This window comes from Helicobacter saguini (assembly GCF_000762875.2).
GTDB classification, from domain to species: Bacteria; Campylobacterota; Campylobacteria; order Campylobacterales; family Helicobacteraceae; genus Helicobacter_A; species Helicobacter_A saguini.
In genome coordinates this window covers 1-57,671 of record NZ_JRMP02000007.1, presented here as the reverse complement: position 1 = coordinate 57,671, position 57,671 = coordinate 1, and the positions used below count along the sequence as shown (strand labels likewise).

The 57,671-nt window shown below is 36.6% G+C and carries 48 protein-coding genes, 3 tRNA genes and 5 pseudogenes (1 of these 56 running past the window's edge); 38 read left to right on the top strand and 18 right to left on the bottom strand.

The genetic code is table 11. From position 1 onward, the window contains the following. The 3 genes from LS64_RS05740 to LS64_RS05735 all read left to right on the top strand — a co-directional run. Positions 1–2,383, top strand: the 3' portion of a protein-coding gene (locus LS64_RS05740) for a hypothetical protein (RefSeq protein WP_064773691.1). The gene continues 152 nt to the left of window position 1, outside the view; the window shows 2,383 of its 2,535 coding nt (coding positions 153–2,535); its start codon lies off the left edge, out of view; it ends in the stop codon at positions 2,381–2,383. Positions 2,384–2,637: 254 nt separating this feature from the next. Further along, positions 2,638–2,802: a hypothetical protein gene (locus tag LS64_RS12405; protein ID WP_160659272.1), complete on the top strand. Its 165-nt coding sequence runs from the start codon at positions 2,638–2,640 to the stop codon at positions 2,800–2,802. Continuing rightward, entirely contained in the window at positions 2,760–5,882 is a 3,123-nt protein-coding gene (locus LS64_RS05735; RefSeq protein ID WP_034570481.1) for an efflux RND transporter permease subunit, read from the top strand. Before LS64_RS12405 ends, LS64_RS05735 begins: the two co-directional genes overlap by 43 nt. Before the next feature lie 50 nt (positions 5,883–5,932). On the opposite strand, the gene LS64_RS05730 is transcribed toward LS64_RS05735, so the two are convergent. From LS64_RS05730 to nrfH, 3 genes and pseudogenes are all read right to left on the bottom strand, one after another. Next, the gene (locus LS64_RS05730) at positions 5,933–6,430 is read right to left on the bottom strand and encodes an NAD(P)H-dependent oxidoreductase (RefSeq protein WP_034570484.1); all 498 of its coding nucleotides are present in this window, start codon (positions 6,428–6,430) and stop codon (positions 5,933–5,935) included. Positions 6,431–6,611: 181 nt separating this feature from the next. Beyond that, positions 6,612–8,453: pseudogene (locus LS64_RS05725) on the bottom strand (ammonia-forming cytochrome c nitrite reductase subunit c552). A gap of 1,109 nt (positions 8,454–9,562) precedes the next feature. After that, positions 9,563–10,087: a cytochrome c nitrite reductase small subunit gene (nrfH, locus tag LS64_RS05720; protein WP_034571474.1), complete on the bottom strand. Its 525-nt coding sequence runs from the start codon at positions 10,085–10,087 to the stop codon at positions 9,563–9,565. Positions 10,088–10,377: 290 nt separating this feature from the next. Here nrfH and LS64_RS05715 point away from each other — a divergent pair, with 290 nt between their 5' ends. Continuing rightward, complete coding sequence (locus LS64_RS05715) at positions 10,378–12,255, top strand: alkaline phosphatase (RefSeq protein WP_034571471.1); 1,878 nt, start codon at positions 10,378–10,380, stop codon at positions 12,253–12,255. Here the strand turns inward: LS64_RS05715 and LS64_RS05710 are convergent. Beyond that, entirely contained in the window at positions 12,252–13,121 is an 870-nt protein-coding gene (locus LS64_RS05710; protein WP_034571468.1) for an alpha/beta fold hydrolase, read from the bottom strand. The two genes, LS64_RS05715 and LS64_RS05710, sit on opposite strands and share 4 nt — an antisense overlap. A 78-nt stretch (positions 13,122–13,199) precedes the next feature. On the opposite strand from LS64_RS05710, the gene greA reads away from it, so the two are divergent. Continuing rightward, a complete protein-coding gene (gene greA, locus LS64_RS05705; protein ID WP_034571466.1) occupies positions 13,200–13,682 on the top strand; it encodes a transcription elongation factor GreA in 483 nt (160 codons plus the stop codon). Between the two features lie 19 nt (positions 13,683–13,701). On the opposite strand, the gene LS64_RS05700 is transcribed toward greA, so the two are convergent. Next, positions 13,702–14,919, bottom strand: coding sequence for an NAD(P)/FAD-dependent oxidoreductase (locus tag LS64_RS05700; protein ID WP_034571464.1), 1,218 nt, complete (start codon positions 14,917–14,919; stop codon positions 13,702–13,704). A 185-nt stretch (positions 14,920–15,104) separates the two neighbouring features. Here LS64_RS05700 and folK point away from each other — a divergent pair, with 185 nt between their 5' ends. Together folK and flhF are read left to right on the top strand one after the other, a co-directional pair. Beyond that, entirely contained in the window at positions 15,105–15,566 is a 462-nt protein-coding gene (gene folK / locus LS64_RS05695) for a 2-amino-4-hydroxy-6-hydroxymethyldihydropteridine diphosphokinase (RefSeq protein ID WP_160659346.1), read from the top strand. Continuing rightward, entirely contained in the window at positions 15,567–17,021 is a 1,455-nt protein-coding gene (gene flhF, locus LS64_RS05690) for a flagellar biosynthesis GTPase FlhF (RefSeq protein WP_034571457.1), read from the top strand. It abuts the gene before it with no gap. Between the two features lie 16 nt (positions 17,022–17,037). Here flhF and LS64_RS05685 read toward each other — a convergent pair whose 3' ends face one another. Then, positions 17,038–18,240: a hypothetical protein gene (locus LS64_RS05685; RefSeq protein WP_034571453.1), complete on the bottom strand. Its 1,203-nt coding sequence runs from the start codon at positions 18,238–18,240 to the stop codon at positions 17,038–17,040. An 88-nt stretch (positions 18,241–18,328) separates the two neighbouring features. Beyond that, complete coding sequence (locus LS64_RS05680) at positions 18,329–19,222, bottom strand: hypothetical protein (protein ID WP_052062446.1); 894 nt, start codon at positions 19,220–19,222, stop codon at positions 18,329–18,331. Between LS64_RS05680 and LS64_RS05675 the strand changes: the two genes are divergently transcribed. Next, positions 19,191–19,442, top strand: coding sequence for a hypothetical protein (locus tag LS64_RS05675; RefSeq protein ID WP_138127262.1), 252 nt, complete (start codon positions 19,191–19,193; stop codon positions 19,440–19,442). The genes LS64_RS05680 and LS64_RS05675 overlap by 32 nt on opposite strands. Here the strand turns inward: LS64_RS05675 and LS64_RS05670 are convergent. The 8 genes from LS64_RS05670 to pheS form a co-directional block, all read right to left on the bottom strand. Then, the gene (locus tag LS64_RS05670; protein ID WP_118988412.1) at positions 19,377–19,697 is read right to left on the bottom strand and encodes a hypothetical protein; all 321 of its coding nucleotides are present in this window, start codon (positions 19,695–19,697) and stop codon (positions 19,377–19,379) included. The genes LS64_RS05675 and LS64_RS05670 overlap by 66 nt on opposite strands. After that, the gene (locus tag LS64_RS05665; protein ID WP_034573396.1) at positions 19,698–20,291 is read right to left on the bottom strand and encodes a hypothetical protein; all 594 of its coding nucleotides are present in this window, start codon (positions 20,289–20,291) and stop codon (positions 19,698–19,700) included. Between the two features lie 21 nt (positions 20,292–20,312). Beyond that, positions 20,313–20,389 (bottom strand) — tRNA-Arg (locus tag LS64_RS05660). A 70-nt stretch (positions 20,390–20,459) separates the two neighbouring features. After that, a tRNA-Leu gene (locus LS64_RS05655) sits at positions 20,460–20,546 on the bottom strand. A 57-nt stretch (positions 20,547–20,603) separates the two neighbouring features. Next, positions 20,604–20,687: transfer RNA gene (locus LS64_RS05650), tRNA-Leu, on the bottom strand. 132 nt (positions 20,688–20,819) lie between these two features. Next, entirely contained in the window at positions 20,820–21,149 is a 330-nt protein-coding gene (locus LS64_RS05645) for a F0F1 ATP synthase subunit C (protein WP_034573399.1), read from the bottom strand. A 191-nt stretch (positions 21,150–21,340) separates the two neighbouring features. Beyond that, entirely contained in the window at positions 21,341–22,237 is an 897-nt protein-coding gene (locus LS64_RS05640) for a DUF2156 domain-containing protein (RefSeq protein ID WP_034573404.1), read from the bottom strand. Positions 22,238–22,334: 97 nt separating this feature from the next. Then, the gene (gene pheS, locus LS64_RS05635) at positions 22,335–23,348 is read right to left on the bottom strand and encodes a phenylalanine--tRNA ligase subunit alpha (RefSeq protein ID WP_081948383.1); all 1,014 of its coding nucleotides are present in this window, start codon (positions 23,346–23,348) and stop codon (positions 22,335–22,337) included. A gap of 149 nt (positions 23,349–23,497) precedes the next feature. Between pheS and LS64_RS05630 the strand changes: the two genes are divergently transcribed. After that, complete coding sequence (locus LS64_RS05630; protein ID WP_034573407.1) at positions 23,498–23,758, top strand: bZIP transcription factor; 261 nt, start codon at positions 23,498–23,500, stop codon at positions 23,756–23,758. An 18-nt stretch (positions 23,759–23,776) separates the two neighbouring features. Here the strand turns inward: LS64_RS05630 and LS64_RS05625 are convergent, their stop codons facing one another. Both LS64_RS05625 and LS64_RS05620 read right to left on the bottom strand, forming a co-directional pair. Next, positions 23,777–24,967, bottom strand: coding sequence for a replication-associated recombination protein A (locus LS64_RS05625; RefSeq protein ID WP_034573410.1), 1,191 nt, complete (start codon positions 24,965–24,967; stop codon positions 23,777–23,779). A gap of 74 nt (positions 24,968–25,041) precedes the next feature. Then, complete coding sequence (locus LS64_RS05620; protein WP_034573413.1) at positions 25,042–25,659, bottom strand: hypothetical protein; 618 nt, start codon at positions 25,657–25,659, stop codon at positions 25,042–25,044. A 92-nt stretch (positions 25,660–25,751) separates the two neighbouring features. On the opposite strand from LS64_RS05620, the gene LS64_RS05615 reads away from it, so the two are divergent. The 16 genes and pseudogenes from LS64_RS05615 to LS64_RS05550 all read left to right on the top strand — a co-directional run bounded on the left by LS64_RS05615 (position 25,752) and on the right by LS64_RS05550 (position 41,960). Continuing rightward, the gene (locus LS64_RS05615) at positions 25,752–26,384 is read left to right on the top strand and encodes an RBBP9/YdeN family alpha/beta hydrolase (protein WP_034573415.1); all 633 of its coding nucleotides are present in this window, start codon (positions 25,752–25,754) and stop codon (positions 26,382–26,384) included. Between the two features lie 118 nt (positions 26,385–26,502). Next, positions 26,503–26,820, top strand: coding sequence for a thioredoxin (gene trxA, locus LS64_RS05610; protein ID WP_034573418.1), 318 nt, complete (start codon positions 26,503–26,505; stop codon positions 26,818–26,820). 322 nt (positions 26,821–27,142) lie between these two features. After that, positions 27,143–28,102, top strand: a complete 960-nt coding sequence (trxB, locus tag LS64_RS05605) for a thioredoxin-disulfide reductase (RefSeq protein WP_034573421.1) — start codon at positions 27,143–27,145, stop codon at positions 28,100–28,102. A gap of 208 nt (positions 28,103–28,310) precedes the next feature. Next, the gene (gene pstA, locus LS64_RS05600; RefSeq protein WP_034573424.1) at positions 28,311–29,153 is read left to right on the top strand and encodes a phosphate ABC transporter permease PstA; all 843 of its coding nucleotides are present in this window, start codon (positions 28,311–28,313) and stop codon (positions 29,151–29,153) included. A gap of 13 nt (positions 29,154–29,166) precedes the next feature. Next, positions 29,167–29,928, top strand: coding sequence for a phosphate ABC transporter ATP-binding protein PstB (gene pstB, locus LS64_RS05595; RefSeq protein WP_034573427.1), 762 nt, complete (start codon positions 29,167–29,169; stop codon positions 29,926–29,928). Positions 29,929–30,044: 116 nt separating this feature from the next. Then, positions 30,045–30,302, top strand: a pseudogene (locus tag LS64_RS13190) (NAD-dependent DNA ligase LigA); the annotation flags it as partial. Positions 30,303–30,320: 18 nt separating this feature from the next. Beyond that, positions 30,321–31,019, top strand: a pseudogene (locus tag LS64_RS14085) (hypothetical protein); the annotation flags it as partial. A 203-nt stretch (positions 31,020–31,222) separates the two neighbouring features. Continuing rightward, the gene (gene pyrE, locus LS64_RS05585; protein WP_034573431.1) at positions 31,223–31,948 is read left to right on the top strand and encodes an orotate phosphoribosyltransferase; all 726 of its coding nucleotides are present in this window, start codon (positions 31,223–31,225) and stop codon (positions 31,946–31,948) included. Positions 31,949–32,044: 96 nt separating this feature from the next. Further along, on the top strand, positions 32,045–33,415 hold the full coding sequence (locus LS64_RS05580) for an MFS transporter (protein ID WP_064773736.1): 1,371 nt from the start codon (positions 32,045–32,047) through the stop codon (positions 33,413–33,415). A gap of 18 nt (positions 33,416–33,433) precedes the next feature. Next, the gene (locus tag LS64_RS05575; RefSeq protein ID WP_081948384.1) at positions 33,434–34,558 is read left to right on the top strand and encodes a cation diffusion facilitator family transporter; all 1,125 of its coding nucleotides are present in this window, start codon (positions 33,434–33,436) and stop codon (positions 34,556–34,558) included. Positions 34,559–34,566: 8 nt separating this feature from the next. Further along, complete coding sequence (tilS, locus tag LS64_RS05570; protein ID WP_034573434.1) at positions 34,567–35,709, top strand: tRNA lysidine(34) synthetase TilS; 1,143 nt, start codon at positions 34,567–34,569, stop codon at positions 35,707–35,709. 143 nt (positions 35,710–35,852) lie between these two features. After that, positions 35,853–37,712, top strand: a complete 1,860-nt coding sequence (gene htpG / locus LS64_RS05565; protein ID WP_419879990.1) for a molecular chaperone HtpG — start codon at positions 35,853–35,855, stop codon at positions 37,710–37,712. 69 nt (positions 37,713–37,781) lie between these two features. Then, the gene (locus LS64_RS05560; protein ID WP_034573439.1) at positions 37,782–38,447 is read left to right on the top strand and encodes a tetratricopeptide repeat protein; all 666 of its coding nucleotides are present in this window, start codon (positions 37,782–37,784) and stop codon (positions 38,445–38,447) included. A 62-nt stretch (positions 38,448–38,509) separates the two neighbouring features. After that, positions 38,510–38,701 (top strand): annotated as a pseudogene (locus LS64_RS13940) (OB-fold nucleic acid binding domain-containing protein); the annotation flags it as partial. Positions 38,702–38,767: 66 nt separating this feature from the next. Further along, positions 38,768–40,435, top strand: a pseudogene (gene aspS, locus LS64_RS05555) (aspartate--tRNA ligase); the annotation flags it as partial. 31 nt (positions 40,436–40,466) lie between these two features. Next, positions 40,467–41,960 (top strand): Ppx/GppA phosphatase family protein, encoded by a 1,494-nt coding sequence (locus LS64_RS05550; RefSeq protein ID WP_118962127.1) that lies wholly within the window; start codon positions 40,467–40,469, stop codon positions 41,958–41,960. 8 nt (positions 41,961–41,968) lie between these two features. Here LS64_RS05550 and LS64_RS05545 read toward each other — a convergent pair whose 3' ends face one another. Then, entirely contained in the window at positions 41,969–47,272 is a 5,304-nt protein-coding gene (locus tag LS64_RS05545; protein WP_160659273.1) for a YhdP family protein, read from the bottom strand. On the opposite strand from LS64_RS05545, the gene LS64_RS05540 reads away from it, so the two are divergent. The 13 genes from LS64_RS05540 to LS64_RS05480 all read left to right on the top strand — a co-directional run bounded on the left by LS64_RS05540 (position 47,238) and on the right by LS64_RS05480 (position 57,650). Continuing rightward, on the top strand, positions 47,238–48,407 hold the full coding sequence (locus tag LS64_RS05540) for an endolytic transglycosylase MltG (protein WP_064773737.1): 1,170 nt from the start codon (positions 47,238–47,240) through the stop codon (positions 48,405–48,407). The genes LS64_RS05545 and LS64_RS05540 overlap by 35 nt on opposite strands. Positions 48,408–48,538: 131 nt before the next feature. Beyond that, entirely contained in the window at positions 48,539–49,651 is a 1,113-nt protein-coding gene (locus tag LS64_RS05535) for a Cj0069 family protein (protein ID WP_034573633.1), read from the top strand. 501 nt (positions 49,652–50,152) lie between these two features. Next, entirely contained in the window at positions 50,153–51,076 is a 924-nt protein-coding gene (locus LS64_RS05530) for a branched-chain amino acid transaminase (RefSeq protein ID WP_034573630.1), read from the top strand. Positions 51,077–51,137: 61 nt separating this feature from the next. After that, complete coding sequence (locus tag LS64_RS05525; RefSeq protein ID WP_034575074.1) at positions 51,138–52,226, top strand: SPFH domain-containing protein; 1,089 nt, start codon at positions 51,138–51,140, stop codon at positions 52,224–52,226. Between the two features lie 369 nt (positions 52,227–52,595). Continuing rightward, entirely contained in the window at positions 52,596–52,829 is a 234-nt protein-coding gene (locus tag LS64_RS05520) for a hypothetical protein (protein ID WP_034569299.1), read from the top strand. A 72-nt stretch (positions 52,830–52,901) separates the two neighbouring features. Beyond that, positions 52,902–54,266, top strand: a complete 1,365-nt coding sequence (locus tag LS64_RS05515) for a tyrosine-type recombinase/integrase (protein WP_034569296.1) — start codon at positions 52,902–52,904, stop codon at positions 54,264–54,266. A gap of 12 nt (positions 54,267–54,278) precedes the next feature. Next, positions 54,279–54,752, top strand: a complete 474-nt coding sequence (locus LS64_RS05510) for a hypothetical protein (RefSeq protein ID WP_034569293.1) — start codon at positions 54,279–54,281, stop codon at positions 54,750–54,752. Further along, complete coding sequence (locus LS64_RS05505) at positions 54,742–55,059, top strand: hypothetical protein (protein WP_034573693.1); 318 nt, start codon at positions 54,742–54,744, stop codon at positions 55,057–55,059. The genes LS64_RS05510 and LS64_RS05505 overlap by 11 nt, the downstream gene beginning before the upstream one ends. Positions 55,060–55,062: 3 nt before the next feature. Further along, a complete protein-coding gene (locus LS64_RS05500) occupies positions 55,063–55,518 on the top strand; it encodes a hypothetical protein (RefSeq protein WP_118949075.1) in 456 nt (151 codons plus the stop codon). An 821-nt stretch (positions 55,519–56,339) separates the two neighbouring features. Beyond that, positions 56,340–56,543 carry a hypothetical protein gene (locus LS64_RS05495; RefSeq protein WP_118949076.1) on the top strand — a complete coding sequence of 68 codons (204 nt, stop codon included), beginning with the start codon at positions 56,340–56,342 and terminating at the stop codon, positions 56,541–56,543. A gap of 14 nt (positions 56,544–56,557) precedes the next feature. Further along, entirely contained in the window at positions 56,558–57,061 is a 504-nt protein-coding gene (locus tag LS64_RS05490; RefSeq protein WP_118949077.1) for a hypothetical protein, read from the top strand. Continuing rightward, positions 57,058–57,195, top strand: coding sequence for a hypothetical protein (locus LS64_RS12400; protein WP_160659274.1), 138 nt, complete (start codon positions 57,058–57,060; stop codon positions 57,193–57,195). Before LS64_RS05490 ends, LS64_RS12400 begins: the two co-directional genes overlap by 4 nt. 65 nt (positions 57,196–57,260) lie before the next feature. Beyond that, positions 57,261–57,650, top strand: coding sequence for a hypothetical protein (locus LS64_RS05480; RefSeq protein WP_034569075.1), 390 nt, complete (start codon positions 57,261–57,263; stop codon positions 57,648–57,650). The last annotated feature ends 21 nt before the right edge of the window (positions 57,651–57,671 follow it).

The following is a 57,671-nucleotide window of genomic DNA, read 5'->3' as shown; positions in this document are numbered from 1 at the left end:
TGATATTAACGCACACAGAAAGGCATTAGCCCAAATCGTTCTAACAAATAAAAAGCAAGATAGAATCCTAGATAAACTCGCACTAATTTATTTAGATTCTAACAATAATGATATTTTAGAGCTGATACACTGCGATGATAGCGTTATGTTTAATAATGATATTAACTGGAATGCTGAGATTCCTAGCACTCCTAGTAAAGATGCGATTGATAGGATAAATGATAGATTAGCTCCTAAGATTCTAACAAGCATAGTAAATGATAAAACGATATATAAAGAAATCCCACGCATTACAATCTTTAAAAATAATGAAATTAAAGAAATATATAAAAGCCTTATGCAAGGGCAAAGTGAGATTTATATCACCTTAGAAAATTCAAATCTAGTATATAATGAATGGAAAAAAGAAATAGAATTTGAAAATATCCAAGATGAGCAAGAGCTAATCAATCTTTTTTTGGTTGATATACTAAATGGCACGAAATATAAACAAGACTTTGTTGCAACAGAAAATAATTTATTTACTAAAAAAGGCGACACACTAAATGATTACGAAGACTTGATAAACGAAGGGACAAATCTAAATCTTTTCAAATATTCATTTAATGAAAAGCTAGAAGTAGAAGATATAAAATATATCTCAAAAACCAAAATGATAACAAAGAAAAAATATGAAACTGAAATATACACGATTAAAAGTAAGAAAAATTATAGAAATTTTTGGGCGAAATATAAAAGACCGCCGGATAAAAAAGAGTTTTTAAAAATCTTAGAGTATTCGGCTAGATTTTATAGTGAAAAATATAGAAAGACTACAGGGGGAGAATATACGCCTAGTTGCTTTGTAAGTTTGCAAAATAAGATTCTAAAGAATAGCGGCTATGATATGAAAGACTTTTTAGTATTTGACCCATGCGCTGGTGTTGGCAATCTTGAAAATGACTTTGGCAGGGACTATAAAGATTCTTGTTATCTAAGCACATTAGAGCAAATGGATGTGGATACTTGCAAGATTAAGGGTTTTAGCAATGTTATTCAATTTGATTATTTAGCAAATAATAAAGAGCCTTTGTTTTTACACAATAATATTTTAAAAACAATCACACAAATTTGTGCGGCTAGCAATAAAAAGCTAATGGTAATAATGAATCCACCCTATCAAAATAAAAAAGGCTCAAATACCGCTATGCAGTTTTTTAATAAAGTAGTAAAGTTGCAACCGCAAGTAATAATATTTTATTATATGACAGAATCTTTTTTATGTGATGAAATTAATGAGTATATAAAAAGTGGATATAAAATAGTAAGCCATAGTTTTAGTAATGCAAAGACTACATTTAAACTAAGCGAGTGGTCCATATCCCAAATAATTTTTGATAAAGATAAGGGCGAAACTATAAACAAAAACTCATTTTCTGCTAGTAGATATGAAGTAGATTCTAATGATTTAGAAATAGCAAATTTGCATTTTGTAAAAACATATACTTATGATTTAAAACGACCAAATTTACTAAACGAAATAGAAAAAACTATATTAGAAAATCAAAAAGGAATGATTTTAGGGGATATATGCTATCTAAAAGGTGTAATCAATCTAACAAATAAGCCATCTAAAAATAAAAATCCACTTACAACACAGAATCTAAAATATGCCCTTTTGCAAAAAGGTATAAATTTTAATACACATAATAAATATTTTGAAAGAAACGCTTATATTTTTAAAGGAAAAATAGATGATATTAGCGATGAGCTTTTTAGCGATGCTATTTGCTTTTCACTTTTTTATTTAAATATGGCTTTTACAAATAAAGAAGTCCTTGAAAATGGTAAAAAAATTAAGCTTAGAAACTACATTATGCCTTTTACTCACACACAACTAGGCTTTGGCTGCTCTAAAGGAATGCTAAATGTGCTAGAACCACAAATGCTAGATTCTAAAAACGATGGATTATGTAATACGCAAGAAAATATAAAAGAAAAGCCCTTTGATTTTAGAATCTTTTTAAGTGAATTTGAGTTTAGCAAAGAGGCAAAAGATTTATTTAACGTAGCATTGCAAATATTTAGATTCTATCATTCAAATGATGAATATCAACATAAAGACTTTAATGATAGCTTTTATGATATTACAAATGCGATAATGCAAAAAAATCCACTTGATTTTCAAGTCCTAGATTCTACAAAAGATAGCAGAATCACAAGGGTAAAAACGACAAAAGGCTCAAAAGGCTTTGGTAGAAATACAATAAAAGGTTTTGTGGATAAAGAAAATTTAGAAATATTTTATCACTTTTTTGACACACGCGATAATTTAGCCCGAAAGATAAATAAACAACTTTTAGAATCTAACCTACTTTTATGGGAGAGAGAAAATTTATATTAGAATCTAGATTCTATAAAATATTTTTTCAACCTTAAAGGGCGGTGGGTGGGCGATAGGTTAAAAATACTTTAAAGGGTGGCAAGGTTTAGAATAGATAGAAAAATATTTAGAATCTAGATTCTATCCATTTATCAAAAAAGGGCATTTAGGATTCTAAAATTAGATTCTAAAAAGATTCCATAACTTAGAACTTTAAATATAAAAAGTTTTAATTTATAGAATCTAGATTCTATCCATCCTTAAAGGGTGGTTGGGTGGGAATAGATATAAAGAAAAATATTGTTAATTTAGATTCTATAATTTATCCTAATCGCCCACCCACCACCCTTTTTAAAAAAAATATAGAATCTAGATTCCATAAAAAAGGAGAAAAAGCATGTCAAAGTTTTTTATTAATCGTCCTGTTTTTGCTATGGTAATATCTGTGGTGATTGTGCTTGTTGGGATAATTAGCATATTTACACTGCCTGTTGAAGAGTATCCGCAAGTCGTGCCTAATGAAATCACGGTTCAGGCAACTTATAGCGGGGCAAGTGCTGAAGTCGTGGCAAACACGGTTGCAAGCGTGCTAGAAGAAGCAATAAATGGCGTTGAAGGTATGCTATATATGAAAAGCAGCAGTAGTAGTAGCGGCACGGTAAGCATAAGCGTGTATTTTGCAAATGATGCAAACGCAGATATGGCAATGGTAAATGTCAATAACCGCGTCCAAAGTGTGCAATCTCAGCTCCCACAAGAAGTGCAACGACTAGGTGTAAATGTTAGAAAACGAAGCAGCACAATGCTTGCCATTTTCGCCCTTTATAGCGATAATCCAGCCCATGATTCTATATTTGTAGCAAATTATGCGAGTATCAATATCGTAAATGAATTAAAACGTGTAAATGGCGTAGGCGATGTTACCGTGTTTGGTCAAAATGACTATTCAATGCGAATTTGGCTTGATTTAGATAAAATCTCCCAAAATAATCTAACGCCAAGCGAAGTAGCAAAGGTTATAAGTGAGCAAAATTCACAATTTGCACTAGGTAGCTTTGGGGCAGAGCCTGTTAGAAAAGAGATTGCTTTTACATATAGCGTTACAACGCAAGGGCGATTTATTAGCCCTGAAGAGTTTGGGAATATTATCATTCGTAGCAATAGCGATGGTTCATCTTTAAGAGTTCGCGATGTAGCTAGAATTGAGCTAGGCTCAAAAGATTATAGCGTTACGCCTTTATTAAATGGTAAGTCTGCGGCTGCTTTTGGTATCAATTTACAGCCCGGAGCAAATGCGATAAATGTAATGGATGCGGTAACTAAAAAAATGCAAGAGCTAAAGGAAAATTTCCCAACAGGGCTAGATTATCGCGTCCCGCTTGATAATACAAAGTTTGTCCGCGTTAGTGTGAAAGAAGTGGTAAAGACTTTCTTTGAAGCCATTGCTTTGGTTATTATAATAATGTATTTTTTCTTACAAAATATCCGCGCTACGATTATCCCTGTGATTGCCATTCCTGTAAGTATCATAGGCACATTTGCTGGAATGTATGCGTTAGGTTATTCTATAAATCTTTTAACACTTTTTGGGCTTGTTTTAGCGATAGGAATTGTGGTAGATGACGCAATTATTGTCATTGAAAATGTGGAAAGGATACTACATAGCGAAGTAGATTCTAATGGTAATAAATATAGCGTAAAAGATGCGACTTTAAAAGCTATGAGTGAGATACAAGGACCTGTTGTTGCTATCGTTTTAGTTTTGTGTTCTGTATTTATCCCTGTGGCATTTATCGGCGGCTTTGCTGGGGCGATTTATCAGCAGTTTGCTATTACTATTGTTATATCAGTTGTTATTAGTGGCTTTGTGGCTTTAACATTAACGCCGGCATTATGCGTAAGCATTTTAAAAAATACAGAATCTAAGCCCTTTTATATCGTAAAAAGATTCAATGATTTTTTTGATTTTCTAACGCGAAAGTTTAGCGAGCAAATCTCTCGCACGATGAAACATGGAATCTTAATGGCTCTTTGTTTCATAGCAATTATAGGCTGCACTTACACACTTTTAGTAAGGCTTCCTACAGGCTTAGTCCCAGCTGAAGATAAGGGCAGTATGATGAGCTTTATACAGCTACCACCAGCTAGTGCTTTGTCACGCACAATTGATACAGGCAAACAAGCCTTAAGCATTTTAGAATCTAATCCAAATATACAATCAAACTTTTTTATAGCAGGATTTGATTTCTTAGCAGGAGCGCAAAGGACAAGTGGCGCGGTAATCTTTTCGACTTTGAAAGATTGGAAAGAAAGGAAAGATAACTCCTTTAAAATCGTAGGGCAGACAAGTGCTGCTTACGGACAGAATCTAAATGCAATCGCTTTTGCTACTAACCCACCGGCAATTATGGGCTTAAGCATTGCTGGGGGATTTGAAATATATTTGCAAAGTCGTGGAAATGGCAGTATTAAAGACTTAGAACATTACGCAAACGCTCTTGTGGCGGAAGCAAATAAACAGCCAGAGCTAACAGGTGTGCGAAGTATGTTTAGTGCGAACATTCCGCAGTATTATTTGAATCTAGATAGGGAAAAAGCAAAGGCAATGGGCGTAAATGTCGATGATGTATTTACGGCAATGCAAAGCACTTTTGGGAAATATTATGTAAATGATTTTAACCTTTATGGTAGGACGTATCAAGTAAATGTGCAAGCTGAATCTAGATTCCGTGAAATACCAGAAGATTTAAGCCGCGTATTTGTGCGAAGTAGTAGTGGCTCTTTAGTGCCGATTAGCTCTTTAGTTAATTTTGAACGTGTCGTTGGTGCTGATATAATTGATAGATTTAACCTTTTTACAGGCGCTAAAATTATGGGAAATCCTAAAGATGGCTATAGCAGTGGAGACGCACTGAAAGCCATTGAGCGAGTAGCCGCGCAAGTGCTGCCGCAAGATTATACACTAGGCTATTCAGGTAGTAGCTATCAAGAGAAATATAGCTCAAGCACAGGGCGTTTAGCTTTTGTTTTTGGGCTAATTTTTGTGTATTTAATATTGTGTGCGCAATATGAAAGGTGGCTTATGCCTTTAAGCGTTCTTACCGCTGTGCCTTTTGCGGTATTTGGCGCATGCGTAGCGACTACTTTGCGTGGGCTAAATGATGATATTTATTTCCAAATAGGGCTTGTAATGCTAATTGCCTTAGCGGCGAAAAATGCGATATTAATCGTGGAATTTGCCCAGCATTTACACGAAATTGAGAAAAAAAGCATACTAGATTCTGCAATAGGCGCTGCAAAATTGCGTTTCCGCCCGATTATTATGACTTCACTAGCTTTTTCTATCGGCGTGTTACCTTTAGCACTAAACACAGGTGCGGGTAGTGGTAGTCAAAATGCTATCGGCACAGGCGTAATCGGCGGAATGCTAGCCGCCACATTCATCGCCATATTTTTCATCCCCCTATTTTGGAGCTTCATCGCCTCCCTTAGCTCGTGGCTAAAGCCCAAAACCCTTTAGAATCTATTTTAATTATCTATCTAGGTAGCCAAAATTATAGAATCTAGATTCTACTTCAAATTCGCTAGATATTCATCAATTGGCATTACCGCACCTGGCGCATTCGCCTTAAAAATTGCATAAGGCTCATCAATCTTGCAGCCGATATACTGAAACGCGCAATTTAGCGGTAGCATCAGCGTCTCAATCGTGTAGCCATGATGCCCCTCATAAGTCTCTTTTGTGCCGCCCGCCGTGGTTATGACCTTAAAAGTCTTGCCAGAGAGCAGCTTTGGATTGTCGCCATATAAAATCTTGCCAAGCACGACATCCTCCCACTCCTTCATAATGCTAGGCGTGCTAAACCAAAATAGCGGGAATTGAAACACGATTTTTTTCGTCTCTTTTAGCAGCGAAATCTCCTTATCCACATCAATCGCCGCGGTTGGATAAGTCGTAGTAAGGTTGTGAATTTTCACATTTTCTAGCTTGCTAGCCGCCTCGAGCAACGCCTTATTTGCCTTAGAATCTTTCCAGTATGTATGCGCAAAAATCACCAAAGTATCCATTTTTACTCCTTTTTAGTAACAAAATATAACAATTCTACAAAAAACTTATAGATTTTTGGTTGATAGATTCTAAAAGTTAGTATTTTTTTAATAAAAATGCTTAGATTCTACACAATAGAATCTTTACAAAGTAGATTCTAAGATTTTATCAAATCTAAATATAAAATAAATTCTAAACAATCTACTTACTAGCCTGTTTATCCATTTCCTTGTAGTTGTATGGGCGGGTGTTTTTATCTAGCTCTAGGTATTTTGCTGGGGGCGCTCCATTTATGTTTTTATCATCATAATATCGTGTGCCGGCTTTGTGTCCATTTACATCGACTTTGTAGTGGATTTCACCCGGGTTGTATTTTTGGATTTCTTCAAAGCCTAGATTTGAGATTTTAAAGCCTTTGATATTATGCTTACTAGCAACTTCTACTAGCTTTGCTTGACCCTCGCGTGCCATTTCTACAGCTTGAAGTAGCATTCGACTTGCCTCTCTAGGATTATGGAATCCTGTTGAGTTTTCCGCGCCGACAAAATCGCCTCTCATTTGTGCCTTTCTATGCAGCTCTAGCACTTCTTTTAGCTCTTTGCTAATTTTTGCCTTATCAGCCTTGCCATCAGTTTGAAACTCTGGCATTTTCCCTAATTCATTTCGTATAAATTCCACATCTTTAATCAAACTAACACTCGCATACTCCGCACTTCGCAAATCATAAGCAATTGAGCTTTGAATATCATGGATTTGCCTTTTTAGATACTCCTCACTTTGCGTGTGGCAGGTTTTACAAGCCGAATTTATATCTTGCAAGGGCGAAGTAACATTGTGCTGCGTTACCTTTTTAGCACCCTTTCTAACATAAGGCATGTGGCAATCCGCGCACGCCACGCCATTTGCCGCATGCACGCCGCCGCTAAATAGCTCACTTTCAGGATGCTAAATCTTTATCATAGGAGCATCCGTTATCTTATGCGCCCAGTCTTGCGGGAAAATATCACGCACTTTATCATAATAATCATCAAACATCTCGATTCTAAATGGCTGCCCTTTTTTCCACTCACTCCAAGGGAAAACTAGCTCTAGCCCTGCTACTTCAATCTCTGTAGGCGAATTACCATTTCTCCATAATTCATACTCATCATAAGTCTTTTGCGTGCCATCTAGCCATTTTGCATTAGAATCTTGTGCGATAGATTCACCCATTACTTTGACCTTTGTGCCTGTTGGGCGGAAGTAATATTCTACGTGACATTGTGAGCAAACTAGCGTTCTCATTTCTTCGCGACTAGCTTCCACGCCTTGCTTTTCATGTGGTTTATATCCACGCGCTACTAGGGCATTTATCGCGGCAGGTCTTGTAAGTCTTAGCGACATATCATCCGGGGCGTGACAATCTGCACATGTAACGCCCATTCGCTTACCACCATGCGGTCCTTTGTGCTTATCACTGCCCTCTTCGATACCATTTAGGGCGGGGATATTTTTTACCATAGTCCAGTATTTTGTGGAGTTAAAGGCAACCCATTTATCATTGAATGTCTCGCCCTTTGTATTGCGTATTAGCCATGGAGTCCAGCCGCTGTGGCAGTTCATACACGCAGTTGGTTGTCCGCCAAACTTTGCAAAGCCATGCGTGTTTAGAAAGTCTTTGTTGTTTCGCGCGGTCTCCATTTGGTCTACTTGTATCCAAAAATGCCCACGTTCCTCATTTGCATCAATGCTAAAAGGGTAACCTGCCCAAAGTAGCGTTAGTTGCGGATAGCGAATGAGCTTTGAATAGGCTAGATTCCCACCAAATTCTGTCGCAATCGGCTCTGCCTTTTCCACGACCAAATACATATCAAGGTAATCAGGGAAATTCTGCCCCCACACATCAAATAGCGGGACATCATCGCTCATATCCACAAAATCCTTGCTATCTACGCCGCCTAGACTTGCTTCTTGCTTTTTTGTGATGTCGTTATTTAGCCAAAATACCGCGCCGATGATGATTACTAAGCCGACAATGGCGGTGATAAAGCCTTTTTTGCTCATTGCTCTTCCTTTTGTTTAAAAGATTCGTCTTCCGTTTGGATGGACTACACGCAAAATACTAGAATCTAGATTCTATAACCTTACGTTTTTATAGAATCTTTGGGTTTAGATTCTAACCACGTCTTAAAAAAAGGGTGGTGGGTGGGCATTTTGGCTTTAAAACAAAACGCCTTTTTAGAATCTAGATTCTATAAATTAAAACTTTATCTTTTAAAAATTCTAATTTATAGAATCTCATTTTAAATTTAACAATTTTTTAGAATCTAGTTTGCTTTGCAAATGCCTAAAGCCCACCCACCACCCTACTAAGAGAGTGGATAGAATCTAGATTCTATAAATTAAAACTTTTTTAAGATAAAATTCTAAGTTATAGAATCTTTATAGAATCTTTTTAGAATCCTAAACGCCCTACTAAGAGAGTGGATAGAATCTAGATTCTATAAATTATAAAATATGTAAGTTTTATGATTAAAAGTTAGAAGTAGTAAAACAAGGAAAATACTTTGTAATCTTAAAGGTTACGAAAATCGCAACCCCCACACAATGTGTGAAATGTAAAAATTTACAAAATTAATACATTCTTACGGCAAAGATTAATGAAATCAATGCTATAATTACAAGGTATTTCATGTAAAACATGCTCGTTTCTCCTTTCGGCGAAGCGATTCCTTGTGTGAAGCTGGTACTCTTCACACGAAGGTTACGATGCTTCACAAACAAATTATACCTTAACTTTTATCAATTACTAATTTACATCCTTTAAAAATTATAAATTTTAGAATTTTTAGAATCTAGATTCTAACCACGTCTTAAAAAAGGGTGGTGGGTGGGCATTTTGGCTTTAAAACAAAACGCCTTTTTAGAATCTAGATTCTATAAATTAAAACTTTATCTTTCAAAAATTCTAATTTATAGAATCTCATTTTAAATTTAACAATTTTTTAGAATCTAGTTTGCTTCGCAAATGCCTAAAGCCCACCCACCACCCTATTATGAGAGTGGATAGAATCTAGATTCTATAAATTAAAACTTTTTTAAGATAAAGTTCTAAGTTATAGAATCTTTTAGAATCTAATGTCCCGCCGCCCTACTAAGAGAGTGGATAGAATCTAAAAACCTTGTTTATGTCCTACTCCTACATGGCAAGATGTGCAAGTTAGTGCGTCTTTTATACCACGCGAAGTAGTCGCATTTATCGCGTGTGTAGCGTAGTCTGCGTGACAATTCATACAATTTTGCTGCACGATTTTTTTAGTCTTTTCAGTCGCACTAAGATTTGTTGGCAAATCATTAAGCTTAAAAGTAAAGGCATACGCGTGTCCTACGCCACTTTCAGCCTTTGCTATCCATTTATCGATGAAATTGTGCGGCAAGTGACAATCACCACAACTCGCACGCGGCTCGCCCTTGATTTTCTTAGAGTGCGGGGCTTTCAAATAATCAGCATACACATCATTCATAATGTGGCAATTATTACACGCGGCGCTATCATTGCTAAGGTAGCTCATCCCCTTTGCATTATGAAAAGTGTAAGCCCCACTTATAAAAAGCACCGCTAAAAGTGCGAAAACAATAGCAAAATACGCACTAAATTTCTTTTGCTTTTGTGTGGTAGAATCTTTAGAATCTTGCATTTCTCACCTTAACTTTTTTCTTAAAATATTATATATTTTGTAACTTTATCATTAATTTAAAAAAATGATAAAGCGTATTCTACACAATCAAATCTTAATCTAAACTGAATCTAAACAATTTTCCTAATTTTTCGCCGATAAAATTATAAGAATGATTATCTTTAAAAATACAACATTACAAAAAGGCGAAGATTCCATAAAATTTATAGAATCTTTACAAAGCAGATTCTAAGATTTTACATAATTTCGCTACGCTTTTAGCACAAATTTGTCTATTAAAAGGAAGCGATATGAAAAAGGTTTTTTTAAGTCTTTGTCTTAGTGTGGCGGCTTTTGCGAGTTTGAATGCACAAAATTTAGATTCTAAAATCGCACAAAACGCACAGAATCTAAAAACAGATTCTATAAACTCAAAACACATTAGAATCCTGCCTATAAATAACGCCAAATTCCTAGCTGGTGGGCGTTTTGACTTCTTAGTCGAGTGCTTTTACTGCCAAACAAATAGCATTAAAGCTAGTATAAATGGCGTGGATGCGGCTAAATTCTTTGATAAAAGGGCGAGTGTGAGCGTGGATAATGGCGTGGTTAGCTACCGCATAAATAATGTAACTTTCCCTAGAAGTGGCACTTTTAAGGTGCAAGCAAGTGGCAAACTTATAGAATCTAAAAACACAGATTCTAAACTTACAGAATCTAAAGCCGAAATCTCCCAAAATATCGCCTATAAAGTGGTCGATTTTTCCCAAGATAATCCAAAAATAAAAGCCAAAAATGTAATCCTTTTTATCGGCGATGGTATGAGCCTGCAAGCAAAGCAAATGGCACGAATTCTTAGCAAAGGCATAACGCAGGGCAAATACAATGGCTTACTTGAAATGGAGCGGCTTGATAATATGGCGTTAGTTACGACAAGTGGCTATGACGCGCTTACGACAGATTCGGCAAACTCGGCGTCCGCGTATTCCACAGGGCATAAAAGCGTGGTAAATGCGATGGGCGTGTATGAAAATCATACCAAAAATCCATTTGATGACCCGCGTGTAGAAACAATGACTGAACTTTTGAAACGAACACGTGGGATGAGCGTAGGCTTAGTTACTACCGCAAATATCAATGACGCCACTCCAGCGGCGTTTGCCACGCATACGCGAAATCGCGATATGAAAAATGAGATTGCTTTTGATTATTTACGAACGCGCCCTGATATTATTATGGGTGGGGGTTTGGCTAATTTTTTATATGATGAGAAAGGCGGTGTGAGAGACGATGGGGCGGATTTAACAATGACGTTTAGAGATTCTGGCTACAAAATCGCCTTTAACCGCAAAGATTTGCAAAATATTATGAAAGATTTTCGCACAAATTTAAAGCGAGATTCTAAAGATTCTACCACAAAGATTCTAGGACTTTACAATATGGATAATATGAATGTGTATCTTGACCGCGAAGTCTTGCGACATCCTGATGTGCTAAAAAACTTTGATAATGAGCCAAATTTAATGGAAATGACAAAAGCCGCATTAGAGATTTTAAGCCAAAATGAAAATGGATTTTTCTTGCTTGTCGAAGGGGCGAGTATTGATAAACAACTGCATAAAATGGATTGGCAACGCGCCGCTTATGACGCAATTGAGCTTGATAAAGCAGTAAAAATCGGTCGCGATTTTGCCGATAAACGCGGCGATACGCTAATCATTGTCGTAGCCGACCACGCGCACGGCGCAAGTATCACAGGGACATATCACGAGCTAGATGGCAAGAGTGGGCGTGAAGCGGTTCGCACTTATAAAGATTCCATATTCCCAACATTTGTCGATAATGATAAAGATGGCTTCCCGGATAATCCAGATGCTGAGATTACCCTAGCCGTGCAGTTTGCAAATCACCCAGACTATATCGCAAACTATCATCTTAAGGAAAAACCAACTAGCCCAACGATAAAAGATTCTAATGGTCGATATATCGCAAATGAGAAGGTGCAAGGCGAGCATTATTTTGGCAATATCCCTTATAAAGAAGACCAAGAAGTCCATGCCGCAGATGATGTAGTCCTAATGGCTCACGGCGTAGGGAGCAATTATTTTAAGGGCATAATGGATAACACCGAAGTCTTTTTCGGCATAGCAAAAGCCCTAAATCTCAACGCAAAAGATTCTAAATTCTAAGATTGTTTGTAAAGTTGCTCGATTTTTTCGCCTTGTTTTAGGAAAAAGTAGTGGTCGCCGCTTAGGATGAATGAACGTGTGGTTTTTGGCATAAGCTCTAAGATTCTATGATAGCTTTGCAAGGGCGTGGCGGTGTCATTTTCGCCCCAAAAAATTGTGGCTTTACATTTAAACTCTGCGTATTCATTTTCAAAATTCTCATTTACCACGATTTTAAAAATCTCATACATCACAGGGCTAAGATTATTTGCATCACTTGCTCTAAAGGCTTTAAAATTCTTTATTCCAAGCGTTTTTAGAATCTTAGTTATAGCGATTTTAAGGCGAACTTTAAGGCTTTTTGGTAGCAAGATTCCAGCGCTACTTAGTAGAATTATCTCGCGATTTAAAAGAAGCGCAATTTTCCCACCAAAGCTATGCCCTACGATAATTGTGTTAGATTTTAAAGGCTGGTTAGATTCTATAGAAATGTTAGAATCTTTAGAATCTAAAGGCGGATTTTGCAAACTAGATTCTATAATATTAGAATCTTTCTGCCCTTCTCTATTATTCCCACCGCTCCCACCCGCGTGGTTTAGGGCAGATTCTATAGAATCTTGCAACCCCATAGCCCCCAAAAAAGATTCTATAATCTTAGCGTAATCATAAGTATTTAGCACCATCTCACAAGGAGAGCCCCCAAAGCCCGGTAAATCCACATAAATATGATTAAAATCCTTGAAAGTTTCGCCAAATGCAAGTTTCATCAGCTCCTTATTACTCCCCCAGCCATGCAAAAAAACGATATTTTTTGCCGCTTGATTATTCACCAAAATGTAACTAATACGCCACGCAACACCCTTAAAATCCACATCTTTTACCGCCATAGCAATCCTTTAAAAAAACGTTAATTTTAATACAAATTTTTGTATAATAGCAAGTTTAACACAATCAAAGGACAGAATATGGCAGAGCCGATGAGTAAGCATGGGTTTGATAAATTGAGTAAAGAGCTAAAAAATCTAAAGGAGGTCGAGCGTCCAAAGGTCGCTGAGGAAATCGATATAGCGCGCGCTCACGGCGATTTGAAAGAGAATGCCGAATACCACGCTGCTAAGGAAAAACAAAGCTTTATTGAGTATAAGATTAGCGAGATTAGCGCGATGCTAGCAAATGCGGAGGTCATTGACCCTAAGAGCTTGAAACACGATAAGGTTAGCTTTGGCAGCACGGTTACGATATTAAATTGTGATACTGACGAGCAGAAAATCTATACGATTGTCGGCACTACTGAATCTGACCCAAGCCGCGGGCTAATATCTTTTAACTCACCCTTAGCAAATGGTTTGATAGGCAAAGAAGAGGGCGAAGAGGTCACTATAAAACTCCCAAGCGGCGAAACCGACTTTGAGATTCTAAAGATTGAGTATAGGGATATTGAGTTTTAGGGGATTTATAAGTTAGATATTAGTTACTTGTGCGGTATCTAAATTGTCCGTTTTTAAAGACAAGGTGTAAGCCGCCGATGCCAAAAAGCCATTTGTTTTCTATAAAGTTTTTTAGAAATGCTGCCATTTCGCCGCTTAATTCATTATTATAAATCACGCCTACGCCATCTGTGTGACCGATAGAGCAAACGGTGCCGCGATGTTTAAATTTAAAGACTTCATTTTGACTCTCACCACGCAAGATTTTAATTAAAGAACGCGCTACATAATCGCCCATTTGTGCGGATAATTGCGCGGTTGGCGCGTGTATTACATCTCTTGAAGTCGCAATAGCGCAATCGCCCACAACATAAATGCTAGAATCTTTTGGATAGCGTAAATACGCATCGACCTTGATTCTGCCCTTGACATTTTCTAAAGATGATTTTGCCACGCTATCATTCCCTTTTACACCTGTGCTCCACAATATTGTGTTGCCTTCGATAAATCGCGTTTCACCATTTTTATATGTGATATGCACGCCATTTTCACAGCATTCATCCACACTCGCACCATTTATCACTTCTACGCCAAATTGCTCTAGCTTTTTTTGTGCTAGTTTGCTCCCTTTTTCACTAAACATAGGCAAGATTCTATCACTACGCCCTATGCAAGTCACGCGCGGCAAGCTCCTATCAATCCCGCTAATTAAACACAGCTCATCTAGCCTACTACCTAGCTCTGCGGCAAATTCTATACCTGTAAAGCCTGTCCCACACACTATTACACTTAAGTCATTTTTATCTAATGTGTGGCAGTATTCTTTGAATTTATTTTCGATATTTTTATCAAGTTTTAACGCAGCATTCAATGACGATAGCTTATGTGCGTATTCTTTCACACCCTTAATATTAAAATCATCCGGGCGAAAGCCTAGTGCGATTACCAAATAGTCATAATGATATTTCCCACCATTTCCTGTGACATATTTTTGCTCTATATTAAAGCTTTTGATTTTATCTTTTATAAAGTGAATCTTACGCGGGTTTAGAATCTTTCTAAAATAGATTCTAGCCTTGCGACCGCTTAGAGTGCCTATTGCGACTTTATGCAAAAGTGTGGTTTGATAATGGTAGTCGTGCTTGCTAATTAGTGTAACATCGGCTTCATTATCTTTTAAATTTTCTTGCAAAGTGATTGCAGTTCTTAAGCCCCCATAGCCCCCACCGATTATTAGAATCTTCTTTTTGTTTTCCATTTGTTTATCCTTTTAATGTAAAGAGATTTTTGTATTTTATCTATTTTTAACGCTAAGTATTCTTAAAAAGCGAAAAATAAAATATTTTCTATCAATTTTGTTACACATTTTTACTTAAAATAGGTATAATTCAAGTTTTTCAACCAACTTTTAGAATCTTTTTAGGAGATTTTGCCTTGCGAATTATGATTAAATATTTTCCTTATGAGTGTGCTTTTAGCGATAGATTCTATAAAAATCTTGTGATTTTAGGCATCGGTAGCAATATGGGCAACACTTTTAAGATATTTAGAAATCTTTTTTTAAGTCTTAAAAACAATAAACTTATAAAACTTTTTTCCACATCTCATATTTATAAAAATAAGGCGTTTGGCTATACAAAGCAGCCAGATTTTTATAACGCCACTATTATTTTAAGCACTAATTTATGTCTTAGAAATTTTTATGCTTTAATGTTTTATTTGGAGCGAAAGCTAGGGCGAAGCCGTAAAAGAGCCTTTAAAAACGCACCACGCAAAATAGATATTGACTTAATTTATTTTGATAAAAAAAGGGCTAATTTAAAGCATTTGAGCCTACCGCACAAAGATTTTCACAATAGAGAATCTGTGCTAAAACCGCTATCTTTTCAAATGGGACTAGAATAAATGAAGCTATTTACATACTCAGGAGAAACGCCCACAGATGCGATGCGTAAGGCTCAAGACGCACATGGCGATGACGCGCTAATCGTGGATAATAAAGAAATACGTAAGAAAACCTTAAATGAACCGGGCTTGTATGAAATAGTCGTAGCCGTAGATGATTCTAAAGTAATAGAGTCGCAAAATGAAACAATTGCCCCAAAAAATAGCATACAACAAAGATTAGATGATATAGCACAAAGGGAGCTAGAGAGAAAAAGGGCGCAAAAGCTAAACAATGGCTTTGATGAAAATACCGCAAGACAGCTAACAAAAGCAGTCCAGCAAATAAAAGAGCTAAGTAATGATATAGATGGCGATGATATAAAAATCGACTTTAGTCCAAATGCAAGGCGAATGCAAAGTCAAGCACAAATCAAATCGCGTCAAGCATACCCAAGCAACACGCCAAATACGCCTATGGTGCAGCAAGCAAGTAATACACTAGATATACTAAATCGCAGGGTAGATTCTAAACTACAAGAGAGAGCAAATGCAAAGGGTGAGAGTGTCGAAGAACTGCGTGGGATAAAGCAAGAGCTAGATAAGCTAAATGATAAACTCAAACTCATTCAAAATATGGTATGGGAGGATAGAGGACCAAAAAGTGAGGGGATAAATATCCCGCATGAATTTGCCGAAATCTATCGCATAGCCAAAAGTAGTGGGATATGTAAAGAGCATTTAGATTCTATAATGAGCCTTAGTTTAGAGCTTATGCCGCTTAAAATGCGTGAAAATTCTTTGACTATAAAGCGATATTTCCGCGAAGTCTTGCGTAAAATGATATATTGTCGCCCTGAAAGTAAGGATATGACTAAAAAAATCATAATGCTTGTTGGTCCTACAGGCGTGGGGAAAACTACGGCTTTGGCAAAACTAGCGGCTAGATTCTCGTTAGAAAAAAAGGCAAAAGTTGGGATTATTACGCTTGATAGCTATAGAATCGGCGCGCTAGAACAGCTAGAATGGTATGCAGAGCGAATGCGAATAAGCATACAAATGGTAATGGCGCCTGAAGACTTTGTAAAGGCTTTGGATTCTTTGCGATATTGCGATTATATCTTAGTAGATACAGCGGGTCGCTCGCAAAATGATAGTGAGAAAATCGCGCAAATTAAGAAATATTTGCAGGGCGATTATAAGATTAACACATCTTTAGTAATGAGTGCTACGACAAAGTATGAAGATTTGCGTGATATTTATGACGCCTTTGGTATATTGAATCTAGATACGCTAATTTTTAGCAAACTTGATGAAAGTCGCGGCTTAGGCAATATTTTTAGCCTTGCGTATGAAACAAAAAAGCCCATTAGTTATTTTAGCGTAGGACAAGAAGTCCCAACTGACCTTGTAGTCGCAACAAACGAAGCCCTAGTCGACTGGCTACTAGATGGCTTTACTAATCCTAATAAGTAGGATAATGGTTTAGATTCTAAAAAACACCTTTTTCTTTCGCAAGATGCAAAACATTCTCACACACATCGTTTCTAAAGCGATTGACATCGATGATTTGGGCGTTTAGAGCGCGTTTTGAATGCTTTAAATACTGCTCTAACATCTCTGCTCTATCGCGTTTTACTTCATCTTCTAACCTTATAATATGCACATCTGGCATATTAATTTCATAAAAAAGATTTAGCAAACTAAGCGGTGGTGGGTATTTAAATAGCAAATCTCCGCTCTTAAAATCGCGTTCTTTTTGATAATTATAAAGCCCTAAGGGGAAATTTTTTGCAGTTGGTAAAGTTATAGAATCTACAATATTTTCTGTATTAGGTTCTATAAATTGCAACTTTGGATAAATATATCTTGCAAGATTTAGAAGTCCTAAAGATTCTAAAGCAAAGGGGGCTTTAAATTTGCAATCGTGCTTTAAAATCGCCTCGCACAAATCATTTAAAAGCTCACTAAAACCTTTGAAATCGCCATCGCTAAGTGCCTTTAAACACAAAATCAAATATTTATCAACTTCCCATATTTTTTTCTTATTTAAGGCTTTTTGCATTTGTTTGTCAATAATTTCTTGGAACTTTTTAGCCTTAAAGTTAGGATTTTTAGAATTTTTATAAAGCGTAAAAATAAACAAATTACTTAATAAACCACACTCAAGCGCACCAAAACTAACACTCGGTATAGAATCTAGCGGAAAAAGCGCGTGCAAAAGGGCAAAATTATTACTCGCCGCAATCAAAAACGCACGATAGCAAAAGGTGCTATTATCGTAACCGCTGGAGTTTGTGCCAAGCAAGGCGTGATAAGCGTAGGTATTGAGCGCGTTATCAATGCTAGAAATTTGCGCGTTTTGCAGATACATAAAAAGCCCGAGATTAAGGATAGAATCTGCGTCATTAAAACTGCTAGAAAGCCGCCAAATGCGGTATTCTAAGTTTTTTTTATCACTCAAAGGAGTGTGTATTTTGCTAACTTCATGCCTTAAAAGAAACATATTATTTTTACAAATTTTCACATCAAAGTTAGCTTCTTTTTCATCAAAATTTTGGCTAGTTTTAAAAGATTCTATCCTTTCTTGTATCATAGAATCTACGCTAAAATCGCCATTATTTTTTTTTAAAAAATCTTTTAGTAACTTTTCACGCTCATTTTTATCTAGGCATTTATTTAAATAGTCTTGCATTTTTGTCCTTTTTTAAGCTTTAAATTACAGGTGAAATTATACTTTTAAAATGTGGGCTTTGTTTTATGAAATATATAGAATCTAGATTCTAAGCGAAGCGGTTGTAGAGAGAAAGGATGTAGTCTTTATCAAGCATTTTAGAATCTATTCGTGTGTTTATTAAATCTTTATTAGATTCTATAAAATCATCTAGTTTTACCCATTCTTGCTCACTTGCTTTGTTGGCACGGAAATCCTTAATGTAAGGGAAATGCCAGTTATTAATCTCTGTGTAATAAATAAAATCCATATTTGCAATCATACCAAACTCTTGATTTTTATACATTTTTTCTTTAGCTAAAAAATCATCTAGCTCACTCTTTTTCCATTTATCCTTTGACATTGCGACTACTTCGCCTTTGTCACTGACTAAATCTTCTATGTGCCACCAGTGTTTTCTTTGTATTAATAGTTGGTCGCCACCCTCGATAATAAAACCATTATCATATTTTTGTATATACAATTCATTATCAAATTTATGGATATGAATCCTGCCATAAAAAATGCAAGATTGATGGTCATGTATCAAATAAAAACTCTTATAAAGTTTGGCAGCATCGTGGATATGGTCGCAGTCAATTTTTAGTATCCATTCATCTTCTGGGATAAATTTTTCTATATAAGTTAGGTAGAAATATAGTTTGTTTTGCATTGTTGGCGGGTCTTTTAGTGTGACACTATAAGGGTATTTTATCGGTATAAAGCTTGGGTATTTGCGGCAGAAATCTAAGATAAATTCTTCGCTGCCATCATCGCAGTCATTGTAGCCGATTACGCCACGTTGGAATGCTGGCAGGATAGATTCTAAGCAGGCTTTGATTGTGTGGATTTCGTTTTTCACTCTTACCCACGCCCATGGATTTAGCGGGCTTTTAGGGTTTTTGGCGGCGGGGTCAAAGTCAAAGTAGCCATTGTGTAATTTGTGGTTGCGTTTAGATTCTATAAATTGCGCTGCGATTGTGGTTTGCGGATTTTTAGAATCTAGGGTAAATTTTATAGAATCTTTTTGGGTAGATTCTATGATTTTTATGGAATCTTTGGTGTTAGATTCTAAGTTTTGTTTAGAATCTTGCGTTTGGGTTTGGTTAGAATCTGCGTTATTTAGGGCATTTACCCCCCCCCCCCGTTTTTGCTACGATAATATTCGCGTAAATAGATTCTAAGTTTATAAAATGTGGGCTATTCTTATTCTCGCTAAAGTTAGGCTTTGCATCGCTAATCTCATATTCTTTATACAAAAAATCGCGATTTAAATTGATAAAATATTCATAAGGCAGGGCGTTAATATTTGCGGCAATCTCGCTTGGTACAGGCTTATCTACGTCTTTAAGCAAAATTGTTTCAAATGGATGATTTGGTCGCTTTTTTGCCTTGTGGATTTTTATTTTTCGTCTTAGTTTTCTTAGCCATAGTCGCATTTAGTTTCCTTTTAGTGATTTTAGCTCTTTTGTTAAGGTTAGTAAAGTGTCTTTAGAATCTTGCATGTGCAACTCTTGTTTAGAATCTTTTTTACCAAAAAGTTCGCCATTTACGATTTTCTTACCTATTTTTTCGCCCACATAGCCGCCGATAAGTCCAAGAGTTACCGCACCTGCTACACCGCCCATTGCAGGAAGTGCTGCCGCGCCCACTATCATAGCCGCGCGACCTAGCACCATAGAGCCGATTACGCCGCCTGCATTCTCCGCTACACGCGTAATGCAAGTGGATTTGCTAATTTCGCCTTTGTAATATTTATTGATGTCATTTGCGGATTCTAGGGCGGTTTGAGCGCACGCATTAAAGACGCTTTTTGTGATACTTGCTGGCTTGCTAACTGCCTTAAATGCGGAGTTTTTATTTTTTAAAATCGCCTTGCCACCCTCTGCTATCGCCGTTTTTAAACCCACTATGCTAGATTCCAAAATCGCATTTTTTTTAGAATCTTTGCTCTCCATAAACCTTGCCACGCCCACAAATGCGCCACTCAAAATCGCTGCTTTTGCCGCATCTTTTAAAATATTTTCTTTCATTTGATTAGTCCATACATAAAATGGTGTCCCAAACGGGATTTGAACCCATGACCTTAAGATTAGGAATCTTACGCTCTATCCAGCTGAGCTATCAGGACAAACTTTAAGATTCTATAAAAAATGTGTAAAGATTTTGCGTTTTAGATTCTATATTCTAATGGATTTTGATGGTGCCGAAGGTCGGACTCGAACCGACACAGAGTTGCCTCTACTAGATTTTGAGTCTAGCGCGTCTACCAATTTCACCACTCCGGCTTTACAAATCGTAACACTTTGGAATCTAGATTCTAACATTACTTCAAAAACGCATAATGGTGCGCTGAGTGAGACTTGAACTCACACGAATAAATTCGCCACCCCCTCAAGATGGTGTGTCTACCATTCCACCACCAGCGCGAATATAGATTCTATAGAATCTAAGATTCCACAAAATCATAGAATCTTGCAAAGTTTTATAGAATCTAAGCACTAAAATCATTGCAAAAAGCAAGATTCTAAAACGCGTTTTCTATCCCAAAAAATAAAAAACTATGCTGCCAAATACGGATTAACATAAATCGCAATAATCGCAAAAACAAGCGTATAAATAACTTGCGCTTCGATTAGAGCGATAGCGATAAACATCGTAGTTTGCAGTTTTGAGCCAAGTGCAGGGTTTCTAGCAGTCCCAGAAATCGCAGCAGAAGCCGCATGACCCATACCTATCGCACCACCAAGTGCCGCAATACCCAAGCCCACGACACCCGCAAGGACTGACAAGCCCATAACCAAGTCCGCCCCTGTAATATCGCCGCTAGTGCTAGCCGCCGCAAACGCAAATCCTACGCATGTAAAAAACAAAACAAGCAGTTTTTTCATACTAAATCCTTTCAAAAATAAACTTATGCCAATTTCGGATATGCCCCCTACTTTTAAAGCATAGTTGTTATTATATTTACAAATAGCTTAAAAAACAATAAAGATTCTAAAAAAAATAATTTTTTTGCCCTTAGATTCTATATTTTTACTCTTTTTTAAATACTTAAAAACTCTTAAGAATTCTATAGAATCTAGCCTATCACCGCTTCGAATTTTTCCAAAATAATATCTGGATTATACGACATTTTCGCCTTGCGTAAGCCCTCGATGCCTAAATCCTCCTCGCGATTTACATACTTTACATCGCTAAAACAATGCGACAAAAGCTGCTGATTTATCGCCTGATACGCGCCACGATAGTTAATATCCGCCTTTTCAATGTGAATAACGCAAATATCGCTACTCAAAATCTCGCCAAAACTAAACGCGATAATCTTGCCCTCAAAACGCAGCAGCCCCCCACGAAAGCCAAGCTCCGTGTAATGCTCAAACACATCTCGAATGCCAACACTTTCACTTAACCGCCCAACATCACTAGATTCTATATCGCCACTCCACACATCCCACACCGCCTTTAAATCGCTCAAATTCGCCGCACTAATCTCCTCAAAACTAAACCCCGCATATTCCTCAAAAAAGCGGTTCAAATGGTTTTTTTTCTTATGATATTTGCGTCCAGCAAGGCTAATTAGGTTTTGCGTTAGGTAGATATAGTCGCTCCTATCGCGGTTTAGGTGGCTTTTCACACTGCCAAAAATGCTCTCCAGCATCTCCAAATTATGCTTTTCAAGCGAGTGAAAACAAAATGGAATGCCCTTGCTATCATAAAAGTTTTTTAATTTTTTAAGTGTGGAGAGCTTATCACCCGCGCCGATAGGGAAAAAAAGAAAAGGATTTTCGCCCTTATAAGTCGTCTGTATCACCAAGCAATCATGCAAAATCGCATACTCGATAAGCCGTGCGTGCCGCCAAATAAAGAGATTCCCAAACGAAATATCCGAAATCATAAAGCTATCTTGTTTTAAATATTGATTAATTATTTTCTTGTCATCTAGCGTTATTTCTTTGAAGTTTATTTCACTTGACATAATTCGCCTTTTTGGATTCTCATTAGATTCTATAAAAAGCCAGATTCTATCAAAGTTTGTTTAAGTTTGATAAATATAAAGGTCATATTTTTAGAATCTACACCCTTGTGCGCAAATCCGTCTCATAAAAGCTACGCAAATCATTTATCCCCCATTTTAGCATCGCAAGTCGCTCAATGCCCATACCAAAGGCATATCCGCTCACATCTTCGTATCCTACGGCTTTAAACACATTAGAATCTACCACCCCGCAACCTAGAATCTCCAAAAATCCCGTGCCAGAGCAAACGCGACACCCACCCCCCTTGCAAAACATACAGCTCACATCCACTTCAGCGCTCGGCTCTGTAAATGGAAAAAAGCTCGACCTAAACCGCAAACTTACATCATCGCCAAAAATATGCTTTACAAAGCCATCCAAAATCGCCTTCAAATTTGCAAAGCTAATATTATCACCGCTCTCAACCAAAAGCCCTTCGCACTGATGAAACATCGGCGAGTGCGTTAAGTCATAATCACGCCGAAAGGTCGCACCCGTGCATATCATTCGAATGGGCGGCTTGTGCGTTTCCATAGTCCTAATTTGAATAGGGCTAGTGTGGGTCCTAAGCAGCATAGAATCTGCAAAGTAAAAAGTGTCCTGCATATCACGCGCCGGGTGGCTTTTTGGCATATTTAACGCCTCAAAATTATGAAAATCATCCTCGACAAAGCCGCCATCTTGCAAGGAAAAATTAAGGCTAGTAAAATAATCAATAATCATATCGCGCATCAAATACACAGGGTGAATGCTACCCGCACGGCTCGCGCTAAATGCGTTAAAAAGGCTAGAATCTAGCCGCTCACTTTTTAGCTTAGATTCTAAAATCTTTGCCTCAATCTCGCTTTTTTTGCCCTCAAAAATGCTCTCAAACTCTTTTTTTAGCTCATTTATCTCACTTGCGACTTCTTTTTTTAGGGCGGATTCTAACTTGCCTATTTTTGCGTAAGCTTTTGTGAATAAGCCTTTTTTACCGCTAATTTCAACCCTCAAAGTCTCGAGTAGCTCGGCATTTTCGACTTCTTTTAATTTATTTATGGAATCTTTTATTTGTGATTTTAGCTCTTGCATTTTACGCCTTTAGATTCTGTAAAAATGTGTTTTGCGGCGTGAAAATCGCCACTTTTTAAAAACTAGATTCTAGCAAAAAACTTAGTTTTTTGATAAAATTGCATAAATTTTTATGCGTAATTTTTTAGAATTTTTTATAAGGAAATGTTATGAAATTCATAGTAGGCGTGCTAGTTTTTTTAGTGTTAATCGGCATTTTCGTGGGCGTAATCATCGCCATTTTCAAGTTTTTATACTTTTTAGTCAATACAATTTTTGGGAAAAATACAGATTCTAAAGCTTATGTAGATTCTAAAGATTCTCAAATTAAAGACTTGCAAAAGCAAAATAAAGATTTAAAAGATACAATAAATCGCCTTGAAGACTACTTGCAATGGAAAAAGGATAATATAGATTCTAAGAAAATATAGAATCTAAGATTCTATCATTCACTTCCCTTTAATTTTATTAAGCCACTCGCTTAGGGTTTTCTCAAAGCCGATGTTTTTAAGCTTCACATATTTTTTGCCATTGTGATAGATTTGTTTGACCCAGCCACCAAAATCGTGCGGATAAAGATACTCTTTTGAGTGCGTTTTAAGGTGCGGCGGAATAGGCTCACTACGATATTTCACATCACGCAAAGCCGCGTCTATGGCTAAATACGCCGCATTGCTTTTGGGGCTGCTGGCTAGGTAAATCACGCATTGCGACAGGATTATACGCGCCTCTGGATAGCCGATTTTGGCGACTGATTGCATCGCGCTGTTGGCTAGATTTAACGCATTTGGGTTTGCATTGCCGATGTCTTCACTAGCTAAAATCACCAAGCGGCGCGCGATAAACTCGGGGTTTTCGCCCGCTTGAATAAGGCACGCCAAATAATACACAGCCGCGTCCGCATCACTTCCGCGAATGGACTTTATCATCGCCGAAATGTAGTCGTAGTGGGTATCCGCGGACTTTACGCCTTGCGAATTTTGCGTGATAGATTCTAAGTTTTCAATGCTTAATGCGTTATTAGAATCTAAATCCAACGCAACGCTCAAAAGGTTTAAAAATGCGCGTGTATCGCCTGTGTTTTTTTTTAAAAGCCACTCTTTGACCTGCGTAAAATCGCTTTTTGGCGGATATTTCGCCACGACTTTATCATATAAAATCGCCAAATCTTCGCTCTGCAAAGGCTTAAATTGAAATAACAATGTGCGACTTCTTAACGCTGGACTTAGTGCAAAGTAAGGATTTTCCGTGCTAGCCGCGATAAAACTAACATCGCCACGCTCTAAAATGGGCAGTAAAAACTCCTGCTGTGCGATATTTAAGCGATGCACCTCATCGATAAAAAGTATGGGCTTATAAAGGCTATTTTTATGTTTTTCTAGCTCTTTTTTTAGGCTTTCTAGCTTAAAATTTGTCGCATTAAAGCTTAGCAGTTCGCGCTCTGTAAGCCTTGCAACGATTAGGGCAAGGCTAGTTTTCCCGCTGCCTGGCGGACCAAAAAGGATTAGATTTGGCAGGTTATTATCCTTAATGCTAGAATCTAAAATGGCTTTAAGTGGCGCGCCTTTGCCTAATAAATGGCTCTGCCCGACAAAAGATTCTAAGTCTTTGGGACGAAATTCAAGGGCGATATTGCGCATTTTGTGCCTTTAAAATGTAATTTTGAAATATAAAATAGAATCATAAAGTTTTATTAATTTTAACATGTTAGTGGTTAATTAAAATACCTTGACTGATTTATCATCTCTTGCAAACTTGCGTGGTGATGTGGGGGGGTTAAGCCGATGTTAAAATCTGCGTATTTTATAAATTGCTGTCCGTGTCCTATTAGCGCGGCTAGATTAGCACGTGAATATTCTAGGCTAAAATCGCTAATATAAATATTTTCCCAAAGCTTAATATTTTGCGGTCGGTGCGTGATTTTAAAATGCCCAACGCAATCAAGGCTAAGCAGAAATTCCACGCTAAAATCATACTTTAAACATAACCTAATAATATTTTTCGCCCCCCAACTATGTGCCAAAATATAGAATCTAAAGCCATTTGATAACGCACGCGGCATAAAATCACGCAAAAAATCATAACAATTAAAAGTGATATACATACTATTAAAATCACGCACATTATTTATGCAAAACTCACGCTCCAAAGACAGCCTAAACGCCCTATACATAAGCAAATAATGGCTATCCACAAAGCCACCTATAAAGCACAAAATATTTTTAGAATCTACATTTTGCGGACTAAATTTTGTGATATTTCCACCACTTTTTTTGTATTTTTTGCTGGCAAATGGCTCTAAAATTTGTGGCATTATTACGATTGGTAACATTTTGTCCCTTTATATTTTTTAAGAATGCTACAAAAAATATTTGAAAAAAGATATAATTTTGCTATTTTTATTATTATTTTCAAAGGTTTAACATGGCTTTAGACAGCAAAAATCGCGTGTATATCATTCATGGATACGATTCTGGTGTGGATAAAAATTGGTTTCCTTGGCTTAAAAATGAGCTAGGGAAAATGGGCGTGGAAAGCCATATTTTGCCCTTGCCAAATCCTACGCAGCCTAAGCCGCAGGAGTGGCTAGATTCTATGATTTCACAGGTTTTAAATATCGGTGGCGTGGATATTAATACGTATTTTGTCGGGCATTCTTTGGGGACTATTAGCACGTTGCATTTTTTGCAATCTTTGCAGAATCTAGATTCTAAAAATCATAACTTAGAATCTAATAAAGTTATAGAATCTAAAATCGGTGGATATATCTTAGTTAGCGGCTTTTGCTCACGCGTTAAGGGTTTAGAAATGCTAAATAATTTTATTGATTTTGGCTTTGATTTTACGCGTTTGCGCGATATTTGTAGTAAAAAGCTTGTGATTAGCGCGCGTGATGATAGCATCGTGCCGACAAAATTTAGCTATGAGTTAGCGGGTAATCTTGATAGTGACTTTATCCAAACACGCAGCGGTGGGCATTTTATGCAAAGTGAGGGATATACAAAATTTCCTTTAGTTTTAGAGCAGCTTAAAAGATTTTTTAGTAATTTGTATTAAAAAATTTATATTTAAACAAAATTAATTTTTATATAATAAAATTTATTCATAACTTTATTTTGTAAAATTAACAAATTTATAGTTATAATTTGTATATGTTTAATTCAAGGAGAAAAATATGGCTGGTTATATTGAGCTAACTAATGAGAATTTCGATGCTGTGGTAAAAGAAGGCGTGTCGCTTGTGGATTTTTGGGCGCCGTGGTGTGGTCCGTGTCGCATGATTGCCCCTGTGATTGATGAGCTAGCTGGCGAGTATGCGGGCAAGGCGAACATTTGCAAGGTCAATACTGACGAGCAAGAGGAGCTTAGTGCGCGTTATGGCATTCGCAGTATCCCTACGATTTTGATAATGAAAAATGGCGAGATTAAGGATACGCTTATTGGCGCGACTACAAAGGCTGTTTTGGTTGAAAAGTTGAATGCGTTTTTATAGGATTTTAGAATCTAGATTCTATAAAGTGTGTGGTTTTTAGGTTTTAAATATTTTTAGAATCCTATCGCTCACCCACCACCCTACTAAAAAAGCGATGGTTTAGAATCTAGATTCTATCCACTCATCAAAAAGGGCGGTGGGTGGGCAATAGGCGTTCGCAAAGCGAAATTTATAGAATCTAGATTCTATAACTATCGTAAAAAGTTAAGGTTTCAAAACAATATTCTATTTTTTAGAATAAAATATGCCTTTAGATTATAGATTTTAGAATCTTAAGATTCCAAAAGTTAGAATATTTAGTATTTAAAGAAAAGAGTTTAACATGATAGATTTAGCAATTATAGGTGGCGGTCCTGCTGGGCTTTCCGCTGGGCTTTACGCCACACGTGGCGGGTTGAAAGATGTTGTATTGTTTGAGCGAGGTGCGCCCGGTGGGCAAATCACAGGCAGTAGCGAAATTGAAAACTACCCCGGTGTCGCCGCGGTGCAATCAGGCATTGATTTTATGACGCCTTGGCAAGAGCAGTGCTTTCGCTTTGGGCTTAAGCACAAGATGGCGGAGGTCTCGCGTGTGGAAAAAAGTGGCGAGCATTTTAAGATTTTCTATGACGAGGGAAATGGCGAGATGACAGCGGAGGCTTTATCCGTGATTGTCTGCACGGGTGGGCGTCCGCGCCGCAGTGGTATTAAGGGCGAGAGCGAGTTTTGGGGCAGGGGTGTAAGCACTTGTGCGACTTGCGATGCCTTTTTTTATAAGAAAAAGGAGGTCGCGGTCTTGGGTGGCGGCGATAGCGCGGTAGAGGAGGCGATTTATCTAACCAAATTTGCTTCAAAAGTGTATTTGATACATCGCCGAAGTGAGTTTCGCGCCGCGCCTATCACTTTGGAGCACGCGCGAAGTAATGAAAAAATCGAGTTTCTAACGCCCTTTGTGGTAGAAGAGATTTGCGGGGATAACGCGGGTGTGAATGCGCTGCGTTTGAAAAATGTGGAAAGCGGGGCTGAAAAGATTCTAAATGTGCCTGTAATTTTTGAGTTTGTCGGCTATGAGGTCAATAACGCCGTGCTAAAGCAAAAGGATGGCAGTTTCCTTTGTGATGTGGATAAGTGGGGGAATGTTGTCGTGGATTTGAAAATGCACACAAGTGTGCCTGGGCTTTTTGCAGCTGGTGATTTAAGAATTGATGCACAAAAGCAAGTGATATGTGCCGCAGGTGATGGCACAACAGCCGCCTTGCAAGCCATCAATTATGTCGAAGCCCTGCATAAACATAAAAACTAGATTCTAAATTTATACAAACAATAATATTTTATTAGATTTTTAGATCTAAATTCCGCAAAACATAAACTTACCAAAGGCATATAAAATTCTTATTCTATTGACTAGACTAAGTTTTATTTTACACACATTTTACATTTCAAATATTGTGATTTTACACAAGGTTTTTATACTACCTTTTCGAAATTATGGAATCTAAAAGGCTAGAGTTATGAGAGAAAAATTTGATGATTTGATGCGGCTAGATGGCGTTTCACTCACGCTTTACTTGCTGCTTAGATTTAGCATTTTTAGCACATTAGCGATTTTTGTCATTGTGATAGGATTTATCTGTATTAAGGGCGTGGGATACCTTAATCTTGGGCTTTTTGAGTGGGAATATAATAGCGAAAATGTCTCCATGATGCCTGCGATTATTAACACGATAAATATGGTCATTTTCTCCCTTGCTATTGCCGTGCCACTTGGAATCTTTGGTGCGATTTTTTTGAATGAGTATAGCAAAAGCACAAATAAAATCGTAGGAGTAATAAGTGTCGCGGCGGAAACGCTTGTAGGTATCCCTAGCATTGTGTATGGGCTTTTTGGCTACTTGGCATTTGTGATTTATTTTAAAATGGGGAATAGCTTTTTGGCTGGGGCTTTGACGCTATCTATTATGATTTTGCCTTTAGTGTTGCGTAGCGGACAGGAAGCCTTGAAAGCCGTGCCTATGAGCTTTAGGGAAGCTAGTTTTGCCTTGGGCGCTGGCAAACTTCGCACAATATTTTCTATTATCGTCCCTGCCGCACTTCCGGGAATCTTAGCAGGTGTGATTCTATCTATCGGTAAAATCGTTGGCGAATCAGCCGCACTGCTTTATACATCAGGGGCTGTGCCGCAAGTTGCCGGGCTATTTGATTCTGGCGCGACATTAAGTGTGCATATGTATACTATTTCAAGCGAAGGCTTGCACATAAATGAAGCCTATAGCACGGCTATGGTGCTAATCGTAATCGTGCTAATCATAAATATTTGCGCGAATTTTATAGCTAGACGGCTAACAAAAGCATAAAAAAGGAAAGACAATGGATAAAAAACTTAGTTTTAGTATAAAAGATATGAATTTGTATTATGGCGATTTTCATGCACTCAAAAATATCAATATGGATATTGACAAGGGCGAAGTTACCGCATTTATCGGTCCTAGTGGATGTGGGAAAAGCACATTTATAAAAAGCCTAAATCGTATGAATGATTTAGTGGATGGATGTCGCATCGTAGGGAAGATTCTATATGATGGCAATAATATTTATAGCAAAAAGTGCGATGTGAATTTGCTGCGAAAGAAAGTCGGTATGGTGTTTCAAAAGCCAAACCCTTTTCCTATGAGCATTTATGATAATCTTGTCTTTGGTCCTAAAACGCATGGCATTAAGCAAAAGGATTTGCTAGATAATTTGGTAGAAGAGAGCCTTAAAGATGTAGGGCTATGGAAAGATTTAAAGGATAGATTAAAGCAATCGGCTTTAAGCCTTAGTGGCGGGCAGCAGCAAAGGCTTTGTATCGCTAGAACTATTGCCGTAAGCCCTGATGTAATCTTAATGGATGAGCCAACTTCTGCCCTAGACCCTATTTCTACACTGAAAATCGAAGAGCTAGTCGATAAACTCAAAAAAGAATATACAATCATAATCGTAACGCACAATATGCAACAAGCCCTTAGAATTAGCGATAAAACCGCATTTTTCTTGCTTGGCGAAGTAATAGAATATGATGATACTAAAAAAATCTTTGGCAAGGCAAAAGATGAACGCACCCGCGACTACGTGCAAGGTAAATTTGGTTGATGTTTTGTGTTTGCAACATAAAAAATTGTATTTTGTAAACTTTTTAGATTTAATATTAGTATAATTAGCTTTTTTAGTAAAAACTTATGCGTTATAGAATCTAAAAGGTAGTGGAGATGACGTTACAAGAATATAAAAATGCGGTAGAAAAGTTGAATTTATGGGCGAAGCATTATTATGAGTTGGACAATCCTATTGCTAGTGATAGCGAGTATGACGCACTTTATAAGCAGGTGGAAGCTTACGAGACGGCACATCCAAACGATATAGAATCTAACTCGCCAACGCGTAAAGTGGGCGGTGAAGTGCTAAAAGATTTTAGCAAAAATGCGCATAAAAAGCGGATGTGGAGTTTGGAGGATGTGTTTGATGAAAACGATTTAAAAGAGTGGATGACTAAGTTGCAAAATGCGTTAAATCGCAATTCGTCTCATGCGCAATCTTCGCGGGAGCTTGATTTTCGCGGCGTCGATGAACCTAAAAGTTCTATCTCCTTGCTCAAATCTACGCAACCCGCGAATCTTACGCATGATACTAGAATTGCTACGCACAAATTAGATTCTATAGAATCTAGATTCAATAAAAACAACGAAAATATAGAATCTAAGATTCAAGATTCTAAGAAAAATATAGAATCTAATTTATTTTTTAACAAAGATTCTAAAAATACAGAATCTAGCCTATTTTCTAGCGATAAAAGTCAAAATATCGCCCAAGATTCCATAAATATCAACAATTTGCGTTTTTGTATTAGCCCAAAATACGATGGGATGAGCCTTAATTTGTATTACAAAAATGGCGAGCTGGTGAGTGCGACTACGCGCGGTGATGGCGAGGTAGGCGAGCTTGTGACGCAAAATGCGCGGATGATAGAATCTATCCCGCAGCGCATTCCTTTTAAGGGCGAGATTGAAATCCGCGGCGAAGTTGTGATGCGTAAAGAAATCTTTGAGATGTTAAATAAGGAGCGTGGTGAGCGTGGTGAGCCGCTTTTTGCTAATCCTAGAAATGCGGCAAGTGGGAGTATGCGTCAGCTTGATTGCAACCTTGTCAAAGAGCGAAAGCTAGATTTTATCCCGTGGGGTATCGGCTTTTGCAGTGATTTAGAATCTCTTAAAAAAATGGCAAGGGATAGAATCTAGATTCTAATGATTTTAAGTGAGAGCGGTGATATTTTGCAGTTAGTAGACTAGTCACCTTTTCCCACCAATATAGCTAAACATAAACACACAAAAGTCTTGTTATAATTCCACATTCGTAGAAACTAGTTTCTAATCTCACAAAAAGGAAAAATATGCTAGATATTGAACGCATTTATCGTGAAAATAACGCGCTTTTGCAAGGGCATTTTTTGCTAAGTAGTGGCAATCACACAGGCTTTTACTTGCAATCAGCAAAAGTGCTTGAAAATCCACGCACAGCCGAGCTTTTAGCACTTGAACTAGCCAGACAAATCAAGGCTTATGAAAGCCTAAAAGGGCTTAAGATTGATTGCGTTTGCTCACCTGCATTGGGTGGCATTTTGGCTGGTTATGAGCTGGCGCGCGCTTTAAATGTGCGATTTATTTTTACAGAGCGCGTGAATGGCGAAATGACGCTTAGACGAGGCTTTGAAATCGCTAAAAATGAAAATGTGCTAATTTGCGAGGATATTATCACAACAGGAGGGAGTGCGATGGAATCTGCCTCTTGCGTGCGTGCGGCAGGTGGCGTGGTGGTGGGCTTTGCTGGGCTTGCTAATCGTGGGTTTTGTCGCCGCGTGATTATGGATTCTACGAATTTAGATTCTAAAAATACTTTGGAATCTAAGAATATTTTGGATTCTAAGATAGAATCTAAGGGCGAAAATCACATTTCTTATAATATGGATGAAAGTAAGAGTGAGTGCAAACTAACGCAAGGATTGCCACTTTTTGCCTTGGCGGATTTTAATTTTGAGATTTTTTTACCTGAATCTTGTCCGCTTTGCAAAGATTCTAAATATGGCAAGGCATATAAACCCGGTAGTAGAAATAATTAAGCACAAACTTGCATAGAATCTAAATACCCACGCAAAATAAACATTTAAATGCTACACTTTCCTTTTTTAAAGATTCCATAAACTTAAGGATTTTAAATGTCACAAAAGCAAAAACTAACAAAGCAAGACTTAAAAATCATAGGGCTATCTTCACTTGGCGGGACGTTGGAGTTTTACGATTTTATCATCGTATTTTTCTTAGTCGATGTGATTTCTAGCCTGTTTTTCCCCCCGCATTTAAGTCCATTTTGGGCTACTTTAAACACCTATGGCACATTTGCGGCTAGCTATCTTGCGCGCCCCTTAGGCGGCATTATCATGGCGCATTTTGGCGATAAATTTGGTCGCAAAAATATGTTTATGCTATCCATTTTGCTTATGGTTATCCCTACTTTTGCCCTTGCGTTTATCCCGACTTTTGAGAGCATAGGCTATGCAGCGCCGATTTTCCTGCTACTTGTGCGTGTGTGTCAGGGTATCGCTATCGGTGGCGAGCTACCTGGTGCGTGGGTGTTTGTGTATGAGCATGCAGATTCTAAACATCGCAATACTTATATCGGCTTTCTTACCGCGTCCGTTGTCGGTGGGATTTTTTGCGGTAGTATAGTGGCGTTGTGCCTAAATCTTTACTTTCCGCCCGAAGTGATAAAAGAGTGGGCGTGGCGGCTGCCGTTCGCACTTGGCGGGGTTTTTGGGATTATTTCGATTTATTTGCGAAAATTCTTGCATGAAACGCCTGTGTTTAAACGCATGAGCGAAGAAAAGCAAATTGAAAATTTCCCGCTTAAAGAAGTGCTTAAAAACGCCCGTTCTAGCGTGATTTTATCAATGTTAATCACATTTGTTCTAACCGGCTGCATTTTGGTATTTATTTTGCTTATGCCGACCAAATTTATCGGCGATGTGATGGGCATTTCTAAGGTGAATATGACTTATATTCAAATCGTAGGCATTTCGCTTATTTCTTTTGCGTGCGCGCTAACAGGCGTTCTTAGCGACAAGTTCAGTGCGTATAAAGTGTGCGTGATTTTTACGCTTTTGTTTATGATTTGTAGCTTTTTATTTTTCCGCGAATTGTATTTTGTGCCTTCACACGACCTAACTTGGCTACTTGTTTTTTATTTTTTAACCTGCTTTTTTGGCGGCATTATGAATTTCTGCCCGATTTTTATGAATATGCTGTTTAATGATAGAATCCGCTTTTCAGGCGTCTCATTTAGCTACAATATCGCTTATGCCATCGCTGGATATATCACGCCCCCACTTGCCTTTGTGCTGCACTCCGCCGCAAAAAGCTTGTCTGCTTCTAGCTCTAGTTTGGCTTCTGGTTCTGGTGCAGTTCCTAGCGGCGCTTCTTCTGCGATAGAATCTAGCTTTTTATTGACGCATGGCTTAAGCCTTTATATGCTATTTTTGGGAATCTTGAGCCTATATGTGTGCTATGCTATGTCTAAACGCGGCATTTAGATTCTATAAAGGCAAAAGATGATTTTTAAGCAAATAAAAGATGCAAAAGAAAATTATGGTAAGAAAATCCGTGATAATAAAGAACAGAGTTTATACAATATAGATTCTAATAAAACACAAGAAAACATAGAATCTAACCCACAAATTTCCATACAAAAAAGACAAGATTCTAAAACAGATTCTAACATTTCACAGAATCTAGATTCTAAAGATACTAAACAAAACACAGAATCTAAAACCCAAATTGACAACAAAAAAGAGCAGTTTGTCCTAAAAGTTTCGATGTATTGCGCACTGCTTCTTGCGATTTTGGGCGTGACTTTTGGCGTGATAACAAAAAGTAGTGCGTTACTTTTTGATGGTATCGTTAGCCTTGTGAGTGTGGGGCTTGGCGCGCTTAGCGTGGTTACATCGCGATATATTTACCGCGAGGATGACGATGTTTTTCAGTATGGCTATGTGCGGTTTGAGCCGATGGTAAATCTGTTTAAAAGCCTTATTTTGCTAATCGTGTGCGGCTATGCCTTTATCGGCGGCTTGCGTGACTTGGTGCATGGGGGGTATCGGCTTGATTTGGGTGGCGCGGTGGCTTATACGATGTGTGCGTTTGCCCTGTGCTACGCTATTTTCCGCTATACGCAGCACTTTAGCCGCAGCCTTGATAGCGAGCTAATTCGCACGGATATGACGGAGTGGCGGATTGATTGCGTGCTGTATTTTGGGAGTATTGTGGCGTTTGGGTTTGTGTTTTTGTTTGACAGGACGCAGGAGTGGGCGTTTAGTCGGTATATTGACTGCGGGCTGCTTGTGATTTTGTCGCTATTTATTAGCATTACGCCGCTTAAGATTTTTATTTCGAACCTGAAAGATTTGATGATGGTCGCCCCGCCAGAACTCGATAATAAAATAACCGAAATTATGGAATCTTTAAGCAGTAAATACGGCTTTAAAAACTACGATACGCACGTGGCTAAAAATGGGCGATTTTTTATGATTGAAGTAAATATTTTGACACTTGGCAGCTCGCAAATTAGCGTAGGGCAAATAGATTCTATACGCGATTATATAATGCAGAATCTAAATATGCCAAGCTATAAAATCTGGCTAAGTGTGAGTTTAACTGCGAATCCTAAGTGGTTGTGAGAGTTTTAATGCTAGAGATTGAAGTTTTAAAGATTCTAAAAGATTCTAAGAATTTACTAGCATTTTCGCATGGGTGCGATAGTAGCGCGTTATTTTTTATTTTATTAAATCTTAATATTGATTTTGACATTGCGATTGTAAATTATAATGTTCGAAAGCAAAGCAAAGATGAAGTTAGAAATACTAGAAGTTTAGCTAGAAAATATAATAAAAAATGTTATGTTTTAGAATCTAATATTCTAGATTTTATAAGTTTTAATGAAAATAAAAATTCTAAAGATTCTATAGAATCTAATGCAAAAAATACGCAAGATTCTATAGAATCTATAGACAATTTCGCTAGTAATTTCGAGCTTAAAGCCCGACAAATACGCTATAACTTTTTTTTTAATTTACTAGATTCTAAAAATTATAAAAATCTAATTACCGCTCATCAGCTAGATGATAAAATCGAGTGGTTTTTTATGCGTTTTTTGAGTGGGAGTGGGATAAATTCGCTACTTGGCTTTGAAAGTGTGGAATCTAGATTCTATGGAGGCAAGGAATTTAAAATTATTCGTCCGCTTATAAATGTTAGTAAAAGTGAAATTTTAGAATATAATAAAATCAATAATATAGAATATTTTATAGATAAAAGTAATGAAAATACGAAGTTTTTTAGAAACTATGTTCGAGCGAAAATTACAAAAAATATAGAATCTAGATTCTATAAAAATATCAAAAAAAGCTTTGAATATTTGCAAAAAGAAAAGGAGATTTTGTATCCAAAAGTTATGATTTGTGTAGATTTTAATCTATTTTATTGCAAAAATAGTAACTTTAAATCTGCCCTGCATAGAATCTATATTATTGATAAACTTAGCAAAAGGCTTGGCTATGTGCTAAGTAGCAAGCAAAAGAATGAAATTGATGAGCTTTTTTTTAATTTGGACTTTGGGCGAGAGCCTTATAAAGAGTGTGTTATGGGTGAAAAAATTATTATTGCGATAAATGAGCAATTTTTATTCGTGGGTTTTAAATTATGCAATAAAGATTCTAAAAAAGTTATAGAATCTAGAATACCAAAAAAGTTTAGGGAAATTTATAGAAAGCAAAAGATTCCGCCAAAAATTAGGGAAATAATGTACTATAGTGAAATAACGTTTTTATAAAACCAGCAAAATATAGAATCTAATACAAAGGGGCTTATGATAATTTAGTGTATTCGACTAAAGATTATTGAAAATTTTCACTAAAGTTACTGAATATTTATCAATGTTGTGTTATAATTGCTAAGAAAATTTAACTTAAGGAGCTGAAAATGGCTAAGATTGCGTTTCAAACTGAGATTAAACAACTGCTTGACTTGATGATACATTCGCTGTATTCTAATAAAGAAATTTTCCTGCGTGAGCTTATTTCAAATGCTAGTGACGCCCTAGATAAGCTAAATCACCTTACTTTGAGTGATGATAAATACAAAAGTATGGATTTTAAACCACGCATTGACATTAGCTTTGATAGCGATAAAAAAACGCTAACTATCAGCGATAACGGCATAGGAATGGATGAGAGCGATTTAAAAAATCACTTAGGCACGATTGCAAAAAGTGGGACAAAAAGCTTTTTAGAATCTTTAAGTGGCGATAAAAAAAAGGATTCTAACCTTATAGGGCAGTTTGGCGTGGGCTTTTATAGCTGCTTTATGGTCGCAAGTAAGGTCGTGGTAAATACGCGTAAAGCTTTGGATAACAAGGCTTATACGTGGATAAGCGATGGTGGGGGTGAATACGAGATTATAGAATCTAGCAAGGATACTCAAGGCACTGAAATCACGCTATTTTTGAATGAAAGCGGGCAAGAGTTTGCAAATCGCTGGAGCATTGAGGATATTATTAAGAAATATTCAAGCTACATTCAATACCCTATTTTTGTGCATTATGAGGAGGAGGTCGCGCAAGATTCTAAAGACACAGAATCTAAAGAAAAGCCCCAAAAGATTCAAAAAGAGGAGCAAGTAAATGCCGCAAAAGCCCTGTGGGTTATCCCTAAAAATGAATTGAAAGAAGCCGACTATGACGAGTTTTACAAGACTTTGAGCTATGATAGGGAAAAGCCGCTAAAATACATTCACACCTTAGCTGAGGGCAGCCTTAGCTACAAAAGCCTATTTTACATCCCTGCCACGCCGCCGCTTGATATGAATAGAGTGGATTATCAAAGCCATGTCAAACTTTATGTCAAACGCGTGTTTATAACCGATGATGACAAGGAGCTTTTACCGCCGTATTTGCGATTTATTTATGGCGTGATTGATAGCGATGATTTGCCCTTAAATGTGAGCCGTGAAATCTTGCAAGAGAATAGAATCTTAGAGCAAATTAAGGCTGCGTCAGTCAAAAAGATTCTAGCAATGTTAGAATCTATGGCTAAAGATTCTAAACTTTACGCTGATTTTTGGGCTAAATTTGGCAAGGTGTTAAAAGAGGGCTTATATGGCTTTGGTGAAAATAAGGACAAGCTGCTTGATTTAGTGCGTGCGTATTCGTATAAAAAGGGTGAAAATATTAGCCTAAAAGAGTATAAAGAAGCGATGGTTTCAGGGCAAGATAGCGTGTTTTATCTTATCGGCAAGGACTTAGATTCTATCAAAAATAATCCTATTTTGGAAAAGTTTAAAGACTATGATGTGCTACTATTTAGCGATGAAGTGGATAACTTTGTAGTGCCACAAATCGGTGAGTATAGCGGTGTGAAGCTACTTGATATTAGCTCCGCTGAAGCGGGTAATAAGGTTAAAAGCGAAATTAGCGAAGATTCTAAGAAAGAATTTGAGCCGATTTTGGAATCTTTTAAGGGCTTAGATGGCGTTGGCGAAGTTAGTTTGATAAATGGAATTAGTTCGCCCATTGCCTTAAGTGAGCAAATGCCAGGAAATAGCTACATGGAGCAAATTATGCGACAAATGGGGCAAGAAATGCCAGAGCCAAAGAAAAACGTGGAAATAAATATCAGTAGCCCCTTAATTGCTAAAATCAACGCCCTAGATTCTACTAAGCGAAACAAATACGCCCTAGTGCTATTTAATGGCGCAAAAATTTTAGAGGGCGTTAGCCTAAAAGATTCTAAAAGCTACATTGAAAGCGTAAATGAAATCCTAGAATCTAGTTTGTAGAATCTAGGATTTCATATAAATTCTAAACTTGTTTTTTTTATGTTAGAATATTCGCATAAAGGATAGGACATGTTAAAAACAAATTTGTTTATTTTTACGATATTCTTAAGTATTTTTTTTATTTCTTGTGCTAAGACGCCACAGCCACAGGTGGAAACGCCACCACCTGAAGCCCTTGACAAAGATAGAGTAGCTACCTACAATAATCTGGCAAACCTTAAAGAAGGCATTTGGAAAGTTGATGAATGGAAAAATGCCGCGCAAAAGATTTGCGAAGATTCTAAGGGGGTTGATTGCTCTATTTTGGCTGAAATATATCATGATTATTTCTATGGATATGGCTCGCGTGCGGATATAAAAAAGGCTATGGATATGCTTGAAAAAGGCTGCAACGCACAAGATTCTAAAAGCTGTATGCAGCTTGCAATTTATCATTTTAATAACAAAAATACGCAAGAGAGTAACGATGCGTTTAATAAAACCTATGCGTTTTCAAGTGATAAATGCGAGCAAAATTACGCCCTTGATTGTCAAGTGTTATCGCTTATGTATTTTGGCGGACATTTCCCATTAACGCGTGATATTGATAAGGCGTTGGAATACGCACATAAAGCCTGTGATATGAATCTAGCAAATGCGTGTATTTTCTTAATAATCAACGCAACAAATAGGGATGAAGTGCTAAAACTACGCAAGAAAACCTGTGATTTAGGTATAAAAGAGTATTGCAAATAAATTTTTGATATAAAAATGATAGAATCTTGCTTTTTTATGTAACTAGATTCTAAAGGATTTAAATGCGCAGTTGTTTTAATACTGATTTGGATGTAGGTGATGTTGGGCGTGAAGTGCGGCTATGTGGCTGGGTTAATAGCTATCGCGACCATGGGGGGATTATTTTTATTGATTTGCGTGACAAAAGTGGCATAATTCAGCTTGTAGCTGACCCAAATATCGGCACAAATAACGCAAAAGGCGAGAACGAAAACGCCACAAACGGCGATAAAAAAGGCAATAAAAACGCCAACAAAACCACAACCATCGACCCTAACAAAGCCAAAGAAGCCCACAAAGTCGCTAGCCTTGTGCGAGACGAATTTGTCCTGCTTGCAAAAGGCAGAGTGCGACTTCGCGGAGAAGGACTAGCAAACCCACGCCTAAAAACAGGCAAAATCGAAGTGATTTTAGATTCACTAACCATCGAAAACAAGTCGCTAACCCCGCCCATCATAATCGGTGATTCAAGCGTAAATGAGGAGCTACGGCTAAAATATCGCTACCTTGACTTACGCGACCCAAAAAATTTAGAGATTTTCAAAATCCGCAGCAATGTCGCAAGTATCGCAAGGCGATTTTTAGAATCTAAGGGCTTTTTAGAGGTTGAAACGCCCATTTTAACCAAAGCCACGCCAGAGGGAGCGCGCGATTATCTTGTGCCTAGCCGCGTGCATGAGGGCGAGTTTTACGCGCTGCCGCAAAGTCCGCAGTTATTCAAACAAATTTTAATGATGAGTGGTTTTGAGCGGTATTATCAAATCGCAAAGTGCTTTAGGGACGAGGATTTACGCGCTGATAGGCAGCCAGAATTTAGCCAGATTGATGTGGAGATGAGCTTTTGCAATGAGAGTGATGTTATGGAAATTGCTGAAGGGCTAATTAAAGAGATTTTCAAGTGCAATCTAGATTCTATGAAAGCCCAACGTGCCGACACGCACGAGCAAAACTTAAGGGCGTTAGAATCTAAATTCCCACACATTAGCTATAATGAAGCGATGGAAAAATATGGCAGTGATAAGCCTGACTTGCGTTTTGATATGCCGCTTGTGGAAGTCGCTGATTTGTTTATAGAATCTAGCAATGATATTTTTAAAAATATCGCCTTAGATTCTAAGAATAATCGTTTTAAGGCGTTATGCGTTAAGGGCGGGGATAACTTTTTTACGCGAAAAACGTTAGGCGAACTAGAAAAATTTGTGCGAAATTTTGGCGCGAAAGGCTTGGCGTATATTCAAGTAAAAGAAGATTTTTCGCCTGAAAATGTGGAAGCCGCGCTTAAAGGACCGCTTGTAAAGTTTATAGATTCTAAGAATCTTGCGACTTTAATAGAGCGAGTGGGTGCGGTTAAAGGCGATATAATATTTTTTGGTGCGGATAAAAAGGCTGTGGTGTGGGATTATATGGGTCGTTTGCGACTTGAGATTGCCACGCAAATGGGCTTAATTGATAGCGAATTGCTTTGCTTTTTGTGGGTGGTTAATTTCCCTATGTTTGAGCGAACGGATGAAGGCATAAAGGCGTTGCACCACCCTTTCACAATGCCTAAAAACTTGGATAAAGATATTGAGGATATAGAATCTATTGCTTATGACATCGTGCTAAATGGCGTAGAGCTAGGCGGTGGGAGCATTCGCATTCATAAAAGTGATATTCAGGCAAAAATTTTTAGCTTGCTTGGCATTAGCGATGATGAGGCGAAAGAGAAGTTTGGCTTTTTGCTAGAGGCTTTAAGCTATGGCGCGCCCCCACATGGCGGCTTTGCAATCGGCTTTGATAGGCTTATTATGCTTCTTAGCGGGGCTAGTAGTATCCGCGATGTTATCGCATTCCCCAAAACGCAAAAGGCTACTTGTTTGCTAACACAAGCCCCAAGCCCCGTACCCCACGCCCAACTAAAAGAACTACACATAAAAATAGATTCTATAAACAAAGATTCTAAAAAATGATAGAATCTAGATTCTAACACAAAGGCGAAGTATGGCGAAGGTTACAACAATCATAGACATCGGGTCAAATTCCGCGCGTATGGCGATATTTCAAAAGACTAGCAGGTATGGATTTCACCTTATCCACGAGCTAAAATCTAAGGTGCGAATTAGTGAAGGCAGTTATGAGAATAACTCGTATTTGCAACCACCAGCGATACAGAGGGGCATCGATGCGTTAAAGGAATTTAAGCACATTAGCAAGACTTTTAAAAGCAAGAAACTTATTTGCGTGGCGACATCTGCGGTGCGTGACGCGCCTAATCGCAGCGAGTTTGTAAGCCGCGCTCGTAAGGAGTGTGGCATTGATATTAAAGTCATTGATGGCAAGAAAGAGGCGTATTTTGGTGCGCTTGCGTGTGCGAATTTGCTGCATAATAAAAATGGCGTGACAATCGACATCGGTGGCGGTAGCACCGAGCTTGCGTGTATCGAAAATGGCGAGATAAAACGCACGATTTCGCTTAATCTAGGTAGCATTCGCTTGAAAGAACTCTATTTTGACCACGATAAAATCAAGGATGCCTATAAATTTGCGCGAAAATATGTGAAAGAAAATATCGGTGAGATTAAGGAATTTTGCCAAGATTCTAAGCTAAGTGAGAATCTAGCGATGTTTGGTATCGGCGGGAGTATCCGCGCGTTTGCGAAGTATGAGATGGATTTGGAAAATTATATGTTTAATTTTTTGCATGGGTATGAGCTTAGCAGTGAGCGGATTTTGCGGCATTTGGAGGCGATTGTCGCGGCGAGTAATAAGGAGCTGCGTGAGATGGGCTTTGAGGATAGCAGGCTAGATTCTATCCGTCCGGGGCTTCTTATTTTGCAAGTGATAATTGAGGAGCTAAATGCTAAAAAGCTTATAATTAGCGGTGTGGGCGTAAGGGAGGGCGCGTTTTTAAATGATATGCTGCGAAATCACAAGGGCAAGATTCCAAACAACATTAACCCGAGTGTGCGTAGTCTGCAGGATATTTTCCTTACAAATGTGAATGATTCTAAGAATATTATTAAGCGTGTGCGTGTTTTGTTTTCGCTTTTGCGTGAAAGGTATGGGCTAAAAAAGCACTTTTTAGAGGAGCTAGAAATAGCGGGAAAACTCTATAATATCGGCACAAATTTCAACTTTTATCAAGCCCACAAGCACTCTGCATATATCGCGCTACATTCGCTAAATTATGGGCTTTCTCACAAGCAGCGATACACCATTGCGACACTCATTGAGTATTCGGCAAAAAAGCGACCGAAATTTAGCGAGGAAGATTCTAAACTGCTACCAAACTTTGAGATTTTGGGAATCTTAAGCTTTATTTTGGCATTGTCCGCGGCGGTGGCAAAAGAAGATTCTATAAAATTTGAACTGCGTAAAAATGTGCTGTGTGCCATCACTAGTTCACTTCCTGTAAGCCAAATCTTGCAAGATATAACCCTGCCAAAGTTAGAATCAATGCCAAGTTTAGAGTTTGAAATAATTCGCGTGGGGTAGGATTTGGATTAGTAGTTTATATCCATATCTTCGGCGTTTTGGATACTTTCATTTAGCATTTCAACGGGGAAAACGCGGCGCAGAATGTTTAGTGGCATTTTTATTATATCAGTTGCTAAGGTTAGATTTACTTTTGGGTCGGTGTATTTTCCACTTAGAATCAAATTTGTGCTAATTTCGCCCTTACGACCGAGTATTAAATAGCCAACAATAGGGATTTTATTGATAAATTTTCCTAAGTTTTTAATCGTTGTTATGCTTAAATTCACATTCATTTCTTCGCTTTTTTTATCGATAATGCCTTGTCCATTTATATCCATTGAGTTGCCAAGCAAAAAGATATTTTGCAGCCCCACATAATCGCTATTTGTGGCAAATAGCACCTTGCCATAGCTTATTTGATAGCCTGAGCCTAAGTGCGGATTTTTAAACATCACCAAAGACGGCAGCGTGTCAATAAACGCAAAGACATTTTGGAGTGCCTTAAACTCCAGCACTGAAGTATTTTGTATTTCCAAAGTCGCATTAAGGATAGAATCGCGATACAGCCCATCAAGGCTAAAAGTGCCGCCATCAAACATTTTCTTACCATCTTTAGCCGACATTAGCACCATATTCACAAACGCACCACTAAAATTTTTCGCCCTTATATGGATAGAATCTTTTATCATATTAGCATTCATTATGCCCTTTTCATACTGCCCATCAATCGCTATACGTCCGTCAATAAAACGCAGATTTATCATATCAAATGGCGCGGTGTAGCCTAAAAAACTAAACTGCATATTTTTACCCAAAACATTAAAATCAATAGGATTTACATTTAGCTTTTTTCGCAGTTTTTGCTTGATATTTAGTAGCCTTAATTCCTGTCTTATCGCCGCATCGGAGTAAGGCAAATCCTTTTGCTTATCCTTTAGCAAATCAACAAAAAAAGGAATGCTAGAATCATAAATCTCATCAATATCAATGCGATAGTTTTCAAGTCTTAAAAGGCTTAAGCCATCTTCGCTTTTAAAGTCGATATTATCATTTCCTAAAATGATTAAGGAAGTGCCATCAAATGTGCCTTTTAGCGTGATATTTTTTAGCTTTTGGTGCGTGTCGTTGTCGTAAATGGGGTAGGATAAGTCTTTTAGATTTAGTGTAAAGGTGGCGGTGGTTTTTTTGGTTTTGTTGTTTTGTGTGGTTTGGGTTTTATTTTGTGAATCTTTGTTTGTTGAATCTTGCGATGTTGCGATGCTGTCATGTTGAGCCGTAGGCGAAATATCTGTATTTTGTGATAGTTTTATAGAATCTTGGTTGTTAGATTCTATGGTTTTTATGTTAGATATTTCGCTTCGCTCAATATGACGAGTAAAGTTGGTTTTTATGATTTCACTTTTTATAACGTTAGAATCTTGCAAATCGCCTAAATTGCTTATGTAGATTCCATTAGATTCTATAACTTTTTTAGAATCTTGGTTATTTGTCATTGCGAGATTTTGCGTAGTAAAATCGTGGCAATCTATATTGTTTATTTTTTGGTTTTTATTTGTGTGGATTGCTTCGCTATTGCTCGCAATGACAAGGTTTTTAGATTCTATAGTTTCATTTGCGTTTTTTCTTTCTTTAAACGTTGGGTGAATGTAGCCCCCCTCCCTTGCGGAGGGGGGTTGGGGGGTGGGTAGTGTCGCAGTGGGTAGTGTCGCAGTGGATATATCGACGTTTTTAGAATCTAGATTCTGTAATTTTTTAGAATCTAATTTAGTATTTTGGTTTTTGGTAAGATTAGGGTTTTTGACCCACCCCCCTAACCCCCCTCCGCAAGGGAGGGGGGAATTAGCACAAGATTGCATAGAATCTATTTTATTATCCACGTCTTTTGTTTCGCTTCGCGAATTTTTAGATTCTATATTTTCTAAGTTTTTAGAATCTAAATTAGTAATTTTAGTGTTTTTATAGAATCTAGATTCTAAGTTTGCTAAGTTTATAGAATCTTGTTGTGTGTGAGACGAATTGCTAGTAGATTCTATGGAGTCGATTACGTCTAAAGTAAAGTCGCCGTGTTCTAAGCCATAAAAACGCGCGATAGGCGAGTGTCTAAGTATTGATTCTATGCGACTTACGTGGATATGCAAGCCCTTTTTGGTATCTAGATTTAGATTTAGGCTAGGCACATTTAGCGTGATAAAATCCTTGCTATAATCAAGATTTATCAGCACATTTGTGTTTTTCATATTGATAAAATCCTGCTCTAAAGAAAAAGGCTCACGCTCCTTATTTAGCTGGGCTAGGGCGATTATTTCTAGCTCTTTATCGGTTCGTGGTGTAAATGGTCGCGTTTTTTTCGTTCTTATTTTCAAATCATCCCAAATAGGATTGCTCTTTAGCTCTTTTAGCACATTTTCATCGTCATCTGCTGTGGTTTGTTTTTTCTTTTTATCATTTGCGGCTAGGGTTATGGCTTTGTTAGATTCTATAAAATTTGTTTTTATGGCTTTAGAATCTAGTATGTTAGAATCTTGTAAGTCGCCTAAGTAGATTCCATTGTTTTTAGAATCTTTGTTGTTAGATTCTATGGAAATTAGATTCTGTAATTTTTTAGAATCTAAAGTGTTTTTATAGAATCTAGATTCTATATTATCCACGTTTTTTGTTTCGCTTCGCGAATTGACGAAGTCGATTGATTCTTTAATGTTGTTTGATAATTTTTTATTTTCTAAATCCACACGTTCGCAAGGGGGGTAAGGGGGGCGTGAATTTGCAAGTGTGAGTTTGCTTCGCTGTACGCGAGGTTGCTCCCCCTTACCCCCCTTGCAACCCCCCAACCCCCCAACGACGCTCCGCGTATTGACTTTCGTTTGACTATTGATAGAATCTAGATTCTGTATGCCTATGCTTTTTTGAGACTCTTCGCTTCGCGAATTTTTAGATTCTATGTTTTTATAGAATCTAGATTCTATATTTTCTAAGTTTTTAGAATCTAAATTAGTATATTCAGTGTTTTTATAGAATCTAGATTCTAAGTTTGCTAATTTTATAGAATCTTGTTGCGGATAAGGCGAATTGCCCATAGCTTCATCTAAGTCGTCTGTGTCATCTAGCTCTGGTATATTTTGCGTATTAAATGTTTTTACCTCGTCTCGCATTAGTCGTAAGGCGCGTAAGTTCCCTGTGTTTATCACGCCATTTTTTACAAACATATTTGCCTTTATATTTCGCGCACTCCCATTTAAAAGCATATTGATATTTCCATCAATGATTTTATTCCACTTGACATTATTTCCATTGATATAAATTAAACTAGCAGTTGGCGTAATATCAAGTGCGACATTTAAAGAGCTAGCACTCAAAGGCACTTTATACACGCTAAGCTGCGTATTAGCCGCCTGCACTAAGCCATTCAAACTAAACAAAGGCTTCAAAGGATTAGCCGCATTGTGCTTGATTACTATTTGCATTGAAAGGCTCACACCATCTTTATTTGTAAAAATATTTTTGATTTCGCTCTTAGATTCTACAACTCTTATTTTAGAATCTATTTTGGCTGGTTCTTTTGGGGTTAGCGCGGTATTGACAGATTCTATAATTTCATTTTGAGTTTGCGTATATGTTTTAGAATCTAGCTCCACATTAGCCATGCTTTTAACGCTTGACTTAAGGCTATCTTGGCTTACAGGCAAGGTTAGTCCATAGCTTTTTATAATTCCTGCTAGGTTAGAATCAAGTCGCACATTACTACCATTTAGATTCACTATTACATCAGGTGTTGGCATTCCTTTTATTAAAACTGAAGAGCCGCTCAAGTTCATCCCAGCTAAAGTCGGCTGCAAGGGCGTGATATTTAGCGAAGCGTCTTTAAATTCTAAGATTACTTCAGGTGAAAGAATAGGCGTATTTCCTTTATTTAGGCTTACGCGTGCATCATAAATATGCAGTTTTACAAATAGATTTTTTAGCAAAGATTGCGTAATATTATTTAGATTAATATTTGCAGATATAGAATCTATTTTCATTTCTTTATATTTGACTTTTTCATATAACCAGCCATTTAATGTAGCTTTCAAACTAGGCTTTTCTATCGCGTTAATAAAGGGCTTTAGCTCGTCTAAATCATTTAGCACAGAGCTTTTCCCATTCAAAACGATATTTTCAAAATCAGTGTTTCCCTTTAAACTTAGCCACTCATTTTTAGAATCTAAAATCGCTTTTATGTCAAATTCTAAGGTCTTATTAGGAATATTAAAGGTAAAATCGCCCTCTAAATGCGCGGGGATATTTTTCAAATTAAACTCATTTATGCTTAGAAAAAAGCTATTTTTATTATCCGTAACATTGAATTTAGCATCAAACAAATTGCTAGAAATATCATAATGCCCATTTGCGTAGCTAATTTGCAAGTGATTATTTGGGCTGAGCGTGATTTCATTTATTTCAAGCGTCTCAAAGTAGCTAAGGACATAAAGGGCTTTTTGCGTATAGTTTATGATTTCTTTTAGATTTGGTGGCTGTGTGTTGTCTTCTTTTTGCGTGTCATTTAGGGTTATAGAATCTATTGTTAGGGTTAGCTTATTATTTAGCTGCAAAAAGATGTTATTAATATCGATATTTGCGATATTTAGATTCTCAATATAGATTCCTTTTGCTAAAACTTTGTAGCTTATAAAAAGGGTAACTAGCATTGCAATAAAGGTCGCACTAAGGCTTATTAGGGCTTTTTTGCGTTTCTTTTTGGGTTTTTTATTTTGGTCTTGTATGGGCGTTTCTTTTTCTTTATTAGTAGGGTGGTGGGCGGGCGATAGGATGTTAGAATCTTGTGCGTTTTTAGAATCTAGATTCTGTAAATTGTTAGATTCTATAGAATCTTTTTTATTTTCTACGTTTTTTGTTTCGCTTCGCGAATTGACGGAGTCATTAGATTCTATATTGTTTTCTTTTAATTTAGAATCTTTGCATTCCACACGTTCGCAAGGGGGGACAAGGGTGGCTTGAATTGCGAAGTCGCTCCCCCTTATCCCCCCTTGCAACCCCCCAAACCCCCCGACAACGCTCTGCGTATTGACTTTCATTTGCGAGTCTTTAGAATCTAGATTCTGTATGCCTATACTTTCTTGAGACTTTTCGCTTCGCTCATTAGATTCTATATTTTGATTTTCTTTAGAATCCAACCCCTTCATAGACTCCCTAAAATCCTGCAAACTAGATTCCCTATTATCAATAACTTTTGGCTCTACATTATCATTTATTATTTGTTTTTGTGTATTATTGATAGTTAGTTTATCACTTGGTGGGTTTATGAAAGTATCGGCATTATCGTTATTTCGTGGCATTATCACACTTCTTTTCATAGTCATTTTATCCTGCGGTATCGGGCTTGGAATCTACCTTTCAATGCCACTTAACGCGCAAAAAATCATCTTTATCCCAAAGGGTTCTAGCAAGTCGATTATAGCATATTTACGCAACAATGGTTATGATGTCGGCAAACTTGATGTGTATATTTTGCATTTTTTAGGCAAGATTCAAAGCGGGTGGATTGAGATTCCAAATGAGTATATAGAATCTAAAATCGATGTCACGCCGCAAGATTCCACAAATATAGAATCTATCGAGCCTTTTAATATCATAATCTCACGCGGACATTTTTTACACGCCTTAATTTCCGCTAAAGCTGCGATGAAAAGTGTAACCTTAATCCCGGGTGAAACTAGCTATTTTTTCCTGCGAGAAGTCGCAAACGCCTTTAATATCGACATAGATTCATTACAAAAAGAATACGACAAACTATCACCATTAAGTGATGGAATAATCCTAGCAAACACCTACAACCTACCATTGCACGCGGACGCACACTTTATAATAAGCTATCTAATCGACACATCAATGGCAAAACACGAAGCCTTAAGCCGCGAATATTTAGGCGATTTTGACAAAGAAAAGTGGTTTAAGATTCTAAGCAAGGCTGCGATTATCCAAAAAGAAGCCGCAAATGTGAGCGAAATGCCCATAGTTGCGTCAGTCATTGAAAATCGTATCGCCAAAAATATGCCCTTGCAAATGGATGGTTCGCTAAATTATGGCAAGTTTTCGCACACAAAAATTACGCCTGATAGGATAAAAAATGATACTAGCGAGTTTAACACCTACAAACACGCAGGTGTGCCTAAAACGCCAAGCTGTGCGGTAAGCACCGATGCTATTAAAGCTGCCATTTTTCCAGCCACTACAAATTACTTGTATTTTATGCGAAATAAAAGCACAGGTTTGCACGACTTTAGCGAGACAATAACACAACACGAAAAGCTAGTCAAAGCCGCCAGAGACATCCAACGCAACGCCCAAAAAGCCACGAAAGATTCCAAAACCATAGAATCTAAAAAGCCAGATTCTAAACAAGATTCTAAAAAGGAAGATTCCAAAGAAACACCAAAAGATTCCAAGAAAAACACAGAATCTAAAAAATAATATAGAATCTATAATTTTCTTGTAACATTTCTACATTTTCCCTAATTTTCCCCGCTTAAAGATTCTAAAATTATGAATTTTTAAGGAAAATTTCGATACACTAAAAGGAATTTTTATTTTAAGGAGAAGTCATGAAAAAACACGTTGTTTTTTTTGAAGCGGTAGGCGGCACTGATAAGGGCTATGATGGGCATAGAAAAGATACGGTTCCTATGATGGACTATCTTAAAAAGCTCGGTTGGTATGCAGAAGTTGTTTTTTTTACTGACGAGATTCTAAGGGATAAGGAAAAAACGCAAAAGATTTATGACTATGTTAAGGGCGTGGCTGATGCGTATGTTTCGCGTGTGAATCCGGGGAATTTGAAAGAGGAAAAGCTGTATTTTGACGTGCTGCGAAAGCTTTGTGATGACGGCGTTATCGGTATGCCGCACCCTGATGCGATGATAGGCTATGGCGCTAAAGACGCGCTAACTAAACTTCGCAATACAGAGCTTGTCCCAACTGATACGATGGCTTACTACGACCCAGATGAGGCTAAGCGAATCGGCGTAAAATGGGAGAGCGGCGGCGAGCATGACTTTAAACATTACTTTCCGCACACATTGACAAAGGGCGAGCGTGTGCTAAAGCAAAATCGCGGCTCCACAGGTGAGGGAATTTGGCGTGTGCAATTAAAGCATCCTGAAAAATACGCAGGATTAGATAGAATCCCACTAGATGCGGAAATCCGCTGCACAGAGGCTGTGGATAACCATGTAGAAGAGCACAAACTTGGCGAATTTATGGACTTTTGTGAGAAATATTTGAAAGGCGATAATGGAATGCTTGTTGATATGCGTTTCTTGCCGCGTATTAAAGAGGGTGAAATCCGCATTTTGATGCTTTATAAAACGCCTATTTATGTCGTGCATAAAAAGCCAGCTGAGGGCGCTGACGCTTTTTCTGCGACACTATTTAGCGGGGCGAAATATCGCTATGACAAGCCTGAGCAATGGCAAAAGCTTGTTGATTACTTCCTTAGCAACCTACCTGATATTAAGCAAAAGCTTGGGAATTACGACTTGCCACTTATTTGGACTGCGGACTTTATCTTGGATGGGAAACCGGGCGAGGATAAATATTGTCTAGGCGAGATTAACTGCTCTTGTGTGGGCTTTACTTCTCCTGTTGAGTTCCTTGACAAGACTGCGCGCCGCGTGGCTAATACAATCATCAATATCGTGGAAGATAAAAAGTCTTAAGCGATTTGTTTTGTAGAATCTTAGATTCTATGTCGTTGCGAAGCCTAGCTAACGCAAGTTTTACAATGACACTAATTTTTAGAATCTAGATTCTATATCATTGTAATTTGCAATGAGAATCTAGCATAAAAACAACGCAAGGCATTTTGTTTAAATCTTTAGATTTTATTTTATAGAATCTTAGAATTTATTGTTCTTTAATTATGGAATCTTTTTTAGAATCTACCCAGAATTTTATGTTTGTCCTTTAGAAATTACCTTTAAGATTCCATAAAAGTGTTACACAAATCACATTAACCCCAAAACTCCCTACAGATTCCATATAGAATCTATTTTGTAATGTAGTGATAATCTTGAAATTTAGCTTTAAAAAACATTACAAAATATTAGTAAATTTTTCAAAAGAATAATAATTTTACATATTTAAAACAAAACTACCATATTTAGTATTTTTTTTGATAGAATCTAAAATTTTATTCATAAGGTTAGAAAAGGGCAGAGATGAAAGAGTCAAAATATATTTGGAAAAATGGGAAATTAATTGCGTGGAAAGACGCTACTACGCATATTTTAACGCACACTTTGCATTATGGAAATGGCGTGTTTGAAGGCACGCGCGCATATATGACAAAAAAGGGCTTGGCTATTTTTCGCCTAGAAGAGCATACAAAAAGGCTTATAAACAGCGCTAAAATCGTGTATATCAAATGCCCTTACACTAAAGATGAGCTAAAAAACGCACAAATTGAATTGCTAAAAGCCAACAAAGAGTGCTACACCACAAATGTGTATCTGCGACCGATAATCTATTTGGGCTATGGCGCGATGGGCGTTTATCACTTAAATTCGCCTGTGGAAGTGGCTATTGCAAGCTGGGAGTGGGGCGCGTATTTGGGGCAGGAAGCCTTAGAAAAGGGCATACGCGTGAAAATTAGCTCCTTTACGCGAAATAGTGTGAAATGCAACATGGGCAAGGCTAAGGCTGTGGGCAATTATTTGAACTCACAATTAGCCAAGCATGAAGCGGTGGCGTGTGGCTTTGAAGAAGCACTTTTGCTTGATGATAATGGCTTTGTGGCTGAGGGTAGTGGAGAGTGCTTTTTTATCGTGCGGGACGGCGTTTTAATCACTCCGCCGCATGATAATACTTTAGAATCTATCACGCAAGATACCGTAATGCACATCGCAAAAGAGCTAGGCTTAAAGGTTGAAGTGCGGCGAATCACAAGAGATGAAGTCTATATCGCTGATGAAGCCTTTTTTACAGGGACAGCTGCGGAAATCACGCCGATATGCGAAGTGGATTTTAGAATCATAGGCGAAGGAAAACGCGGTGAAATCACTAAAAAATTGCAAGATTATTTTTTCACAATCGTAATGGGTGAAAATGAGAAATATAAGCACTTTTTGACATATATTGACTAATAAGATTCTATATTTTGATAGAATCTATTCAAAAAATTCTAAAAATAATAAGGGAGAAAAAATGCCAATTGATTTAAACGAGCGTAGAGAAAAGCAAAATAAGGAAAATAAGCCCACGCCCACGCCGCCAAATAACAGCGGTGGCGGAAATAATAGCGGTGGAAATGGCGGAAATAATTGGAATAATCGCGGGAATAAGGGCGGATTCAATGTAGATTCTATCCAAATGCCTAATTTCTCTGGGAAATTTATCGGCATTCTCATTTTGGTGCTTATCATTGCGTTTTTTTTCATTTTAGCGCGACCTTTTATTGTGATAAATTCTGGGGAAGTGGGCATTAAAGTTAATCTTGGGGAATACCAGCCAACGCCCTTGCAGCCGGGCTTGCACTTCTTTGTGCCGATATTGCAAAACATTATCATTGTCGATACGCGTGTGCGAACGCAAAATTTTGTGGGCAGTGATGAGACCGACCGCAAGACAAACGCTAGCACGATTTATAAAAATCCTATTCAAGTGCGCGACAAGCTAGGGCTTGATGTGTTTATCGAGCTGACCTTGAAATATCGCCTGAAAAGCGACAAGGCGAGCGAGATTATCCGCGATTATACGATGCTGTGGGATGAAAACATTGTCGTGCCTTATATTTTGGAAGCGGTGGGCAGCACCGTTGGGAATTTTAACGCCGAAGAGCTACCTAGCAAAAGAGATGAAGTCGCAAAACTCATTATCGCAAATTTTAAAAACAAAATAGATTCTATAAAAGACCAGCCTATCGTGTATGATTCTATCGAGCTGCGTAAGATTATTTTGCCACAAGAAGTAAAAATCAAAATCGAGCAAGTGCAAGTCGCAAAGCAGGAAGCTGAAAGGGCAAAGCAGGAAGCAAACGCCCTGCGTGAAAGGGCGCAAGGTAAAGCGGATGCGTCAATTACTGAAGCAAAAGGGCAAGCTGAAGCAAATAGACTTGTAAGCGAGAGCTTATCTCAAAGGCTACTAGAACTCCGCCAAATAGAGATTCAAGGCAAGTTTAATGACGCATTAAAAGATAATAAAGATGCACAAATATTCCTAACTCCCGGGGGCGCCGTGCCAAATATTTGGGTAGATTCTAAAAACAAGCAACGCACCACGATTAGTAATCAGTAGGGGTTAGATTCTAAAGCAATTTGATATAATTCTGCCTTTTAACCAAACTTTAAAAGGATAGATACGAATGTATAAATTAAGTGAATTATTACAAAATTAATCAAACGATAGAATAATCTTACAAAATATCACAAAATACACACTTTTAAAATTCATTGATTCTTAAATCAATGGAATCTGCCAAAAAAAGCATATAAATATCTAATAAGATTGTTAGTAAAATTGTTAGTAGCAAAAAATGCGATAAGCTGGGCGTTTTAAGGACTTGCTTAAGTTTTATTTAAGATTAAGATATATTGACAAAAAATCTTTAAAATCTTAAAAATGTTACATTGTGTAACATTAAAAATTTAAACTTAAGGATAAAAAATGTTGTTTGATAGTAGTAAAAAAGTGGATTCTATTATTGAATCTTATAAAATGGTTGTGAATGCTGTTAAAGATTGCAAGGTTAAAGAATTGCAAAAGCAAATAAGCAAAGGTAAAAATTTGTTTGATTCTAGCTACGATTTAGAATCTGCTGTAGAAATGCTTAAAAGTGTAGCAAGTGGCAAAAGCCTTAATCAAATGTATATCAAAGCTAATGATTGCAAAGGATATTAATAGTTAAGGAGTGGTAAGAATGCTATTAATGCGAGTTTTATATATCGTTTTAAGCATAATGCTAAAATCGAAATGATTACACTTGCAAAGATTGACAAAAGCGTAAATATAGATTTAGAATCTATCAAAGCAAGGGTAAAGGAATTAAAAGAAATTGTTAAGTGTGTGGATTTCAAAGAATCACATTTAAGCTTAAAAGAATACTTAGAAAAAAAAGAAAATGAAACTAATTTAAGTTTAGAATCTGCTTTTAATAAAATGTTGAAATTATGTGATTTTAGAGAATCTACGATTAAAAGCTATAAAGATAGATTCAAAAATCACATAATCACTTATTTTGGAAATGCAAACATTAAGGACGTAAATAAAGTAGAACGTGTCCGGGCTTGGATTGAAAAAATGCAAAGTGATAAAAAAGAGCAAAGGTATAGTTATACTTATTTTAAGCTGCTTACAAAGATTTTAAATTTTGCAATGAATAGACTCCGGGCTATAGATTCTAATGTGTGTAGAATGATTGATTTTAAAGAATCTAGCTACATTAAGGGCGTTTTCATAAAAAATAAATCACTTAGTGAAAACGAGTTAAAAGCCTTGCTAAATTGTGATAAGCAAGTGAAATGTGGGCGTTTTCAAACAATACACATAAAAGAATCTTTATACTATCAAATAATTTTATTTGTTGTATATACGTGTTTGCGTGTGGGTAATGTGATAAATTTGCGTTGGAATCAAGTGGATTTTGATAAAAAGGTTATAAACATTGATTCTAGTGAAATGAAAAATAAAAAGCCTTTTGAATTACCCTTAAATAGTGGGGCGTTGCAAATTCTAAATGAAATGCAAAAGGTAAAATGTGATAAATATGTGTTTAGTGATAAATTATTAGAAAATAGAATCTATCATAGGAAGCTAAAAGAATTAAGTAAAAAAATAGATTCTAATGGAAATGTAAAAAAACAAGCGAGATTATTAGCAAGTAAGTATAATGTGAATTATAGCTCCTTGCTATCACATTACTATGGCTACAAATTCAAAGGTAGGAAATTTACTAAACAAACTTTTATAATGACTACTTGGAATTTTGCTAATAAACATTTAGGAATATATCCGCACGTGCTACGCAATACATTTTCTACAATTCTAAATAGTAGATTTGATATAGATTCTAAGTATGTGGATATTTGTTTATCACATTCTAACTATTTAAAAGGAAGCGAGGCGAGTTACAATGGATATAACTTTTTTAAACACAAAAAAAAGGTAATGGAAGCGTGGGGGGCTTATGTTGATAGCTTAAAAGATTCTAATAAGCAAAGAATGAAATATATAAGCAATGATAGCTTAATGGTAGATTTAGCAAACAATAAAAGTTTTGTTGATTTTGTAAATGAAGTAGATTCTATAGAATCTGATAACGATACATTAAGCTTTTAAGGGGGGTGGGTAATGCTAAATAATGAAATGTTGGAATATTTTAAAATGCAAGTAAAGGGTAATGTAAAGGCTTATTTTGGAAGCTTAGATTTAAATAAGAATGAATCTAAGTTTTTAAAAAAGCATATTGATAAAATGCTAGATTCTATAAATCTAAGTTTTGAAATAATGAAAAAGGAATGCGATTTATTTAGTGATAAGCTGGCTGGCATTAGTGATAATGAATTGCTAGAATCTAGTTTAGAGAAGCTAGATTCTATAAGTGATTATCTTTTGGATAATGTGGATTTTACGCAAGATTCAGAATCTATTAAAAACGATTTAGATTCTGTAGATTTTGATAATGTAGATTTTGTAGGTTTCATTGCAAGGTATAGAATGGATTCTAATGATAGCAAGGATTCTAAGATTAGCAAGGTAAAGGCTTGGAATGAAATTAATAACATTCTTAAGGGTAAAAAGCAAGGGGGGCGAAATGATTTCTAAAAATGAAATTGAATGTTTAGAATCTTGCTTATGTGATATTATCAATAATCATTTTCTAAGATTGACAAAGGAAGCTAAAAGCGATATTGACAAAGAATATTTAGAAAATAAGCAAAAGCTACTAATGGATTCTATATTTAGAATCTGCGATGGTATGCGAGTGGATAGCAAATGTTACGAGCCAGAGAATGATATTATGGAAGCTACAAAAGACTTTATAAACGAGCTTAAGGATATTGCTTATAAGCAAAATGCAAGGAATGATTTAAAAAACATTCTTAAGGGTAGCAAGGGTAGCAAGGATTAGCAAATGATTGAAATTCACAAAGATTTTATAATTTTAGATTCTATTAGCAAGGATTGCTACATTAAGGCTTTTAAGCAGAATCAAATGAATATGTTTCGATATTCTTTAAACTTAAATCATTTTAAGATTAATGATTGCAATGTAGCTATAAGCTATTTTATACCTTATGTGTATTTGCTAGATTCTAGCAAAAGCGGACGTAAAAAGGTAGATTCTATGAAAAAGGAATTTAACCTTTTTAATATGATTTCACTTAATGCAAGGGTAGCAAGTGATAATGATTTAGCTTTTTTAGAATCTAGATTCAAGCGTTTGCAATGCAAGGGTATTAAAATAGTTGCATATATCAATATCAAAGATTGCTACTATAAAGTTTTATTGAAGCCTACGCTGTCAAATGAATTAATATTTTTCTACACATATTCTTATTATAAATCACAAAGTGATAAAATATCGTAAGGCAGGGCGTTTTAAGCGTTTATTGTAAATATAATAAATATCGCATAACTATTATAAATAAAATATTCTTAGTTGCTACAATATCGATTGTAACGATATTTCAAAGGCTTTTAAATCTATATATAAATTTTTTCATTTATACTTTTCATTTATACTTTTTAGGATTTTTAGCTATTTTTAAGGTTTCATTTTTGGAATGGTAGCAAGGAAAAATCTTAACATTATGTTAAGGTTTTATGATTGCAAATGTTAAGATTTCTTAACAATTATATTAAGTTTTTGGAATGCTAGAATCTAAGATTAATGTTTGCTAGATTCTAATTTTTGTATTAAAGATTTTTTGTGTAAAAAAATTTTTTAAGGGCGTGGTCGGTTTTGCGTGTAAATTGTAGCTTTTTTTAAAAATGCTTAATTTGTGAAAAATGCTATATATCGATATTTGTTAGATTTTGGAATAAATCAACATTTAATCAACGTGTCGGTTATATTGTCGGTTAAAAGCTAGATTCTAAGATTTATGTATTTTTTTAGTGTAGTGATTGCAAGGGGGGGGACGTGCTTAAAAAAAGTAGTGAATAAATCTTTTTTTTATAAGAATTACAAAAGGTAGTATATAGTAAAATTTCAATGTAGCAAGGGGGGTAGGTTTTGTTGCGCTTCTTGTAAAATCTATTCTACTAAGTGTCCTTGCTACAATTCATTTGTTTTTATCCTTAAGTGATAGAATCTAAGTTGTGTCCTTGACTTAGATTTTATTTAGATTCTAAGTTTGTGATAGTTGCTTAGAATCTAACTAAAATCTTTAAAAGGTAGGTAGGATTATGATTAGTGATAAGCAAAAAGAAAATAGCTTAAATGCTATCAAAGACTTAAGGTTGCTTTTGGATAGTTTAGAATCTAGTATTAATGAATATGCAAAGGATTCTAAGAATACAAAGGCTAGAGATAATGTTGTCAATATAGTTAGAAATGAATTTCAAAGAAAATCATTTAATCTATATGATAATGTAAGAACGATTGATTAAAAAGGTGGTGTAAAATGGATATTAATGCAAAGATTGAAAAATTGTCAATAATGGAAAAAAGCAAAGGAAGCGAAAATTTTAACGCAAATGCTTTTAATGATTTAGCAATGGATATTCTTAAGGATTTTACAAATAAAGTAAATGCGATAGAATCGGATATTAATGAAATAAAAGCAAGTAAAGAATCTAAAATACAAGATTCTATTAAAAAGCAAGTAGCAAAGGCTTTAAATAGTGAAATTGATAAAATGAATGAAAGACGTGCGGCTGCTGCTTTAGAAATGTTTGGGTATAGAATCTTAGAAAAATATAAGCAAGATTCTAGCAAGGTTATGGATTCTGCTGATGAATTGTATAAAGTTGCAAATGATAATACTATCGATTTAAGCAAGGACGAAAGAGAAGCCTTAAATGATTTATTTTGCAAAAAGTGGGTAGTGAGCTGGAATCTAAAAGTGTGGGTAATGAATTTTACTATAAAGGTAAATTTTGGAATGCAAAGGATTATTTTAGAATGAAAGAAAATGAGCGGTTGCAAAAGATTAAGGAATTTGAAAAGCAAAGGATAAAAGATATTGAAAAATTCACTGAGAATTATGAGCGTTTGCAAAAGGAAAAGGAATACGAAGAGTTTAAAAAAAGGTTTTCATAATAATTTAACATATATGTTAAATTAATGTTAAATCGATTATAAATTAATTTTAAAAGGGTAGTGTAATGGAAAATATAGTAAAGAATGGAAATGCTGGAGTAGCAAGTGATTTAGAATCTGCGTTAAAAAAGGCTTTTATCACAAAATATAAGATTAATGAAAATCTTTATAATGCTATCATTGATTATCTAAGTGGTTTAGATTCTAGCAAGAATCTAATCATAAAGTATAAAGTAGATAGAAATAAATTTTATAACACAATGAAAAAAATCAAAGTTGATTACAATATAAATGATATTGAAATGCTACACAATTTCAATAAGAATCTGCGTTTTAATGTGATAAATGCAAAGAATCAAGCTAATGTGTATAAAAGCAATGTAGCTAATAATTTAATGCAAATTGTAGGTTTTAATGTGATAAATGATTATAAAAGGATTTTGAATGAAAACTAAGAATGTAAGATATAAATTGAC

Excerpts from the sequence above, each read along its gene's own strand:
- LS64_RS05670 (WP_118988412.1), bottom strand. The coding sequence starts at position 19,697 with ATGCGACTATGGCTAAGAAAACTAAGACGAAAAATAAAAATCCACAAG.
- LS64_RS05480 (WP_034569075.1), top strand. The coding sequence starts at position 57,261 with ATGGAAAATATAGTAAAGAATGGAAATGCTGGAGTAGCAAGTGATTTA.
- LS64_RS05735 (WP_034570481.1), top strand. The coding sequence starts at position 2,760 with ATGTCAAAGTTTTTTATTAATCGTCCTGTTTTTGCTATGGTAATATCT.
- LS64_RS05715 (WP_034571471.1), top strand. The coding sequence starts at position 10,378 with ATGAAAAAGGTTTTTTTAAGTCTTTGTCTTAGTGTGGCGGCTTTTGCG.
- LS64_RS05500 (WP_118949075.1), top strand. The coding sequence starts at position 55,063 with ATGATTGAAATTCACAAAGATTTTATAATTTTAGATTCTATTAGCAAG.
- trxB (WP_034573421.1), top strand. The coding sequence starts at position 27,143 with ATGATAGATTTAGCAATTATAGGTGGCGGTCCTGCTGGGCTTTCCGCT.
- LS64_RS05625 (WP_034573410.1), bottom strand. The coding sequence starts at position 24,967 with ATGCGCAATATCGCCCTTGAATTTCGTCCCAAAGACTTAGAATCTTTT.
- LS64_RS05525 (WP_034575074.1), top strand. The coding sequence starts at position 51,138 with ATGCCAATTGATTTAAACGAGCGTAGAGAAAAGCAAAATAAGGAAAAT.
- LS64_RS05645 (WP_034573399.1), bottom strand. The coding sequence starts at position 21,149 with ATGAAAAAACTGCTTGTTTTGTTTTTTACATGCGTAGGATTTGCGTTT.
- LS64_RS05620 (WP_034573413.1), bottom strand. The coding sequence starts at position 25,659 with ATGTTACCAATCGTAATAATGCCACAAATTTTAGAGCCATTTGCCAGC.
- LS64_RS05545 (WP_160659273.1), bottom strand. The coding sequence starts at position 47,272 with ATGCCACGAAATAACGATAATGCCGATACTTTCATAAACCCACCAAGT.
- LS64_RS05550 (WP_118962127.1), top strand. The coding sequence starts at position 40,467 with ATGGCGAAGGTTACAACAATCATAGACATCGGGTCAAATTCCGCGCGT.
- nrfH (WP_034571474.1), bottom strand. The coding sequence starts at position 10,087 with ATGCAAGATTCTAAAGATTCTACCACACAAAAGCAAAAGAAATTTAGT.
- flhF (WP_034571457.1), top strand. The coding sequence starts at position 15,567 with ATGAAGCTATTTACATACTCAGGAGAAACGCCCACAGATGCGATGCGT.
- LS64_RS05640 (WP_034573404.1), bottom strand. The coding sequence starts at position 22,237 with ATGTCAAGTGAAATAAACTTCAAAGAAATAACGCTAGATGACAAGAAA.
- pheS (WP_081948383.1), bottom strand. The coding sequence starts at position 23,348 with ATGCAAGAGCTAAAATCACAAATAAAAGATTCCATAAATAAATTAAAA.
- pstB (WP_034573427.1), top strand. The coding sequence starts at position 29,167 with ATGGATAAAAAACTTAGTTTTAGTATAAAAGATATGAATTTGTATTAT.
- LS64_RS05560 (WP_034573439.1), top strand. The coding sequence starts at position 37,782 with ATGTTAAAAACAAATTTGTTTATTTTTACGATATTCTTAAGTATTTTT.
- pstA (WP_034573424.1), top strand. The coding sequence starts at position 28,311 with ATGAGAGAAAAATTTGATGATTTGATGCGGCTAGATGGCGTTTCACTC.
- LS64_RS05490 (WP_118949077.1), top strand. The coding sequence starts at position 56,558 with ATGGATATTAATGCAAAGATTGAAAAATTGTCAATAATGGAAAAAAGC.
- LS64_RS12400 (WP_160659274.1), top strand. The coding sequence starts at position 57,058 with ATGAAAGAAAATGAGCGGTTGCAAAAGATTAAGGAATTTGAAAAGCAA.
- LS64_RS05540 (WP_064773737.1), top strand. The coding sequence starts at position 47,238 with ATGAAAGTATCGGCATTATCGTTATTTCGTGGCATTATCACACTTCTT.
- LS64_RS05575 (WP_081948384.1), top strand. The coding sequence starts at position 33,434 with ATGATTTTTAAGCAAATAAAAGATGCAAAAGAAAATTATGGTAAGAAA.
- pyrE (WP_034573431.1), top strand. The coding sequence starts at position 31,223 with ATGCTAGATATTGAACGCATTTATCGTGAAAATAACGCGCTTTTGCAA.
- greA (WP_034571466.1), top strand. The coding sequence starts at position 13,200 with ATGGCAGAGCCGATGAGTAAGCATGGGTTTGATAAATTGAGTAAAGAG.
- LS64_RS05630 (WP_034573407.1), top strand. The coding sequence starts at position 23,498 with ATGAAATTCATAGTAGGCGTGCTAGTTTTTTTAGTGTTAATCGGCATT.
- LS64_RS05505 (WP_034573693.1), top strand. The coding sequence starts at position 54,742 with ATGATTTCTAAAAATGAAATTGAATGTTTAGAATCTTGCTTATGTGAT.
- LS64_RS05730 (WP_034570484.1), bottom strand. The coding sequence starts at position 6,430 with ATGGATACTTTGGTGATTTTTGCGCATACATACTGGAAAGATTCTAAG.
- LS64_RS05580 (WP_064773736.1), top strand. The coding sequence starts at position 32,045 with ATGTCACAAAAGCAAAAACTAACAAAGCAAGACTTAAAAATCATAGGG.
- LS64_RS05495 (WP_118949076.1), top strand. The coding sequence starts at position 56,340 with ATGATTAGTGATAAGCAAAAAGAAAATAGCTTAAATGCTATCAAAGAC.
- folK (WP_160659346.1), top strand. The coding sequence starts at position 15,105 with ATGATTAAATATTTTCCTTATGAGTGTGCTTTTAGCGATAGATTCTAT.
- LS64_RS05615 (WP_034573415.1), top strand. The coding sequence starts at position 25,752 with ATGGCTTTAGACAGCAAAAATCGCGTGTATATCATTCATGGATACGAT.
- LS64_RS05520 (WP_034569299.1), top strand. The coding sequence starts at position 52,596 with ATGTTGTTTGATAGTAGTAAAAAAGTGGATTCTATTATTGAATCTTAT.
- LS64_RS05535 (WP_034573633.1), top strand. The coding sequence starts at position 48,539 with ATGAAAAAACACGTTGTTTTTTTTGAAGCGGTAGGCGGCACTGATAAG.
- LS64_RS05710 (WP_034571468.1), bottom strand. The coding sequence starts at position 13,121 with ATGGCGGTAAAAGATGTGGATTTTAAGGGTGTTGCGTGGCGTATTAGT.
- LS64_RS05665 (WP_034573396.1), bottom strand. The coding sequence starts at position 20,291 with ATGAAAGAAAATATTTTAAAAGATGCGGCAAAAGCAGCGATTTTGAGT.
- trxA (WP_034573418.1), top strand. The coding sequence starts at position 26,503 with ATGGCTGGTTATATTGAGCTAACTAATGAGAATTTCGATGCTGTGGTA.
- LS64_RS05515 (WP_034569296.1), top strand. The coding sequence starts at position 52,902 with ATGATTACACTTGCAAAGATTGACAAAAGCGTAAATATAGATTTAGAA.
- LS64_RS05530 (WP_034573630.1), top strand. The coding sequence starts at position 50,153 with ATGAAAGAGTCAAAATATATTTGGAAAAATGGGAAATTAATTGCGTGG.
- LS64_RS05685 (WP_034571453.1), bottom strand. The coding sequence starts at position 18,240 with ATGCAAGACTATTTAAATAAATGCCTAGATAAAAATGAGCGTGAAAAG.
- LS64_RS05700 (WP_034571464.1), bottom strand. The coding sequence starts at position 14,919 with ATGGAAAACAAAAAGAAGATTCTAATAATCGGTGGGGGCTATGGGGGC.
- LS64_RS05510 (WP_034569293.1), top strand. The coding sequence starts at position 54,279 with ATGCTAAATAATGAAATGTTGGAATATTTTAAAATGCAAGTAAAGGGT.
- tilS (WP_034573434.1), top strand. The coding sequence starts at position 34,567 with ATGCTAGAGATTGAAGTTTTAAAGATTCTAAAAGATTCTAAGAATTTA.